The 57,671-nt window shown below is 37.6% G+C and carries 52 protein-coding genes (2 of these 52 running past the window's edge); 23 read left to right on the top strand and 29 right to left on the bottom strand.

What is annotated here, in order from left to right; all coding sequences use genetic code 11:
• From HA632_RS01470 to HA632_RS01445, 6 genes are all read left to right on the top strand, one after another.
• A protein-coding gene (locus tag HA632_RS01470) for a glutamine synthetase III (RefSeq protein ID WP_176305470.1) crosses the window boundary here: on the top strand, positions 1–1,919 show its 3' portion. The gene continues 271 nt to the left of window position 1, outside the view; 1,919 of the gene's 2,190 nt are visible here — the last part of the coding sequence; its start codon lies off the left edge, out of view; the stop codon is at positions 1,917–1,919.
• 102 nt (positions 1,920–2,021) lie between these two features.
• Complete coding sequence (locus HA632_RS01465) at positions 2,022–2,912, top strand: OmpA family protein (protein ID WP_176305469.1); 891 nt, start codon at positions 2,022–2,024, stop codon at positions 2,910–2,912.
• A 1-nt stretch (position 2,913) separates the two neighbouring features.
• The gene (locus tag HA632_RS01460) at positions 2,914–3,747 is read left to right on the top strand and encodes an OmpA family protein (protein WP_176305468.1); all 834 of its coding nucleotides are present in this window, start codon (positions 2,914–2,916) and stop codon (positions 3,745–3,747) included.
• On the top strand, positions 3,747–4,517 hold the full coding sequence (locus HA632_RS01455) for an OmpA family protein (RefSeq protein ID WP_176305467.1): 771 nt from the start codon (positions 3,747–3,749) through the stop codon (positions 4,515–4,517). The genes HA632_RS01460 and HA632_RS01455 overlap by 1 nt, the downstream gene beginning before the upstream one ends.
• 75 nt (positions 4,518–4,592) lie before the next feature.
• Entirely contained in the window at positions 4,593–5,771 is a 1,179-nt protein-coding gene (locus HA632_RS01450) for an AIR synthase related protein (RefSeq protein WP_176305466.1), read from the top strand.
• A gap of 10 nt (positions 5,772–5,781) precedes the next feature.
• On the top strand, positions 5,782–6,210 hold the full coding sequence (locus HA632_RS01445) for a hypothetical protein (RefSeq protein WP_176305465.1): 429 nt from the start codon (positions 5,782–5,784) through the stop codon (positions 6,208–6,210).
• Here the strand turns inward: HA632_RS01445 and HA632_RS01440 are convergent.
• The 8 genes from HA632_RS01440 to HA632_RS01405 all read right to left on the bottom strand — a co-directional run bounded on the left by HA632_RS01440 (position 6,207) and on the right by HA632_RS01405 (position 11,419).
• Entirely contained in the window at positions 6,207–6,482 is a 276-nt protein-coding gene (locus HA632_RS01440; RefSeq protein WP_176305464.1) for an ATP-dependent Clp protease adaptor ClpS, read from the bottom strand. The two genes, HA632_RS01445 and HA632_RS01440, sit on opposite strands and share 4 nt — an antisense overlap.
• A gap of 48 nt (positions 6,483–6,530) precedes the next feature.
• The gene (gene prmA, locus HA632_RS01435; protein WP_176305463.1) at positions 6,531–7,364 is read right to left on the bottom strand and encodes a 50S ribosomal protein L11 methyltransferase; all 834 of its coding nucleotides are present in this window, start codon (positions 7,362–7,364) and stop codon (positions 6,531–6,533) included.
• 64 nt (positions 7,365–7,428) lie between these two features.
• Positions 7,429–7,899 (bottom strand): hypothetical protein, encoded by a 471-nt coding sequence (locus HA632_RS01430; protein ID WP_176305462.1) that lies wholly within the window; start codon positions 7,897–7,899, stop codon positions 7,429–7,431.
• 148 nt (positions 7,900–8,047) lie between these two features.
• Positions 8,048–8,800: a triose-phosphate isomerase gene (gene tpiA, locus HA632_RS01425; RefSeq protein WP_176305461.1), complete on the bottom strand. Its 753-nt coding sequence runs from the start codon at positions 8,798–8,800 to the stop codon at positions 8,048–8,050.
• Entirely contained in the window at positions 8,800–9,297 is a 498-nt protein-coding gene (locus HA632_RS01420; RefSeq protein ID WP_176305460.1) for a TlpA family protein disulfide reductase, read from the bottom strand. Before HA632_RS01420 ends, tpiA begins: the two co-directional genes overlap by 1 nt.
• Before the next feature lie 78 nt (positions 9,298–9,375).
• Positions 9,376–9,684: a hypothetical protein gene (locus HA632_RS01415; RefSeq protein WP_176305459.1), complete on the bottom strand. Its 309-nt coding sequence runs from the start codon at positions 9,682–9,684 to the stop codon at positions 9,376–9,378.
• Positions 9,685–9,733: 49 nt separating this feature from the next.
• Positions 9,734–10,825: a MauE/DoxX family redox-associated membrane protein gene (locus HA632_RS01410; RefSeq protein ID WP_176305458.1), complete on the bottom strand. Its 1,092-nt coding sequence runs from the start codon at positions 10,823–10,825 to the stop codon at positions 9,734–9,736.
• Positions 10,826–10,876: 51 nt separating this feature from the next.
• Positions 10,877–11,419 (bottom strand): DUF1599 domain-containing protein, encoded by a 543-nt coding sequence (locus HA632_RS01405; RefSeq protein WP_176305457.1) that lies wholly within the window; start codon positions 11,417–11,419, stop codon positions 10,877–10,879.
• A gap of 91 nt (positions 11,420–11,510) precedes the next feature.
• Between HA632_RS01405 and folP the strand changes: the two genes are divergently transcribed.
• Together folP and HA632_RS01395 are read left to right on the top strand one after the other, a co-directional pair.
• Positions 11,511–12,341, top strand: coding sequence for a dihydropteroate synthase (folP, locus tag HA632_RS01400; RefSeq protein WP_176305456.1), 831 nt, complete (start codon positions 11,511–11,513; stop codon positions 12,339–12,341).
• Positions 12,342–12,351: 10 nt separating this feature from the next.
• Positions 12,352–12,984, top strand: a complete 633-nt coding sequence (locus HA632_RS01395; protein WP_176305455.1) for a hypothetical protein — start codon at positions 12,352–12,354, stop codon at positions 12,982–12,984.
• A gap of 33 nt (positions 12,985–13,017) precedes the next feature.
• On the opposite strand, the gene rlmH is transcribed toward HA632_RS01395, so the two are convergent.
• From rlmH to HA632_RS01365, 6 genes are all read right to left on the bottom strand, one after another.
• Positions 13,018–13,491: a 23S rRNA (pseudouridine(1915)-N(3))-methyltransferase RlmH gene (gene rlmH, locus HA632_RS01390; RefSeq protein ID WP_176305454.1), complete on the bottom strand. Its 474-nt coding sequence runs from the start codon at positions 13,489–13,491 to the stop codon at positions 13,018–13,020.
• A gap of 6 nt (positions 13,492–13,497) precedes the next feature.
• Positions 13,498–14,238, bottom strand: coding sequence for a shikimate dehydrogenase (locus HA632_RS01385; protein WP_176305453.1), 741 nt, complete (start codon positions 14,236–14,238; stop codon positions 13,498–13,500).
• Between the two features lie 3 nt (positions 14,239–14,241).
• Positions 14,242–15,639 (bottom strand): lipopolysaccharide assembly protein LapB, encoded by a 1,398-nt coding sequence (locus HA632_RS01380; protein WP_176305452.1) that lies wholly within the window; start codon positions 15,637–15,639, stop codon positions 14,242–14,244.
• 138 nt (positions 15,640–15,777) lie between these two features.
• Positions 15,778–16,971 carry an aspartate aminotransferase family protein gene (locus HA632_RS01375; protein WP_176305451.1) on the bottom strand — a complete coding sequence of 398 codons (1,194 nt, stop codon included), beginning with the start codon at positions 16,969–16,971 and terminating at the stop codon, positions 15,778–15,780.
• Between the two features lie 14 nt (positions 16,972–16,985).
• The gene (locus tag HA632_RS01370; protein WP_176305450.1) at positions 16,986–17,231 is read right to left on the bottom strand and encodes a hypothetical protein; all 246 of its coding nucleotides are present in this window, start codon (positions 17,229–17,231) and stop codon (positions 16,986–16,988) included.
• The gene (locus tag HA632_RS01365) at positions 17,231–18,940 is read right to left on the bottom strand and encodes an OstA-like protein (RefSeq protein WP_176305449.1); all 1,710 of its coding nucleotides are present in this window, start codon (positions 18,938–18,940) and stop codon (positions 17,231–17,233) included. The genes HA632_RS01370 and HA632_RS01365 overlap by 1 nt, the downstream gene beginning before the upstream one ends.
• 252 nt (positions 18,941–19,192) lie before the next feature.
• Between HA632_RS01365 and HA632_RS01360 the strand changes: the two genes are divergently transcribed.
• Positions 19,193–20,992: an alpha-amylase family protein gene (locus tag HA632_RS01360; protein ID WP_228778738.1), complete on the top strand. Its 1,800-nt coding sequence runs from the start codon at positions 19,193–19,195 to the stop codon at positions 20,990–20,992.
• Between the two features lie 69 nt (positions 20,993–21,061).
• On the opposite strand, the gene HA632_RS01355 is transcribed toward HA632_RS01360, so the two are convergent.
• The 11 genes from HA632_RS01355 to HA632_RS01305 form a co-directional block, all read right to left on the bottom strand.
• Positions 21,062–21,589 carry a hypothetical protein gene (locus HA632_RS01355; RefSeq protein ID WP_176305447.1) on the bottom strand — a complete coding sequence of 176 codons (528 nt, stop codon included), beginning with the start codon at positions 21,587–21,589 and terminating at the stop codon, positions 21,062–21,064.
• A 191-nt stretch (positions 21,590–21,780) separates the two neighbouring features.
• Positions 21,781–22,419, bottom strand: a complete 639-nt coding sequence (locus tag HA632_RS01350) for a trans-aconitate 2-methyltransferase (protein WP_176305446.1) — start codon at positions 22,417–22,419, stop codon at positions 21,781–21,783.
• A 165-nt stretch (positions 22,420–22,584) separates the two neighbouring features.
• Positions 22,585–22,989 carry a putative quinol monooxygenase gene (locus HA632_RS01345; RefSeq protein ID WP_176305445.1) on the bottom strand — a complete coding sequence of 135 codons (405 nt, stop codon included), beginning with the start codon at positions 22,987–22,989 and terminating at the stop codon, positions 22,585–22,587.
• 278 nt (positions 22,990–23,267) lie between these two features.
• Positions 23,268–23,636 carry a hypothetical protein gene (locus HA632_RS01340; protein WP_176305444.1) on the bottom strand — a complete coding sequence of 123 codons (369 nt, stop codon included), beginning with the start codon at positions 23,634–23,636 and terminating at the stop codon, positions 23,268–23,270.
• 159 nt (positions 23,637–23,795) lie between these two features.
• Positions 23,796–24,452, bottom strand: a complete 657-nt coding sequence (locus HA632_RS01335) for a hypothetical protein (RefSeq protein ID WP_176305443.1) — start codon at positions 24,450–24,452, stop codon at positions 23,796–23,798.
• 232 nt (positions 24,453–24,684) lie between these two features.
• Positions 24,685–25,956, bottom strand: a complete 1,272-nt coding sequence (locus HA632_RS01330) for an adenylosuccinate synthase (protein ID WP_176305442.1) — start codon at positions 25,954–25,956, stop codon at positions 24,685–24,687.
• Positions 25,957–25,988: 32 nt separating this feature from the next.
• The gene (locus HA632_RS01325; RefSeq protein WP_176305441.1) at positions 25,989–26,447 is read right to left on the bottom strand and encodes a Fur family transcriptional regulator; all 459 of its coding nucleotides are present in this window, start codon (positions 26,445–26,447) and stop codon (positions 25,989–25,991) included.
• Positions 26,448–26,538: 91 nt separating this feature from the next.
• Positions 26,539–28,758, bottom strand: coding sequence for a bifunctional (p)ppGpp synthetase/guanosine-3',5'-bis(diphosphate) 3'-pyrophosphohydrolase (locus HA632_RS01320; protein WP_176305440.1), 2,220 nt, complete (start codon positions 28,756–28,758; stop codon positions 26,539–26,541).
• A 102-nt stretch (positions 28,759–28,860) separates the two neighbouring features.
• Positions 28,861–30,405 (bottom strand): serine hydrolase, encoded by a 1,545-nt coding sequence (locus HA632_RS01315; RefSeq protein WP_176305439.1) that lies wholly within the window; start codon positions 30,403–30,405, stop codon positions 28,861–28,863.
• A gap of 58 nt (positions 30,406–30,463) precedes the next feature.
• On the bottom strand, positions 30,464–31,252 hold the full coding sequence (locus HA632_RS01310) for an RNA methyltransferase (protein WP_176305438.1): 789 nt from the start codon (positions 31,250–31,252) through the stop codon (positions 30,464–30,466).
• A 53-nt stretch (positions 31,253–31,305) separates the two neighbouring features.
• Positions 31,306–33,096: a gliding motility-associated C-terminal domain-containing protein gene (locus HA632_RS01305; protein ID WP_228778736.1), complete on the bottom strand. Its 1,791-nt coding sequence runs from the start codon at positions 33,094–33,096 to the stop codon at positions 31,306–31,308.
• 115 nt (positions 33,097–33,211) lie between these two features.
• On the opposite strand from HA632_RS01305, the gene HA632_RS01300 reads away from it, so the two are divergent.
• Genes HA632_RS01300 through HA632_RS01290 form a run of 3 tightly spaced genes read left to right on the top strand, consistent with a single transcriptional unit; the run spans position 33,212 to position 36,549 of the window.
• Complete coding sequence (locus HA632_RS01300; RefSeq protein ID WP_176305437.1) at positions 33,212–34,156, top strand: FemAB family protein; 945 nt, start codon at positions 33,212–33,214, stop codon at positions 34,154–34,156.
• Positions 34,153–35,277, top strand: a complete 1,125-nt coding sequence (locus tag HA632_RS01295) for a DegT/DnrJ/EryC1/StrS aminotransferase family protein (protein WP_176305436.1) — start codon at positions 34,153–34,155, stop codon at positions 35,275–35,277. The genes HA632_RS01300 and HA632_RS01295 overlap by 4 nt, the downstream gene beginning before the upstream one ends.
• Positions 35,278–36,549 carry an O-antigen translocase gene (locus HA632_RS01290; protein WP_228778735.1) on the top strand — a complete coding sequence of 424 codons (1,272 nt, stop codon included), beginning with the start codon at positions 35,278–35,280 and terminating at the stop codon, positions 36,547–36,549.
• Here the strand turns inward: HA632_RS01290 and HA632_RS01285 are convergent.
• Entirely contained in the window at positions 36,546–37,685 is a 1,140-nt protein-coding gene (locus tag HA632_RS01285; protein WP_176305435.1) for a glycosyltransferase, read from the bottom strand. The genes HA632_RS01290 and HA632_RS01285 overlap by 4 nt on opposite strands.
• Before the next feature lie 118 nt (positions 37,686–37,803).
• Between HA632_RS01285 and HA632_RS01280 the strand changes: the two genes are divergently transcribed.
• Both HA632_RS01280 and HA632_RS01275 read left to right on the top strand, forming a co-directional pair.
• On the top strand, positions 37,804–38,889 hold the full coding sequence (locus HA632_RS01280; RefSeq protein WP_176305434.1) for a glycosyltransferase: 1,086 nt from the start codon (positions 37,804–37,806) through the stop codon (positions 38,887–38,889).
• On the top strand, positions 38,862–39,290 hold the full coding sequence (locus HA632_RS01275; RefSeq protein ID WP_228778734.1) for an FdtA/QdtA family cupin domain-containing protein: 429 nt from the start codon (positions 38,862–38,864) through the stop codon (positions 39,288–39,290). The genes HA632_RS01280 and HA632_RS01275 overlap by 28 nt, the downstream gene beginning before the upstream one ends.
• Here HA632_RS01275 and HA632_RS01270 read toward each other — a convergent pair.
• Both HA632_RS01270 and HA632_RS01265 read right to left on the bottom strand, forming a co-directional pair.
• Complete coding sequence (locus HA632_RS01270) at positions 39,276–40,202, bottom strand: glycosyltransferase family A protein (protein ID WP_176305433.1); 927 nt, start codon at positions 40,200–40,202, stop codon at positions 39,276–39,278. The genes HA632_RS01275 and HA632_RS01270 overlap by 15 nt on opposite strands.
• Positions 40,202–41,098 (bottom strand): glycosyltransferase, encoded by an 897-nt coding sequence (locus tag HA632_RS01265; protein WP_176305432.1) that lies wholly within the window; start codon positions 41,096–41,098, stop codon positions 40,202–40,204. The genes HA632_RS01270 and HA632_RS01265 overlap by 1 nt, the downstream gene beginning before the upstream one ends.
• 63 nt (positions 41,099–41,161) lie before the next feature.
• Between HA632_RS01265 and HA632_RS01260 the strand changes: the two genes are divergently transcribed.
• Positions 41,162–41,980 (top strand): 2OG-Fe(II) oxygenase, encoded by an 819-nt coding sequence (locus HA632_RS01260; protein WP_176305431.1) that lies wholly within the window; start codon positions 41,162–41,164, stop codon positions 41,978–41,980.
• Complete coding sequence (locus HA632_RS01255) at positions 41,958–43,238, top strand: glycosyltransferase family 39 protein (protein ID WP_176305430.1); 1,281 nt, start codon at positions 41,958–41,960, stop codon at positions 43,236–43,238. The genes HA632_RS01260 and HA632_RS01255 overlap by 23 nt, the downstream gene beginning before the upstream one ends.
• On the opposite strand, the gene HA632_RS01250 is transcribed toward HA632_RS01255, so the two are convergent.
• Positions 43,207–43,890: a cell division ATP-binding protein FtsE gene (locus tag HA632_RS01250; RefSeq protein WP_176305429.1), complete on the bottom strand. Its 684-nt coding sequence runs from the start codon at positions 43,888–43,890 to the stop codon at positions 43,207–43,209. The genes HA632_RS01255 and HA632_RS01250 overlap by 32 nt on opposite strands.
• A gap of 256 nt (positions 43,891–44,146) precedes the next feature.
• Between HA632_RS01250 and HA632_RS01245 the strand changes: the two genes are divergently transcribed.
• The 7 genes from HA632_RS01245 to secDF all read left to right on the top strand — a co-directional run.
• On the top strand, positions 44,147–47,161 hold the full coding sequence (locus HA632_RS01245; RefSeq protein WP_176305428.1) for a tetratricopeptide repeat protein: 3,015 nt from the start codon (positions 44,147–44,149) through the stop codon (positions 47,159–47,161).
• 3 nt (positions 47,162–47,164) lie between these two features.
• Positions 47,165–48,898 (top strand): TonB-dependent receptor, encoded by a 1,734-nt coding sequence (locus tag HA632_RS01240; protein WP_176305427.1) that lies wholly within the window; start codon positions 47,165–47,167, stop codon positions 48,896–48,898.
• 81 nt (positions 48,899–48,979) lie between these two features.
• Positions 48,980–49,423: a hypothetical protein gene (locus HA632_RS01235; RefSeq protein ID WP_176305426.1), complete on the top strand. Its 444-nt coding sequence runs from the start codon at positions 48,980–48,982 to the stop codon at positions 49,421–49,423.
• A gap of 172 nt (positions 49,424–49,595) precedes the next feature.
• Positions 49,596–51,212, top strand: a complete 1,617-nt coding sequence (gene asnB / locus HA632_RS01230; RefSeq protein WP_176305425.1) for an asparagine synthase B — start codon at positions 49,596–49,598, stop codon at positions 51,210–51,212.
• Between the two features lie 188 nt (positions 51,213–51,400).
• Entirely contained in the window at positions 51,401–53,341 is a 1,941-nt protein-coding gene (gene gyrB, locus HA632_RS01225) for a DNA topoisomerase (ATP-hydrolyzing) subunit B (RefSeq protein ID WP_176305424.1), read from the top strand.
• A gap of 200 nt (positions 53,342–53,541) precedes the next feature.
• Positions 53,542–54,477 carry a malate dehydrogenase gene (gene mdh, locus HA632_RS01220; protein WP_176305423.1) on the top strand — a complete coding sequence of 312 codons (936 nt, stop codon included), beginning with the start codon at positions 53,542–53,544 and terminating at the stop codon, positions 54,475–54,477.
• A gap of 225 nt (positions 54,478–54,702) precedes the next feature.
• Positions 54,703–57,671, top strand: partial view of a protein translocase subunit SecDF gene (gene secDF, locus HA632_RS01215; protein ID WP_176305422.1) — the 5' portion only. The gene runs 4 nt beyond the window's last position; the window shows 2,969 of its 2,973 coding nt (coding positions 1–2,969); the start codon lies at positions 54,703–54,705; its stop codon lies off the right edge, out of view.

The following is a 57,671-nucleotide window of genomic DNA, read 5'->3' as shown; positions in this document are numbered from 1 at the left end:
AACCTTTAACCGGAACAACTGCTGAAAAGCACGATGCTTTCTTTGAAACGTCTTATGACGGTTCTGACCCTGTAGAAAAATTTGGTGGTGGACAATTGGTGCAACAAGAACCAGATGCGTCTTCTTTCCCGAATGGTGGTATCAGAAATACTTTCGAAGCGCGTGGTTATACCGCTTGGGATCCAACTTCTCCTGCGTTTATCTTTGGGACTACTTTATGTATTCCTACAGTATTCATTTCTTATACCGGTGAAGCTTTAGATTATAAAACACCTTTATTACGCGCTTTAAATGCTGTGGATGAAGCGGCGACTGAAGTATGTAAATATTTCGATAAAAATGTAAAAAAAGTAACAGCCACTTTAGGCTGGGAACAAGAATATTTCTTGGTTGACAGTTCATTAGCCAATTCACGTCCCGATTTAGTAATGACCGGGAGAACTTTATTAGGCCATACTTCTGCTAAAGGACAACAATTAGACGATCATTATTTCGGTTCAATTCCTTCTCGTGCTTTAAATTACATGAGAGAATTAGAAGAAGAATGTATGTTGTTAGGAATTCCGGTTAAAACACGTCACAATGAAGTAGCGCCAAACCAATTTGAGTTGGCTCCGATTTTTGAAGAAACAAACTTAGCTGTTGACCATAATTCCTTATTAATGGACGTTATGTCAAAAGTAGGCGAACGTCATGATTTTAAAGTGCTGTTCCATGAAAAACCATTCAAAGGCGTAAACGGTTCAGGAAAACACAATAACTGGTCGTTAGCTACAGATACGGGTGTAAACTTATTGTCTCCGAGCAAAACGCCAATGAGTAATTTACAGTTCTTGTCTTTCTTTATCAATACTATCAAAGCGGTGAATGAGTATGAAGAATTACTTCGCGCTGCTATTGCTACAGCCAGTAATGACCACAGATTGGGAGCCAATGAAGCGCCACCGGCTATTATTTCGGTGTTCATCGGAGAACAGTTGACCAAAGTTTTAGCTGAATTAGAAGGTGTTTCTAAAGGAAAATTATCTCCGGAAGAAAAAACCGATTTAAAATTAAACGTTGTAGGTAAAATTCCGGACGTAATGTTGGACAATACCGACAGAAACAGAACATCTCCGTTTGCCTTTACCGGAAATAAATTTGAATTCCGTGCCGTTGGTTCTTCTGCCAACTGTGCTAATGCGATGACCACTTTGAATTCTATTGTGGCCAAACAATTGAAAGAGTTCAAAAAAGAAGTTGATACTTTAATCGAGAAAAAAGATTTAAAGAAAGACGAAGCTATTTTCAACGTGTTAAGAGAATACATCAAACAAACCAAAAACATCCTTTTTGAAGGTGACGGTTACAGCGATGCTTGGGAAAAAGAAGCCAAGAAACGAGGCTTAAGCAATCACAAAACGACGCCTGCAGCTCTAAAAGCTAAAGTGTCTAAAAAAGCATTGGAATTGTTCGAAGAGTTACATGTAATGAATCATGTAGAGGTAGAAGCTCGTTACGAAATAGAGTTGGAAGAATACACTAAGAAAATCCAAATCGAAGGTAGAGTTTTAGGAGATATAGCCCGTAATCACGTGATTCCAACAGCCATTCGTTACCAAAATACTTTAATCGAAAACGTACGTGGATTAAAAGAAATTTTTGGTAAAGACTTTGAAAAAATTGCCAAAGAACAAATCTCTCTAATCAAAGAAATTTCAGCGCATATTGAAGGCATTAATTCAAATGTGGAAGCCATGACCGAAGCCCGTAAAAAAGCCAACGCTCTTACCGACGCTCAAAAAATGGCGGAATCTTATTGTGATAAAGTAAAACCATACTTTGAAATAATCAGAGAGCATTGCGATAAATTAGAGTTATTGGTAGATGATGAAATCTGGACATTAACCAAATACAGAGAGTTATTATTTACAAGATAATCTTTATCATTAGTTAACATAACACCCGACAGTTTTAAAATTGTCGGGTGTTTTTATATTAAAAATGCCGTAACTTCGTTATACTATAATAAAACCCAAACCATGTTGCGCAAAATAACCACTGTATTTTTTCTGTTCATCACTGCCAACCTGTTAGCACAAGAGCAAATGTCTGTCTTTTTTGAGAGCAACAAATTTCAATTGACTAAAAAAGAGCAAAACAAACTCAACCAATGGATTTTGGCCAACAATAATAATAAGATTGTAGCCATTCACGGGTTTACTGATGAAGACGGAACTTCAGGTTTCAATGATACTTTGGCCCAAAAAAGAGTTGATTTTATCTTTCAAATAGTCAAAGACCAAATCAAAATCAGAGCCGATTTTAAAACATTGAGTTTTGGTGAAAAGTTCAATCAATCTGCAATTAAAGCCGAAAACAGAAAGGTTACCATTTATTACATTCTTGAAAAAGACCTTCCGCGCGAAAATGAAATTCTCGGCATCAAACCCGCAGCAGCAGTCGAAGAATTGCCCAAACCCGAAATAGAATATCCTGAAAAATTAGTCTTTGAAAACCCAAACGGAACCAAATCTGAATTCAAACTCGACAGGGTTTTTATGAATAGAGTCAATAGCGCTAAAGTTGGGGAGAAATTGAAAATAGAAAACCTTAATTTTATCATCAACACTTTTGCTGTGGTCAATGAATCCAGAGGAAAAATGTATGAGCTCCTATTGGTTTTGCAAAATAATCCTCAATTGAAAATAGAAATTCAAGGCCATTTGTGTTGTATGCCTAATGACCGATTGGATTTATCAACTCAAAGAGCCAAAGCGATTTATAATTTTTTAGTTTCCAATCAAATTTATCCTGCAAGATTATCCTATAAAGGTTTCGGAAGTACACAGCCCATTTACCCGTTACCCGAAAAAAATGAAAGCGAAAGAGCCGCCAATAGGCGTGTAGAAATTTTAATTGTAGCGAATTAAGATGAAAGTATTCCAATTTGGATTATTGCTATTATGTTCATTCTTAGGTTTTTCTCAAAATAAGATTGAAGTGTTTTTTGATTTTAATAAAGACATGCCCAATCCAATTTCTATGGTGAAATTGAACCAATGGATTGCAGCACATAAGTCGGTTGAAATCACCGAAATATTAGGGTATTGTGACAGCGTTGACGATAGCCGATACAACAAAGATTTGGCCATGAGAAGGATAAATTCTGTTTTGAAAATAGTAAAAAGAGACAGTGTTAAAGTCAGTGATAAATTGGTGTTGAAACCTTTTGGCAAAGATTTTCAATATTCAAAAATTCAGGAAGAGAATAGGAAAGTAACCATTTATTATCACCAAATAAAGGAGGAGAAAACAATTGAGGTCAATAAAGAAAAAGAGGATAAAGTTGAGCGAGCCTCCGATTTAGTTGCTAAAGAAAAATCAGAATTGGCCCAGAAGTTTAAAAAAGCTAAAAAAGGAGACTTGATCCGAATCAACAATATCAATTTTCAGTTCAATTCGGAGAGAATGATGGCCGAATCTGAGCCACTCTTGCTGGAGTTGTTACAGATTTTATATGATAATCCAAAGTTGAAAATCGCCATACACGGCCACATTTGCTGTAATCCTAATGGAATGGATACCAAGTTGTCTTATCGAAGAGCATTGGTTATTTTTAAGTATTTGACTAAATTTGATATTGAGATGAACCGCTTGTCTTATAAGGGTTTTGGTAGTAACGACCCAATTTATAAGTTGCCCGAACGCAATGAAGCTGAGCGGAAAGCCAATCGTAGGGTTGAAATTTTAATTGTCGACAAGTAATGAAGTTCAAAATCGCTATATTGTTTTTTTGGTTTTCCCTGAATTGTTGGGGACAAAAACAATTTGAAGTATTTTTCGATTTCAATAAAGACTTTCCGAATCAAAGTTCGATACTGTCGCTCAATGAATGGATTGCCAATAACAAAGCCATTGAAATCACCAGATTGTTAGGCTTTTGCGACAGCATTGACACCAAAGATTACAACAAAAATTTGGCCTTAAGACGCATAGAAAGTGTGCGGGAATTATTGGATAAAAGTGGTTTGAAATTCAATAAAAACCTCGACAAAATAGCTTACGGGAAAGAGTTTAAACAATCTAAAATTCAGGCAGAGAACAGAAGAGTAACCATATTTTATACTGAAATTGTAAAAGAACCCATTGAAAGTGCTTTCTCTAAACAAATCAGAAACTCCAAAGTAGGAGAAACCATTAAGTTACCCAATATTTATTTCTTCAATAATTCGGCCCGGATTGTGCCCAAATCGGAATCCAGTTTATATGATTTGCTTTGCGCTATGCAGGAAAATCCAAAATTAAAAATTGAAATTCAGGGTCATATCTGTTGCCAAATGGTGAATGATTTTAATAATATTTCCACAGCTCGAGCCCGCGCCATTTACAATTATTTGTTGCGAAATAAAATCGACAGGAAAAGAATGAGTTTTAAGGGATATGGAGTTTTAAAGCCAATTCATAAAATTCCGGAGCAAAACCAAACCGAAGAAGATGAAAACCGAAGAGTCGAGATTTTGATTTTAGAGAATTGATAAAAAATCCCAAATCCCAAATCCCAAATCCCAAATCTTAATCCTATCTTTGCAGCACACAACTAACAATACAATATGAGCTCTGATAACAGTCAACGCTACAATCTACGGGGAGTTTCGGCTTCCAAAGAAGATGTGCACAACGCCATCAAAAATATCGACAAAGGATTATTCCCAAAAGCTTTTTGCAAAATCGTTCCCGATTACCTGACTAATGACGACAATTATTGTCTGATTATGCATGCGGATGGTGCCGGAACCAAATCGTCTTTGGCCTATTTGTATTGGAAAGAAACCGGAGATATTTCGGTGTGGAAAGGTATTGCGCAAGATGCATTGATTATGAATATCGATGATTTATTGTGCGTTGGCGCTACCGATAATATTTTGTTGTCGTCTACGATCGGAAGAAATAAAAACCTGATTCCGGCCGAAGTGATTTCTGCCATTATTAACGGAACCGAAGAATTAATTGCCGAGTTGAAATCCTTTGGTGTAACGATTCATTCTACCGGAGGCGAAACCGCTGATGTGGGTGATTTGGTGCGAACAATCATCGTAGATTCAACCGTTACGGCTCGAATGAAACGAAGCGATGTGGTTGATAATGCCAATATTCAAGCCGGCGATGTGATTGTTGGTTTGGCTTCTTTTGGTCAGGCCAAATATGAAAAAAGTTACAACGGCGGTATGGGAAGTAATGGGCTAACTTCTGCACGACATGATGTTTTTGCCAAATATTTGGCCGAAAAATACCCGGAAAGTTTTGATGCAGCGGTTCCGAATGAATTAATTTATTCCGGCCAAACTAAATTGACCGATGCGGTAGAAGATTCTCCAATCGATGCCGGAAAATTGGTCTTATCACCAACCCGAACTTATGCGCCGATTATCAAATCGATTTTAGATAAATATACTCCAAATGAAATCCACGGAATGGTTCATTGTTCCGGTGGTGCACAAACCAAAGTATTGCATTTTGTGGATAATGTTCATGTCATCAAGGATAACTTATTTCCGGTGCCGCCTTTATTCAAACTTATTCAAGAAAACTCCAAAACCGATTGGAAAGAAATGTACCAAGTGTTCAACTGCGGTCATCGAATGGAATTATATGTACCGCGAGCCATTGCTCAAGATATTATCACCATTTCTGAATCTTTTGGTGTAGCTGCTAAAATTGTGGGTAGAGTAGAAGCTTCAGAAAATAAAAAGCTTACTATCGAAAGTGAGTTTGGTAAGTTTGAATATTAAAACTATGCCAATGATTATCAATCCTAAAAACGGAGTCGATCAATTGCTCTTCGGCATGAAACAAAATCATGTGGAAGCCATATATGGTAAGCCTTCCAAGCAATTCAAAGACGAAGACGGTAATGTAATTTATCATTACAATGCACAAAAAATAAGCGTAACTTTTTATGAAGATGAAAATTATCGTTTAGGCTATATTGCTTGTTCAAATCCTGAAGCAACTATTTTAGGAAATAACGTTATTGGTAAAAATGTCGAATCAATCAAGGCTGATTTGCCTTTTAAATCATGGTCTGTAGAAGATTTTGATTCTTTTGAAAATCACTTTAACGAAAGCAATTGGTTGATTCTTCAAACCGAATATGATATTGTTATTCGCGTGGAAATTGGCGCTATCATTAAAGACAGCGACGAGTTTGACTGGAAGTTTAAAGGTTAAATAATCTCGGCACTCAAACCGGCTTCCAATAATTGAGTACATTGGGGTTTTAGTTCGTCAAAGTGTCCCGTTTTTACGGTACATTTTCCTTTGTAATGTACTAAAATGGCACATTGTTCGGCTTGTTCAGCGGTGTGTTGACAAACGCGAATTAAAGTGTCAATCACGTGGTCAAAAGTGTTGACATCATCATTATACAAAACTATTTCATTGTTGGTTCCAACCAACTCTTCGACTAAAACGTCTTCTTGTACTTTTTCTATAGTGCTCATTTGTTTCTTTTCGAGTTTAAGGTTTTATTTTTACCTCGGAATACATCATTAATAACTGTATTTTAATGAAACCCAATTGTTTCTCTCAAATTTTTTCACATAGGTTAGCCCTTTCGCTGTGCATGAAGCATCAATAAACGGAATGTCTTCGGTGTAGAATCCGCTTAACAAAAGAATACCACCTTTGTTCAAACAATCTACATATTGCTGCATATCGTTTAATAAAATGTTGCGGTTAATGTTGGCAATGAGTAAGTCGTATTTTTTTCCTTTCAACAATTCAGCATCGCCTTCATAAACAGTGATTTCATGACAATTATTGCGTTCGGCATTTTCAATAGAGTTCAAATAGCACCAGTTATCGATATCAATAGCATCAATTGGTTTAGCGCCTTTCATTTCAGCCAAAATGGCTAAAATTGCTGTGCCGCAACCCATGTCTAAGGTTTTCATACCTGTAACATCGGTTTCCAATAGATGTTGAATCATCATGTGTGTGGTTTCGTGATGTCCGGTTCCGAAACTCATTTTGGGTTCGATAACAATATCAAACTGTGCTTCGGTTTTTGGGTGGAATGGTGCGCGAACATGGCATTTCCCATCTACATCTATGGGTTCGAAATTCTTTTCCCATTCCTCATTCCAGTTGACTTGATCAATTTCTTCAACAGTATAGGAAATAGTAAATTCCGGCGAGGTTAACAGATAAATATCTTCTAAGATATCTTCGGTCCAAAGGTCTTTTTGGATGTAAGCACTAAAACCGTTGTCGGTTTCTATAAAACTTTCAAATGGTTTTTCTCCCAATTCGGCAATTAAGATTTCTGAACCTAAGTCTTTGGGCTCAACCGAAAAATGATACCCTAAATAGCTGTTTGACATGGATTATTTTTTTGCAAAGGTAACAATCGAAAGAGTTACTGTAAAGCGTTTTGCAAAAAGAAATTTAATCTAATTTGACCATAGCGGCTTTTAAACTCGCATTTGGAATTTCATCCGGTGCCACAGTAAAGATCATGATGCGTTTATAGCGTTTGCTGTCGCCGTCATACAAATAAGTCATGGTATTGTCTTTCGGATTGTAGGTGAGTTTGGCTCTCATAAATTTAGATTGTATCATCCATGAACCCTCATTGTCATCTTCTTTGGTGAAATTATAGATTGAACCGTGATGCAATCGGGTTTGTCCGTTGTCAATCATACTGATAACAACATAGCCATTGGTTTTGGAGCCAATTTCACGGATGTCGATTACCGAATGTTCGTATTCGGTTTCTACCAATTCATACTTTTCAAAATCAACATTCCATACATAATACTTTCTCGAATCAGATTGAAAACGTTTTTGGGTATCAATTTGGGCTTGTAGGTTTGTTAAAGAGACAAAAAGGAAAAGTAAAATTAATTTAGCTTTCATAAACTTATTTGATTTTAGACAGGGTAAAGCAAAGAAAAATATCGTTTAAATGCAAATAAAATCGATTAAAAGCATATTTTTATTTATTTAGATAAAAAAAACCTTTCAAATTAATGAAAGGCTTTTAGAATAAAATATTTAATTAAAATTAAATTGCACTTGCGATCGCAGCAAAATCTGTTGCTTTTAAGGCTGCACCGCCTATCAACCCGCCATCAACATCAGGCTTTGAAAAAATTTCTTTGGCATTGTCAGGTTTTACGCTTCCTCCATATAAAATGGAAACATCTTCGGCAACATCGCTTCCAAATCTTTTTCGAATGGTTTCTCTGATGAACTCGTGCATTTCCTGCGCTTGTTCAGGTGAAGCGGTTTCTCCCGTACCAATGGCCCAAACGGGTTCATAAGCTAAAATGATTTGTTCCCAATCTTTATTTTCTAAGTGAAACAAACCATCTCGCAATTGATTTTCCACCACATTGAAATGTTGGTTATTTTGTCTGTCTTTTAATTCTTCCCCAAAGCAAAAAATAACAGTCATATCGTGTTTTAATGCGGTAGTCACTTTTTGTGCCAAAAGGGTATCGGTTTCATGAAAATAGGCACGACGCTCTGAGTGTCCTAAAATCACAATATTTACACCTATACTTTTTAACATATCGGCTGAAATTTCACCGGTATAGGCACCGCTTTCATTTTGATGCATATTTTGTGCGGCCACACCGATATTCGTAAATTCTAAATGGTCAACGGCAGAAGCCAGATTTACAAATGTAGGGGCGACGATAATTTGTGCCTCAAGATCGTTGGGCAATTTGTCAATCAATTCGTTTAATAAATCTTCAGTTTCTTCGGCATTTTTATGCATTTTCCAATTACCGGCAACAATCTTTTGTCTCATTATAATATTTTTTTTATGGTGGCGCTCATTTCTTCAAAGTCGGTTTCTACAGCTCTGTAAGTGGCAATTTTACCGTCTTTGTCAATAATAATATATCTTGGAATCCAATCCAAATCAATGGATTTTCCGAATTCTCCTTTCATTCCGTCGGTGACCCAATAGTGGTCGCCTTTTAATTCGTGTTTGTCAATTCCGGCCAACCATTTGTCATAGGATTTGTCCATAGAGATAAACACATAACTGGCATCGGTATATTTGGCTTGTAGCTCTTTAAATTTGGGCATAGCCTTAACACAATCACTGCACCAAGAAGCCCAAATTTCCATTACGACAACTTTTCCTTTGTGGTTTTTAATGATTTCTTTAAAAGTGGTTTGTGTACTGTCTTGAGCAATTAATTTTTTTTCAAAAGTTGTTTTGCTGAATTCTGTTTTTTGGGCATTTGAGCATGCTAAACAACTGATAATAAACACGATACTTAAAAGGACTTTTTTCATTTCAATTTTTTTATAAAGATAAAATATGACTTACTTTCAAAGTCATAAAATTTTGCTAATTCTCTTCGGTTTGGTGAATCATTTTTTGTTTTTGTTCTCCGGATTGTCTTTCAGGTAAAAGAGTTTGTGCTTTTTCCTTTTGCGCTCTCTTCGCTCTTTTTTCTTTTTATTGTCATACATATATTTTAGGATTAAAATAACCCCTAAAATAGAAAGAAAGGTCAAAGTACTGCCTATCAGAATATAAATTGTATTGCCCAATGGTGGGTCTTCCATCGTTGAGATGTGATTGAGAACAAAGTAACCCAAGGAAAAAACAATGACACATAAGACAATACCTATCAGTCCTCTTTCGTTTACTCTTTTAGACATTATATACTTAATCATAAAATCTTTTTTAGTCTTTAAAAATAAGAAAAAGAAACATAAGTTGGATTTATTTTTTTAACTCTGAATATGGCTTATTGATTAAGCTTTCAAAATCTGAGAGGACAAATTTATTGTCGGTTATACCCCAATAGTATTTGTATTCATTTCCGTTCCACAAATATTTGATGCCGGGTGTGTCTTTGCCCGAACCCAGTACTTTCCAGAATGGAATAACCTCAATGATTTTATAGGGATATTCGGCTCCGGCATATTTGAAAAACGCCGGAATCAAGTCGGCTTCCTCATTCATGAAAATAATCGAAATCTCTGGGAAATTTTTGGTGGTTTTTCTCAATTCTGTCAACTCTTTAGCCGCATCGCGACAATGATCACAACCCGGAACAAAGAAACAAAGTGTTTTTCGTCCTTTATCAATGTTAGGAAAATATTGGGCGTAACCCGATTTGTGTCTGGCGGGCTCTGTGGGTTCCGTTTTGACTACTTCTTTAAGTGTTTCGTCTACTTTTTTAACGGTGTCTTTTGTAACCACGGTTTTTAAGGTGTCAACTTTGGTTTCAGGAATGGTATCATTTGTGGTTTCTTCCGGAGTAGTAACGCTGAAGCTACTTTCTATAGGCTGGATAGGAGCCAACATGAATAAGGCCAAAATAGAAGCCAAAGTAACCGTTGTCAATAACCAAAAATTGTCTTTCTTTTCGTTTGATTTTGGCATGATAAACAGTAACCAAATCAATAATGCCATAGCAGCTACGTTTTTGAGAATCGCTTCGATAGGCGTCATGGGCAACAAACTTCCAAAACAGCCGCAGTTTCCTGAATTCCCTCCATTTTGTATCGTTTCGATGGTCAAATGTGAAGTGAAAACAAATAACAATAAAATCGTAGCCGGTATGATAATGCTTCGCAAAAAGTGCTTTTGCAATATCAAAAAGCCTAAGGCCAATTCAATTCCGATTAAAACTCTCGAAAAATAGGGTGCAAAACTTTCCGAAAATCCCATCGGATACAATTGTTTTACTTCAAAGGTTGAAATGGCGAAGTAAGGCGACGGATATAATTTGGCGACAGCCGAAAGTAAAAACAGGAATGAAATTACGATTCGAATTCCCCAAGCGATATTATTTTTAGAGATTGCCATAATTGTTGTAATATAGATTTTGGAATTTATTTAAATTTAAGCGCTTATAAATTATTGTCCGAATTTCATCAGAATTAAAGCAAAAACCGAATAATTAATCATGTCCTGATAATTGGCGTCAATGCCTTCTGAAACGATTGTTTTGCCTTGATTGTCTTCAATTTGCTTTACACGAAGTAGCTTTTGTAAAATCAAATCAGTTAGTGAACTCACCCGCATGTCTCGCCAAGCTTCGCTGTAATCGTGGTTTTTGGCTTCCATCAAGGATTTGGTTATAGCTACTTTTTCATCATACAGTTGGGTCGCCTTAGCCACATCCAAATCGGGTTGTTCTACTACGCCCAAATCCAATTGGATTAAAGCCATAATCGAATAGTTAATAATCCCGATAAATTCTCCGGTTTCGTCTTCGTCCACTTTGCGAACATCGTTTTGTTGCAAACTGCGGATGCGTTGGGCTTTGATGAATATTTGATCGGTCAAGGAAGGCAGTCTCAAGATTCTCCAAGCACTTCCGTAGTCTTTCATTTTGTTGATATACAGTTGTCGGCAAATGGCGATAACCTTGTCATATTCTTGAGAAGTTTTACTCATTTCAGTGTATCTTTGTGTCAAATTTTCCCAAAAGTAAAGAATAAAGATTGAAGTACAAAGGACTAAATCTTATAACTAACTTAAAATGCAAATGACCATTAACTGCCTCGGAACGCTTGTCGATTTATCTTCTCCCAAAGTCATGGGAATCTTAAATGTTACGCCCAATTCTTTTTACGACGGCGGAAAATTTAACGATGAAAAAAGGCTGCTTTTGCAAGTAGAAAAAATGCTTACCGAAGGTGCAACCTTTATCGATATCGGAGCTTATTCCAGCAAGCCAAATGCTGAGTTCGTTTCAGAGGAAGAGGAAATCGATCGCTTAATTCCTATTGTAAAATCGGTGCTGAAACATTTTCCCCAAACCTTAATTTCAATTGATACTTTTCGGGCTAATGTGGCTAAAGTCGGAATTGAAAACGGCGCTTGCATCATTAACGACATTGCCGCCGGGAGTTTAGACGAAAACATGATGAAAACCGTGTCCGAACTGCAAGTGCCTTATATCATGATGCACATGAAAGGCAATCCGCAAACCATGCAAAGTTTGGCCCAATATGACAATATCACCAAAGAAATGTTGTTCTATTTCTCAGAAAAAGTAGCACAAGCAAGAAATTTGGGTATCAACGATTTAATTATTGATCCCGGATTTGGCTTTGCCAAAACCTTAGAACAAAACTTTGAAGTCATGAATAATTTGGAGCTGTTTCAGATGATGGAATTGCCTATTTTGGTCGGAATTTCTAGAAAATCAATGATTTATAAAACACTGGATACTTCGGCTGAGTTTGCGCTGAACGGTACAACCGTTTTGAATACAATTGCTTTACAAAAAGGTAGTAATATTTTAAGAGTTCATGATGTGAAAGAAGCAATAGAATGCGTAAAATTGCACCGTAGTTTGAATTTCAAAAAGTAAATCCCAAATAATGAAAAAGACAGCCTTATTGATATTTTCAATTTTAATGATTTCCTGCGGAGAGGATAAAGAAGTTTTATTGCCCGTGGCCAAGGAAACGATAGTGGCGGAGGTCAAAGACCATTCACCGATTTATTTCTTTTTTAAATTGGAAGAAAAAGATACAATTGTCGATGTCAATCGGAACAATTCTATCAGCTCAACCAATTGGTTGTTCAATATTGACAAGCGTTTGCCGCTGCGTAAAGTGATTTTGGAAATCAAAAAACTACAAATTAAAAAAGACAAAAGTGCCCACAAAAGCGCTACTTCGGAAAACTATTTTACTTACACCGATACGGTGAAGAAGAACCTGGCTTTTATGCCGTTTACCAAAATTCGCTACAAATTAGAGAAACCCGATTTTAATGTTAAGTATTTTCACTTAGACCGCAATGATTTGGTGCATTACAACGAATTGGTTTTTTCCAAAAACCAGCTACAAGAGTTTATCAATAAGTTACCCAATCCTTCCAGAATATATTTCTCTTTCGATAAAGGCATGTCTTTCGGAAAATATATTGAATACAAACTCTTTATCAAAAATCTGGAAATTACACAGCTTGGTGTTTCTGTAAATTCAAATAAAGAATATATTTACTAAACTGGTTACTGCCAACAGATCGCTGAAGGCTAATTACTGATGGTGATAAGGTTCGTTACGCAAAATTGTAAAGCCTCTATACAATTGCTCGATAAAGAACAATCTAACCATTTGATGCGAAAAAGTCATCTCGGAAAGCGAAACTTTTCCTTGGGCTTTTTTGTAGACTTCAGTACTGAAACCATAAGGTCCGCCAATCACAAAAACCAAAGTTTTTACTCCGGAATTCATTTTCTTTTGTAAATAATCGGAGAAGCCAACGCTTGAGAAAGTAGAACCATTTTCGTCTAATAAAATCAATTGGTCGGTCGGTGTGAGTTTGGCCAAAATCAATTCGCCTTCTTTCTCTTTTTGTTGCGCTTCTGAAAGGTTTTTGACATTTTTGATATCGGGAATAATCTCCAAATCAAATTTGATGTAAAATGACAAACGCTTGGTGTAATCGTCAATCAACGTTTGCAAGGCTTTGTTGTCGGTTTTGCCAATGGTGATTAGTTTGATGTTCATGGCTGTTTATTTATTCCAAATTTTCCAAGCTTTCTCGGCTTGCAAAACTAACATTTCGTAACCGTTTTTGGTAATCGCTCCTTTCTTTTTCGCCTTTTTTAAAAACTGTGTTTCCTCCGGATTGTAAATCAGGTCGAAAGCAATGTGTTTTTCGGTAAAAAAGTTATACGGAATAGGGGGAAAGGCTTTGGTATCAGGGCTTGTGCCCAATGGTGTGCAATTGATAATGATATGGTAATTGTCAAAAGTCGTTGCGTTGATTCGGTCATAGTCTATCATGCCTTCCTTTTCTTCTCGAGAAACATAAGTGTATAGAATTCCGAGTTGGTCTAAAGCAAAAGCAACCGCTTTAGCTGCGCCACCGGTTCCGAGAATCAAGGCTTTTTGATGATGTGGTTGGAGTAGTGGTTGCAAAGATTTCATAAAACCGTAGTAATCTGAGTTGTAGCCTTTAAGCTTGCCTTTTTTAGTAAAGCGAATGACATTGACTGCGCCAATTTGGGCTGCATTTTTAGACAGTTTGTTCAAATAAGGAATGACAGATTCTTTGTAGGGAATGGTAACGTTTACCCCTTTTAAATCGGGATTGTTGGCAAGGAGTGTCGGGAATTCCTCGATAGATTGCAAGTCGAAATTCTCATAAGAACAATCCACAAGATTACCCAAAGCAAACTTTTCGGTAAAGTACTTTTTAGAAAATGAATAGGAAATATTTTTCCCGATAAGACCATATTGTCTTTTCGACATGGATTACGGTTTTTTGTATTTCGCCATATATTCCTGTACCGATGGTCTTTCCCAAACCATTGGAAACAATTCTTCTAAAATGGTATTGTGTTTGGCGTTCAGACGCAAGCCATTACTCAAGTGAAAGTTTCCTTTTTCCTCTTCGTTTAAAGACAAATGCAAACCGGCCAAACGGTATTCGATTTCGCATTCTTCCGGAAAATATTCAGCCGCTTGGATTAAAGTCAAAATCGCGTTGTTGATTTCTCCCATGTTTTGCATCATATCCACCCAAAATAACCAAGTATCTAATTGATAATCACCGTGTTCAACTGCTTTTCTGTATCCGAATTCAGCTTCCTCAAACATACTCATCGCTTTGTTGATGGTCGCATAACGCTTCCAATACAAACGATTTTGGTCATCGATGGCCAACGCTTTGTTTACGTAGAATAAGGCTTTTTGGAAGTTTTTTTGGCGTACATAAAAATCGGTAATCGCAATCCAACCTTTGTCTAAAAGCGGATCTTCGTGTACGGTTTTATTAAAGTACTTTAAAGCTTCTACTTTGTTGCCTAATTTTTCATAACATTTTCCTATACGCAGCAAGGCATAAGAGGTTGGGTCGTCTAATTCGATGGTACGATTGTAGCTTTCGATAGCGTCTTCATATCTTTTTAAACGTTCCAATGATTTTCCTTTTTCCAAATAAGCGCCAAGGAATTCATCATCTATATAAGTAGCAAATTCGAAAGAACGAACCGCATTTTCATAATCTTTTATGCCGTAATACAAACGACCTGATTGGTGCCAAGCAATTTCGCTGTATGGGTTTCTGTCGATGTAAGTTTTAAGGTATTCTATGGCCTCTAAGTTTTGGTCCAAAAACTCAAAGCAATACACCACATTATAAAGTGCTGATTGGTCTTCAAAGTCTTCTTCTAAACATTTGATAAAGCTTTCTTTCGCCAATTCTAAGTTATCCATAAAAAGGTATTCCATCCCAATTAAGTTGTAAACATCGGCGTAATCTTCTGTGTAAAGAAGTGCGGTTTGTAGGAACTCAACGGCTTGTTCGTGGTTGTCTCTTTTAGAATAGATATTGGCTTTTTGGATAAAAATTTCTTCGTTAGTGGGTTCAATGGCGTACAATTCGTTTAATAATTTTTCTGCCAAATCCAATTTATCGTCGTACACCAACATTTCTACCTGAACCAATTTTAATCCGGTAGATTTTGGATGTTGTTCCAGTCCTAATTTTAAAGCTTTCTTGGCTAAAGTAGCTTTACCCATGTCGAGATAATGCAGTATAATTTCCTCGAACTCCTCTGAATCGAAAAACAAGACTTTGTTGGTTTTCAACATCGACTCAAATTTCGCTAGGGATAAGTTGTAATCTTCTTCGTCGTGGTCTAGGTGCATACTAGTAGGTTTTAAAATTATCCTTAATAAAATTAGGGAAACGCTGTTCTTTTTTTAGTGAAATCAATTTATTGTTGTAAACAATTTAATTAACAATTTATTCACTTGAAATTTCTTATCAAACTGAAAATGAAATCTTTAGTTTTTCATTTCTGCGGCCACTTCATTCATCGCTTCGATGATGATGGCGCAACCTTCTCTGATTTCGGCCTCAGAGATAGTGAGCGGAGGAGTAATTCGGATGGCGCAACCTTCAAATAAGAGCCAGAATAAAATCAGCCCTTTATCTTGACATTTGAAAATTACTTTATTGGTGATTTCCGGGTCTTTGGTCATCGCCGCCAGCATTAAGCCTCGGCCTCGAATTTCTTCTATCAAAGGATGTACCAAAAGTTCCCTGAAAAGTTTTTCTTTCACTAATGACTGTACAGCGTAATCTTTTTCCAATACTTCTTCCAAAGTCGCCAAACAGGCTGCCGCTATGACAGGGTGTCCGCCAAAAGTGGTAATATGTCCCAATTTCGGATCGTGACTCAACAAATCCATGTGTTTTTCATTGGCAATAAATCCACCTACAGGCATACCGCCGGCCATTCCTTTACCTATAATAACTACGTCGGGAACAACATTATAGTTTTCGAATCCGAACAATTTTCCGGTTCTTCCAAAACCCGGTTGGATTTCGTCGACTATCATTAGCGCACCAACTTCCTCGCAACGTTTTTTAACTTTTGCCAAAAAATCATTCTTTGGCTCGATAAAACCAGCGCCTCCTTGAATGCTTTCGAGAATGATTCCGGCTGTTTTGGTGGTGATTTTTGCTAAATCGGCTTCGTTATTAAAGGTGATGAAATCTACATCGGGGATTAAAGGTCGGAAGATTTGTTTTCGTTCCTCGAATCCCATAACACTCATCGAACCCAAGGTATTGCCGTGATAGGCATTGTGACAAGAAATCAATTGGCTTCTGCCGGTAACTCTTCGAACGAGTTTTAATGCGCCTTCACAAGCTTCTGTTCCGGAATTGACTAAATAGACTTTATTAAGACTTGGCGGTAAATTTTCGACCAATAATTTGCAATAAGCTACTGCCGGATGTTGGGCATACTCACCATAAACCATCACGTGTGAATACTTGTTCAATTGGTCAATAATCGCTTGGTTTACGCGAGGATGTTGGTGGCCTAAACTACAGGCCGAAACGCCGGCGACAAAGTCGAGGTATTTTTTATTATTGGTATCGTATATGTAAGAACCAACCGCATGCGAGACTTCCATACCCAAAGGATATGGTGAAGTTTGCGCTTGGTATTTTAGAAAATCTTCTTTCAATCGAGTTGATTCGGTTATTCGTTAATTTGGTAATTTGTTACGGTGTTGCAATGGGAACACCAATTGAATTGTTCTTCTTGGCTTCTCAATAAGGTTTTCGTTTTTTCATTACAGTTCTCGCAAATTTCTTCGTCATGGTCTTCCTCAAATATTTGCAAAGGACAATTGTTGCAACTCCAAACCGTGATGTTGGGTAGTACTTCGCTGACGTACCAAGTGAAAGCATCTTGTTGGCATTTGGGACAAATCTGCGTTATCATTATTTCACAATAGGTTTTTGTTTGGCAGATGGCTTTACCAATTCTAATTCACTCTGTTCAGCTTTGGGCTTTGGCTTCGGATTGTTCTTGTCATATTCTAAAGTTTCTTTGCTTGGTTCCAAAGGTTTGTCTTCTTTGGCTTTTTCAACTTTGGTTTCTGCTTGAATCTTGGCATCCAATTCGTTTTCTTCCGGTGGGAAGATATCGTCTTTAGATTTTATTCGTTCGTCGCCACGCCAAATGAATCCCCGCAGTTTCCGCGCATTTTCGGGCAGTTCCGCTTCAGGATAAATATCGCCGTCAACTTGGTTAAAATTGGTTATCGTTTCAATCGTATTTTTATCCAAAATCATATTGATTTTACTGCTCACGCTTTTGTTGATGCCTATCAATTCCTGCTGGTCATTGCGCATGTAGTAAATGACTTCAGTATTTTTGATGATGTCAACTTCCCGAAGTTTGTTGTCAACAAATTTTCCGTAAAGGTTTTGACCCTTGACCTGATTGTAACCTGTACTGAGTGTGTCTTTCGAAATGATGAAGGCATTGTTGAGCACTTTGAGCGAGTCGAGTTTTTCGGTTTGGTTGTTGCCAATAAGATGCATGATATCGCCGGTCATTTGGTTTTCATAGTTCCAAAGAATCGGGTTTTTAATCAATTTGGTCAAACCTGTTTTTTGGTCGGAATGGATGGAATCACATTTACCACTCATATCGGTTTTGTAGAAACGCACATTGTTAAAAGCCCTAACAATTCTTTCTCCCGGTTTTCCGGTGATGATCATTTTTTTGCCGTGCACATACATCGAATCGTTTTCGACCAAAGTAATGGCGACCGCTCTTTTGGTAATCATCATCGAATCTTTCTGGGTTTTTAAATCGCGATAGATTTCGGCATAATGGCCTTTGATTAAACCTTTATTAATAGAATCGGTGATTTTCACATTGTTTGTAGCCGAAGCATATTCTCTATTTCGATCATAATACAAACTGTCGCCTTCGATGCGTCGGTCTTTGTATTTTATGTAGGACTTTCGTTTGAAATAGGCCAAATTCTTTTTGGTATCATAAAATCCTTTTTCGGTATAAATGTAATTCTCCTTACTGGTAATGGTTGACGGACCAAATAAATAGGAGTGACCCGAATTGGTATAATAGTCCAAATGATTCGACTTGATGGTGTATTTCGGATTGGTAATGGTAACCGCGGTTAAGAATTTAAACTTCTTTTCATTGGCGTAATAACGACCCGATTTGCTTTTTAGGGTGTTTTCACGGTTGGTTATCTTGCCGTAAGAATTGTAAAAGGCTTCTTGGGTATTTCGGTCAAAGTTGATAGTATCTGTAACCAAAGTCGATTCGGGCGAACGCATCACTACATTGCCCGTAGCGTAAGCTTGCTTGATTTCGCCATTGTATTCGGCGTATTTACTGTTGAGGAAAAGCGTGTCACCTTGTACCATTTGTACATCGCCAAAAGCCTTGAGGTAGTTTTCTTTTTGGAAGAAATAAGCTTTATTACAAGTAAAAATAACGCCGTCGTGGCTGACTCTTACATTTCCCCTAAGCAAAGCCGCATCCGGAATCTCAGTTTGATTGATGTCAAAATGATCGGCATGCTCGATATTTATTGGCGTTGTTTTTTTTTGTGCTATGGCAACATTGACAACACTAAGCAGTAAACCGATAAAAAAAAGTACCTTTTTCAATGATTGAATTTTTATTGCATACAGTTTGGCCTTATGACCTCGAGTGGGCAAATTTATGAAATTAGACACAATGAAAATGTTTATTAAGAATAATTTATGGTGCCAATATTTCAATCATTTCTTTATATTTGTCACTACGACTTGTGGTCTTAAAAAACAAGTAAAAAAGATATGAAAAGAACACTATTGATAGTACTGGCTTTAAGTTGTACCGGAAGTATAACTTTTGCTCAAAAAACCCCGAATATCACTATGAATAAAAATGCTGAGGTTGCTGGCCAACCCAAAAAGGCTGTTGTTTATCAGGTTTTTACCCGATTGTTTGGCAATAAAAATACAACCAATAAACCTTGGGGAACTATCGAGGAAAACGGCGTTGGGAAGTTCAATGATTTTACCGATAAAGCATTACAGGAAATCAAAAAGTTGGGTGTTACCCACATTTGGTATACCGGAGTGCCGCACCACGATGTGATTAGAGATTACACTAAATATGGTATTTCCAACGATGACCCCGATGTAGTAAAAGGTCGGGCCGGTTCACCCTATGCTGTGAAAGATTATTACAATGTGAATCCTGATTTAGCCGTTGACCCGGCCAAGCGTTTGCAGGAATTTGAAGCTTTGATTAAGCGCTCTCATGCCAATGGTTTGAAGGTTATTATTGATATCGTTCCCAATCATATTGCCCGCAATTATAAAGGATTAACCAATCCGAAAGGGGTTAGAGACTTTGGTGCCGATGATAATACTTCGGTGGAATATGCCCGTGAGAACAACTTTTATTACATACCGGGAAAAGCTTTTGAAGTGCCCACTTCACCCGATTATAAGCCTTTGAACGGCGAACCCAATCCTTTAAATGACGGCAAGTTTGTCGAGTTTCCGGCCAAATGGACCGGTAATGGTTCCCGCGAAGCCAAGCCTGATATCAATGATTGGTACGAAACCATTAAAGTAAATTATGGGGTTAAACCCGATGGTTCCAAAGATTTTCCGGAGTTGCCATCCGGGTATGAAAACAAAGGTTACCAAGACCATTTTGTGTATTGGAAAGACAAAGATGTACCAAGTTCCTGGAGAAAATTCCGTGACATTGCTTTGTATTGGATCAACAAAGGCGTTGACGGTTTTAGATATGATATGGCCGAAATGGTGCCGGTTGAATTTTGGAGCTATATGAATTCAAGCATCAAGATGAAAAACCCTAATGCCTTTTTGATGGCCGAAGTTTACAATCCGAAGGAATACCGCAATTATATCAAATTGGGCAAAATGGATTATTTGTATGACAAAGTAGAAACTTATGACCATTTGAAAGCCGTGATTCAAGGCAATGCGATGCCCGATCCTTTATCGGAAATTCAGGAAGGAATGGCCGATATTGAGCACCACATGTTGCATTTCTTAGACAATCACGATGAGCAGCGTTTAGCCAGTCCGGAGTTTGCCGGTACACCTGAAAAAGGAAAACCGCTGATGGTGGTTTCGGCTACGATTAGCTCCTCGCCGACGATGGTGTACTTTGGTCAGGAAGTAGGTGAGCCGGGTAATGAAGATGCCGGTTTTGGGAAACGTTCTCGTACCAGTATTTTTGATTATGTTGGCGTACCCCATCACCAGCGTTGGATGAACGGCGGTTTGTTTGATGGTGGCCAATTAACCCCAAAAGAAAAAGAACTCCGCGATTTTTACAGTCGTTTGCTAAACTTTACCTTGCGCAGCGATGCCATGACCGGAAAGTTTCAAGAGATACAAGCGGTCAACCGAAACGAAACAGCCAATTACGACCCGGGTTTGTATTCGTATGTGCGTTATACTGATACCGAAAAGCTGATCATAGTGGCTAATTTTTCATGGGTAACTTCAAGTACCATATTACTAAAAGTCCCGGCAGATATTATCACTAAATGGCAATTAAAAGGTGGTGAATACCAACTAAAAGACCAATTGTATGGTAAAATAGTAACTATGCGAATTGAGAATGGAGTAGGTTTGATAAAGATGACCGTAAAACCAAGTGAGTCATTTATTTTTAAGTTAGAATACTAAAAACAAAACCCCTTTCATTGAAAGGGGTTTTTTGTTGTTGTTCGGAAATTCAGAACCGATATTATAAGGTTAATTCCAATAATTAAATAGGATATCAAATTGGTCTTCGTTGGTCTCGCCATCTTCATATTTGTATAAATTATCCCAATATATCTGCCCGCCAATCTTAACAAACACCTTATAGTAACCTTTTTCAAGAGCGCTAATATTCAAACTGATAACGTTTGAGGATTGTCCGTTGAGCGCAAAATCAGAATTAGTGACAATGGATGCTTCAGGATACAAATTGTTGTTTAGTATGCTGCTGAAGTTTACACTTTGGTATATTTTTTTCGGAGTTCCGCGCACCAGCCAAACATCTGTTATATTTTCTTGGGCGGCAATGTTGACTACTTCGTTTACTGGATTAGGATACGTTACAAACTTGTTGTTGACTAAAATATTCGGATTGCCAAATTCTAACGGAATGTCTTCCGCGGTTTGCCTTAGGTTGATGCCGGTTACCAAGTTCATGTCGGTATTTCCGGGATTACTGTTGTCATCGCTGCTACAGCTTAACGACAAAACGGATATTAGGATTAAGAGGCTTTTTTTCATTTCAATTTTGAATTTAAAGCAGTTTTAATAAGGATGGGTTTGCTGATGTTACTATTGTTTCACGTCAGCGAATATACAAAAAGGGATTACAAATAATGTGAAAGAAAAAATCTCTCATCAGTGAAAGGGTTTGTAAGAGGAGGCAACCGTATTATTTTCGGAGAACGATAAGCCATTTTGACAAACCAATGTTATAGGGTTCTTATCTTCTTTGCGGTCAAGATTGTATGGATGTCAAATGCTGTTTCAGAAATTTTATATTTTACTTTAAATGTTTTTATCTCCCCAAATTTAAAACTATCCAATTGTGATTGAATGTCCTCTAATCTATGGTAATAAAAATAAACTCGGCCACCATTTCCCACTTTAAATTCGGATTTCTCCGGGTCGCCTTCTACAAAACTTAAATATATCAAGCCATTATCGTTTAATAAATCGTAAGAGGCCGCAATGAGTTCGCTACCTTCAGTCTGTGACAAATACGGCAAATAAAACCCGCCAATAATTCCATCATATTTTTCCTCAAGGGTTTTAATTTGGCGGCAGTCCATAACAGCAAAATGGGCTGTCGGATTATTCAACTTTGCCAGTTCAATCATATTTGGGGCATTATCAATTCCGAATATGTCAAAGTCGGGTCTTTTTGATAACAGATAATTTGTGATGTTTCCGGGTCCGCAACCAATTTCTAAGAGTTTTGCTTTGGGTTTGTCAATAGCAGCACAAATGTAGTCGTAGGTCTCATTATACAAGTCCATTTTCATGAACTTGTCTTGGTATAGCGAAGCGATGTTGTTCCAAGTGTTAAATGTCTCTTTGTATTTGTCCATGGTATTGTTGTCTTAAAATGTCCGGTAACTGTTGAGGCTTGACGTGCGTTACAACTCATTTAGCCAAAAGTTTCTGAGTAGGAGCGAAAGTCGCTTTTTCCTTGAGTTTGTGAATACTAACCTAAACCCGTAATTGCACCAAACCGCTGTTGGCGGCTGGCAAATTTATTTAAATTCTTTTTCAACTTTCCAAAAGGATATTTCCGGTGGTCCTGTCAGGAAGTTTCTTGAATCGCCAATAAATTTTTGCAGATGGCTTGTCTGCATGTGTTTTGAATTATAATACAACTCGTCATCCCATTCTTCGTAAAGTAGAATATTAGTACTGTCTTTTGGATCAACGTGAAGCTTAATATTTACGAAGTGAGGTTCTTTCTTTACATTTTCTATTAGGTTCGTTAAAGCCAAAACTGTTTCATCCGCTTTTGAAGGTTGTGTTTTGTATTTGACCAACACAACTATGTTTTTCGAATGATCGATTTCCGGTTTACTTTTTAAACCCCAGCTTACAAAAAAGAAAGCGGTAAGAATAACGATTGATTTTACGAATAATCTTTTTTTAGTTTTCATATCTTAACATATTGAAGTTAATAATCAAATTTACGCACTTTTTTTAGTTGCTCGCGGAAACGTACTGAGGACGGCTAAAGCTTTGACAATATTCCAGAGGTAAAATTCCTTTTGGTATTTTCAGTCAAAACTCGGAAAGAACCCAAGCCCGGCAATTGTCACATAACGTGCCGCAGTTTGTAACAGTTACGACGATTTATTACGGATGATTCCAAAGTTAAAATTCCTTTTTTGAATTTTCGAAGAAAATTCGCTGGGATACACAAACTAAACAGTTATTACAAACTATTATTAGCGGTAGTTTTCCTAACTCGAACAAGTTTAAAATCCCATTGAAATTTTTTATTTTTTCCTTTTCCTACTATAGTATCTTTTCCTGAGAATCTGAATTTATACGTAGAGTATTTATTATTAAAGGAAAATCGTATTGTTTTACCTTTCTGTTTCCAAAAATCGTTGTCTAATGTATTATCGTTAGGATGTGTTGATTCAAGTTTACCGCTAGGCTTAAAAAATAAGTTATAACTGATTTCGAAATCGCTATATATCCATTCTGAATTTTCGATATTATAGGTTTCACCATTCTTATTTGATGAACAGCTGAAAAAAAATAGGCAAAGCAAAATGAGATAGTTTGTAGTTTTCATAAAACCTATTTTAATTACGGCTAACGTGCCGCAGATTGTGATAGTTACGACGATTTATTACTGATGATTACAAATATAAAACTCCTTTTTGAGTTTTCGGAGAAAACTCGGGATAATCCCAAGCTACGCAATTATCACAAACTGCTGTTATGTAATGTTTTATATTTCTGCTATGACTCTTAAAATTATATAAAATGTTAGAAGAATCAACCCAATATAAAATATATTTTTTCCATGAACTCTGTCTTTCTCGTTATACGAATATACTTTTTGTCCGTTTGGTAAGGATTTCTTAGAAGTCCATAATGAATAACCAATAAATATTCCCAAAAGACCTCCAAGTATTGCAAAAATATATCCGGCTATAATCCAAGGCTTTTGATTCTCTTCAGGTTTTGCTAATGATTCTAATCGTTGCCTTTTCAGAGCTTTGAGCAAATCTGCGTCAATCGATTTTCCTCTTTGTATTAATATTTTTTGAGCCAACTTATGGTCTAACTCATTCCATTCATCTGCTTTTAGAAGGATTTCATATAATTCGTCGTCTGTAAAATCAAATAAATAATGATTGCTATCAACTAGGTCAATTAAATTTTCGGCATTTTTGTCAAGTATTTTTTCTGCTTTTTCAAAATCTGATAATTGAATTTTTATTTCAAATTGATTTTGTAGAGTACTTCCAGAAAATGAAGAATCCACGGGAGCGATATTGTCTACTATCTGCGATACAATATTATTTTCGTTTAGCAAACTTTCTAATTCTTTTGCTTGCTCTATTGTTGGATATTTTCTGAATACAGAATAAGTTTCTTTCATGCAAGGTTTTTAAAATGTTACATAACGTTCAGATAGTTATGACTATAAATCTATCCTGATGCTAATATACAAAAAACACTACAAAAAGAAAAACCCTCTCTCCCGAGGCTTCGGGACTGAAAGGGTTTCTAAATTAGCATTGTCATTTTGAACGCAGTGAAAAATCACATAACACCAAGTTAATGAGATTTCTCTCCCGAAGTGTCGGGATCGAAATGACAAAGAGAAGGTTTTATCTCGTAATCGTCTGTTTTCTATCCGGTCCAACCGAAACAATCTTGATGGGTACTTCGACTTCTTTTTCAATGAATTCGATGTATTCTTTGAGTTCTTTTGGTAAAGCCTCGTAAGTCGTCATGCCCGTTAAATCGGCTTGCCAACCTTTGAATTCGGTGTAAATCGGCGTTACGTTTTCTTCTTCGATGTTGTAAGGCAAATGGTGAATCACTTCTCCTTTGTAGTTGTAAGCCGTAGCCACTTTCAAAGTGTCAAAGCCCGAAAGCACATCGCCTTTCATCATCATCAATTGGGTGACACCGTTGATTTGGATGGCATATTTTAAGGCTACTAAATCCAACCAACCGCAACGTCTTTTTCTTCCGGTTACGGAGCCGAATTCGTTTCCTACTTTTGCCATTACATCACCATCTTCACCAAAATCCTCTGTAGGGAATGGTCCCGAACCTACACGAGTCGTGTAAGCTTTGAAAATTCCGTAAACTTCTTTGATTTTGTTAGGGGCAATACCTAAACCGGTACAAGCACCGGCAGCGGTAGTATTAGAAGAAGTGACAAAAGGATACGTTCCGAAATCAACATCGAGTAACGAACCTTGTGCGCCTTCACAAAGAATAGATTTTCCGGCTTTTTGGGCTTGTGCCAAATATTCTTCGCTGTCGATGAAGTTTAGTTTTTGTAAATCTTCAATGGCTTCAAAGAATTCTTTTTCCAACTCAGGCAAATTGTACTGAATGGCTACGTCGTAAAACGCAATCATAGCTTCGTGCTTGTCTGCTAAAGCACGGTATCTTTCTTTGAAATCTGCCAATTCGATATCGCCAACACGTAAGCCGTTACGACCGGTTTTGTCCATATACGTTGGGCCAATTCCTTTTAATGTCGACCCGATTTTCGCTTTGCCTTTAGCGGCTTCAGAAGCGGCATCGAGCAAACGGTGTGTCGGTAAGATTAAATGCGCTTTGCGCGAAATGATGAGTTTTGATTTTAAGTCGAGGTTGAATTTCGCCAAGCCATCAATTTCACTTTTAAAAACTACCGGGTCGATCACGACACCGTTTCCGATGATATTGATGTTGTTGCTGTGAAAAATTCCGGAGGGAATGGTTCTTAAAACGTGCTTGATGCCGTCAAATTCTAAGGTGTGTCCGGCGTTGGGTCCGCCTTGAAATCTTGCGATGATGTCATATTTTGAAGTAAGAACGTCAACTATTTTTCCTTTCCCTTCGTCTCCCCATTGTAATCCGAGTAGTAAATCTACGGTCATTGTGTGTTGTTTATATTGTGTTGTTGTTTATGTTAGCTGTTAGCTTTTTTATTGGCATAGAAATACAACGAATGGTTGTGGATTTCAATTCCGAATATGTCTTCGATGGTTTGTTTGATGGTTTGTATTCTCGGGTCGCAAAACTCAATCACTTCACCGGTATCGGTCATGATGATGTGATCGTGTTGTTTGTCGAAATACGACTTTTCATAGTGCGCTTGGTTTTGCCCGAATTGGTGCTTGCGTACCAAACCGCAATCCAACAAAAGTTCAATGGTATTGTATAAAGTCGCACGCGACACACGATAGTTTTTGTTTTTCATTTTGATGTACAAATTCTCGATATCAAAATGTTCCTCACTATCGTAAATCTCCTGAAGAATAGCGTAACGCTCAGGGGTTTTGCGGTGTCCTTTGTTCTCCAAATAAGCCGTAAATACATTTTTTACGACCTCTTGATTTTTAATGTTATCGGATGCAATTAGTGTCATGGGACAAAGGTAATTTTTTTGTTTAAGGATTCAAAGTATCTGAGTTGCAAAGTTTCAAAGTAGCAGTGTTTCAATGATTCGTAATTACTAACTAATTAGTGTATACTCGCGTCACTTTATCTACTCCGTCAATCTTCTTGATATTGTCGATAAGTTTTTTCAAGATATTATTGTTCTGCACAATTACCGAAACCTGTCCGTTAAAAATACCGGCTTCGCCGCTAAGGGAAATGCTTTGGATGTTTACGTGCATGTTGTTGGAAATGACTTTGGTCAATTCGTTGGTCAAGCCCAAACTGTCCATACCCGTAATTTTCAAAGTGGCTTTGAATTCCTGTTGCGAAGAGTCAATCCATTTGGCTTGCATGATGCGGTAGGCATAATTGGATTGCAAAGTAATGGCATTCGGACAATCTTTTTTGTGCACTTTGATGCCTTCGTTAATGGTGATAAAACCAAATACTTCATCGCCCGGAATGGGGTTACAGCAGGAAGACAATTTGTAATCCAGTTTGTCTTGTTCGGTACCAAACACCAGCATGTCAAAGTTCTTGCTCAACTCTTGCTTGTTGATATCTTCGGGCATCGAACTTGGTGAACGTTTCATTTTGCTCTTGAAGAAATTCATCAAGGTGTTGCTTTTTTGCGCCGCAAAATCTTTCAGTTGTTGGTTTTCAATGGAACCGATTCCTACGCGGTAAAACAAGTCCAAACTGGTTTTGAGTTTGAAGAAATTTACCAATTCATTAACTACCGTTTCACTCAAAGTAATTTTTAAATGTTTCATTTTTCGGGTCAATAATTCTCGACCGTCTTCGGCAATTTTCTTAGTATTTTCGTTGAGTACGTTCCTGATTTTATTTTTGGCTCTAGAAGTCGTTACATAATCCAACCAGTTGATGGTTGGTTTTTGATGGACAGAGGTAATGACTTCAATTTGGTCACCGCTTTTGAGTTCGTGATTCAGCGGCACCAATTTCCCGTTCACACGCGTTCCACGGGTTTTGATTCCGATTTCGGAGTGAATGCTAAAGGCGAAGTCGAGCGAAGTGGCACCTTTGGGTAACGATTTGATTTCTCCTTTGGGCGTAAAGACGAAGATTTCTTTGGCATACAAATTCATTTTGAAATCTTCCACAAAGTCCACTGCATTGGTTTCCGAACTTTCTAATGCTTCTTTCAAAAGATTGAGCCAAGTGTCGAGACCGCTTTCTTCGGTGGCGCCTTGTTTGTATTTGTAATGCGCTGCGTATCCTTTTTCGGCAATTTCATCCATGCGTTCGCTACGCACCTGAATTTCTACCCAACGGCCTTTGGGCCCCATAACGGTAATGTGCAAGGCTTCATAACCGGTGGATTTGGGTGACGAAATCCAATCGCGCAGACGACTCGGACTCGGGCGGTAATGATCGGTTACGATGGAATATATTTTCCAGGCGAGGAATTTCTCGTCGTGTAAGTTGGATTTGTAGATAATTCGGAGGGCAAATTTGTCATACACTTCATCAAAAGTGACGTTTTGCGCGGCCATTTTACGGCGTATGGAGTAAATGGATTTCGGTCGGCCCTTCATGGTATATTCCACACCTTCTTCGTCTAATGATTTCTTTAAAACATCGGAAATGGTGGCAATGTACTCGTCCTGTTCTTCTTTGGTTTCTTTGATTTTGCTGACGATATCCGCGTAAACATCCGGTTCGGTATATTTTAAGCCTAAATCTTCCAACTTGGTTTTGATGTTGTACAATCCCAATCGATGAGCGAGTGGTGCATAAATGTACAAAGTTTCGGAAGCGATTTTCACCTGTTTGTAGTCAGGCATCGAATCCATGGTTTGCATGTTGTGCAAACGGTCGGCAATCTTGATTAAAATTACCCGAACATCATCATTCAAGGTCAACAGCATTTTGCGGAAGTTTTCCGCCTGCATAGAGATGTTCATGTCTTTTTTGACTTGGGAAATCTTGGTCAGGCCTTCCACCAAATGCGCAATCTTGGGATTGAACATTTTTTCAATTTGTTCCAAAGTGACATCGGTATCTTCAACTACATCGTGCATTAAAGCGGCCGCAATACTCGTGGCACCCAATCCAATTTCGGAAGCCACAATTTTGGCCACGCCTATTGGATGGAAAATATAAGCTTCACCTGATTTTCGGCGTTGGTCTTTGTGGGCATCAACTGCCACATCAAAGGCTTTGCGAATCAATTTTTTATCTGAATCAGTAAGCGTTTGGTAACTTATGCGAAGTAATTCTTTGTATTCTCGGGCAATAGCTTTTTTTTCTTCTTCTAAATCAATTTCAATCATAGCATTTTCATTCAATTCCTAAAAATAAGCATTATTGGTTTAAATTCCAATAATAAAATTCCAAATTAATTTGTTTTAAGAATTCACGTTTACAATTGATAATTATTTCACTCTGTTAAAATCCAAATCATGGAAGTCATAGCTGAAATCGGTCATCGGAGAAATGGCATCCATCTTAAAGTGATTGGCGTTACCGTTGGTGTCGAGGTCGAAGAAAATATGTGAATCGGCATTGAAACTTCGGACATTCCATTTCACTACAAAATTTTGGTCTTTATAAAATAAAATTTCACCAATTAATCTTTTGGAACGGGCAGAGGCAAAGTACAACTTGCCTTTCTTTTCATAAATAGTCACTTCGCCAAACCATTTGTCGTTATAGGTTCCGATGTATTTTTTGAAGTCGATTTTAATTTTTTGTTTTAAATTTTGGTCAACGACCTTCCAAACTTCTTCTGTGATTTTATCCGCATTGTCTTCTTTTGCCCTTCTTTCCTCACCAAAATAGGCCAAGTGATCAAATTTTGGCAAGCCCAAATAACTGTCCTTAATGGTATTGGAAATCACTGTAAAAGCTGCGCCGTTTTGTTGGTTAGTGAGCACGATAATGCCCAATTTAACATCGGGAATCATAATGGTTTGGGTAACAATGCCGTCCAATCCGCCGGTATGCGATACTTGTAAATGGCCGTTGATGTCTTCCAATCGCCAGCCTAAGCCATAGTTTCTGAAGTTGGAACTATAGGGATAAGGATTGGGTAAAGGCAAAATAGTTTGCGGTGTCCACATTTCTTTCCATTGCTTTTCGCTGAAAAGTTGTTGGTTTTCACCATATTTTCCTTTGTTCATTTGTACAATCAACCAATTGCTTAAGTCATTCACGGAAGCATACAATCCGGCAGCGGCGTCAAAAATAGGATTGGTGTATCGGGGTACAATTTCCAGTTTTCCGTTGGTTGGCACATGAGGAACGATTACATTGGTCGTGTCTTTTAATCTGTACCAAGAAGCCGCACTTTTGTTCATTCCGATAGGTTTCATTAAACGTTCTTCGACAAAATCACACCAAGTTTCGCCCGAAACTTTCTCGATTACTTCACCGGCAATTACGTAGAGCAAATTATCGTAATCATACTTCGTTCTGAAACCGGAAACGGGTTTTAAATATTGGATATTTTTGACAATATCTTTGGGCGTAAAATCATGACCATCGGGCCAAATCATTAAATCACCGGCGCCTAATCCGAGTCCGCTTTTGTGGGTCAATAAGTCGCGAATCGTGAATTCATTGGTCACATAGTCATCGTACATTTTAAACTCCGGCAAGTATTTTTTCACCTTGTCATCCCATTTAATTTTCCCTTCATCTACCAAAATGGCCAAAGCCGATGCGGTAAACGCTTTACTGTTTGATGCGATACCAAATAAAGTATTCTCGTCTACTTTTTGTTGGGTTTTGATGTTGGCCACACCATAACCTTTGGCAAAAACCAATTTTCCATCTTTGACAATTCCCACGGCAATTCCCGGGACGTTAAAGGTTTTTAAAGTGTTTTCAACTAAAACATCTACTTCTTTTTCTGTGATTTGGGCGGAAATCGTTCCAAAAGTTAAAATGGAAACAATAATAAATACTACTTTTTTCATGGTCAAAATTTTTACCAGACTGTCATGAAATTGACAATCTGCAATCAGCGTTCATAAATCAAAATCCTCTTTGGCGTTTGGCTTCAAAAATCAATATCGCAGCGGCTACCGAAACGTTCATGCTATCGATTTCCCCTTGCATGGGAATAATGATGTTTTGAGTGGCTTTTTCTCGCCAAAGTTGGGACAGTCCGGTGGCTTCTGTGCCAACGACCAAAGCAGTAGGTAAGGTATAGTCTTGGGTATGGTATGGGGTTGAATTTTGTAACGTCGCACTGTAAAAATGAATATGGTTTTTTACTAAATACGCAATTGCGTCTTCAGTGGATGCGGTGGCTATTTGATTGGTAAACAAACAGCCTACACTGGAGCGAACAATATTGGGGTTGTACAAATCGGTTTTGGGATTGGCAATAATGACGGCATCAACTTTGGCTGCATCGCAAGTGCGCAACATAGCGCCGATATTGCCCGGTTTTTCTATAGCTTCCATCACTACAATCAATGGATTTTCGGGAAGTTTTAAATCGGAAAGGGCTAAGGTTTTGACTTTGGCTACCGCTAAAACACCTTCGGTTGTATCGCGATAGGCTAATTTTTGATAGACTTCTTTGGAGATTTCAATCAGCGGAATTGCCTCATGAGTCATTTTTTTTATTTGACTTTCAGACACTAATTCCGGGAGAAAAAGGATGGTTTCCAATTCGTAATTGCCTTTAAGAGCCAATTCGATTTCGCGTTGTCCTTCAATCAAAAAAGTGCCCGATTGTTTTCTGGCTTTGGCCTTTTCCTGTAGCAAAACCAAAGATTTGATAAAAGGGTTTTGTGCGCTGGTAATTTGTTTCATTATAGAGTTGTAATCCCGAAGTTTCGGAACAAAATTAAAAAAGTTTTTCCGTTTTAATGAACCAAATACAAATATCCACTCATAGGCTCCGGATAATCGGGGTCATTTAAGTAGAGTACATAGAAGTAAGTACCGTCAGGAGCATTTTTAGTGCCTAATCCTTCTTTGATATAGCCGTCCCAATTGGCAGTGTTTTGGTTACCGGTCCAAACTAATTTTCCCCAGCGATTGTAAATTTCCACTTTATAGTCTAAGAAAACATTTTGCAATCCGGCAATGATAAAAGTGTCATTTCGAGTGTCGTTATTGGCCGAAACATAGTTGTGAATTGTCGGTGGACAATTTCTGGAAGTCAGTAAAAAAGAAGTCGTAGCATAGCAATTTTCGTTGTCTATTCTAACAAAAATTTCTTTAGGGGTTACACTTGCAGTATAATTATGAGTGTTGAAAATAGGATTGCTGCCATTCATCGCATCTTCTAAACTTTCATAAAAACCCACACTATTTTCAGGGTCAGTTTTTACCGAAGTTTCATAAGAGGAAAAATCAAATGTGGCTTGGGTAAATCCTTCATTGCAAGAAACCAAGTTCGCTAACGGATTAAAAGTAGGCGAAGTACCAAGGCTTTCACTAACGGAAAAGGTATTGTTGGTTTCCGTCATTTCATACACTATTCCGGTACCGTCACCTTTATCGTCTACAACAAAGAGTATTTCAAAAGTATCCGGAACCGAATCGGGTAAAACTAAAGTGACTTGACCGGTAGCATACCCATCCACCGGAATTGCGGCTGTAGTTTCAGTGATTTCAATGAGCTGGCCGTTAATATAAATAGAAATCGGAGTTTCCGACGGAAGTGGTCCGGTACAATTCAGGTTGGCAACCGTATAATTCACCACGATGGTTCTCGAATCACAAGCTTTGTTAACAGCATCAATTGTGACTGTTGCGTCAGGTAATTGACTGTTGAGCTTGGTTACTACTGTGTTAATCATCACAAAATCCTGAAAGGAAGTCAGTGATATTTTTGCGCTGGTGTCACCAATAGCAATATAATCCTGTATGTCATAAACGTCCAAGTCCATATTGTATAAAGTAGTATTGCCGGTAAACGAATTGGTGCCGTTAAATACATTACTCGACGGGTTCAAGGCATTACTCAACAAATCGCCGTTGATTCGGAACTCTTCGGTAGCCAACAAAGTATCGCCTTCCCAAGCCAAAAAACCAACTTTAGAATTGAGATTGTCAATTACATTCAAATTGTCGAGTGTGATGGCCAATTCATCAGGAACGCCTTCCAAGCCATCATAAACATTGATTTGATTTTGCGGCAAATTGTCATTTTTGTAAATAATAATGATAGCCCAGCCGGCGAAATTGGTTCTCCTTTGCAGGTGTAATTCTTCAAAAGCAGAAATATCTAAATCGGATAGGGTATAAGTGCCGTTACCGGTACTTTGCACCAAAGTAGTAATGTCTTTAAAAGCACTGAAATAAGTGAACTCAACCGTGTCAAAAAAGCGGCTGTAAGCAAAAGTTCTATCCGGTGTAATGGTGGTTGAATTGAGTGTTACACTAAAATCGCCATCACCACTTCCGGCCCAATATAAATAGGCTTTTTCAATCACATCAGTTGGACTTAAATTCATCGTTGCCGAAGAAGAAGTAACGGTTACCGGACTGAAAATAGAGTTGTTCTCCTGTGTATTTAAAGTGTTACCAAAAAAAGTAAAATCGTACTTCCCGTTGAATTGCTCGTATAAGGTAATGTCTTGTCCGCTCACACAGTAAATGTTGAGAAACAAGGCAATAAAGTATAGCAATTGTCTTTTTAAATTCAAGGCAAAATTCGATTTAGTAGGTTAAAAATAAGTAAATAATTCGAATTTCTTATTTTTTGTATGTGAATGCTATTAAAAAATAAATGTTTAATTTTCCAAAGTCTAAACCCAACCTGTGAAAAACTATACTGTAAGACGCTATCATTCGGATGATGTTGCCCTTTGGAATGCTTTTGTCAGCAGTGCCCAAAACGCGACTTTTTTGTTTCATCGGGATTTTATGGAATACCATGCCGATAGGTTTCAGGATTACTCTTTATTGGTTTTTGAGGAGGAGAAATTGGTTTCAATAATTCCGGCTAACACTACAGAAGATAAGGTTTATTCTCACAACGGATTGACCTATGGCGGTTTTGTTTTAAATCAAACGGTTGCGGAAAATGATTTTGAAAAAATTTATGCAGCGGTGGTTGATTTTTTAAAGAAAGCAGATAAAAAGCAACTCGTAATCAAAGAAATGCTCCCGTTTTATTCTCAAAACAATACCATTGATTTCAGAGATTTTTTTAATAAAAACCGAGTAAAAATTACCGATAGAAAAATGAATCTCGCCATCAATTTCAAATCCGATTATACCATTTCCAAAAGCAAAAAAAAGCATTACCGAAGACTACAGTCTGCAGGTTTAGTTGTGAAAAAAGAAGCGTGTTTTGAGGTTTTTTGGACCAAAGTATTGACGCCTTTGTTGGCTGAAAAATACCATACCAAACCCTTGCATTCGTTGTCGGAAATAACATTTTTACAGCATAAATTTCCTCATAACATTGAGCAATACAATTTGTATCAAGGCGAAGAAATTTTGGCCGGAATCACCATCTTTAAAACCCAAAAAGCAGTCAAATCCCAATATGGTGCGACTACCGAAAACGGAAAGAAACACCGAGCACTCGATTATCTTTTTATACATTTGATTGAAAAGTTTAGCAACACATTTGATTATTTCGACATGGGAACCGTAGACGACGACAGTGATTTGGGTTACAATGAAGGCCTTTTGAATCAAAAAAAAGAGTTGGGTTGTACACTTTATTCCCAAAACACCTATCAAATAGCGCTATGATAAAATTCCTCGACTTACATAAAATCAATTTACCTTATCAAGCTGCATTTCACGAAAAAATGCAACAGGTTTTGGATAAAGGTTGGTTTATTTTAGGCGATGAAGTCAAAACTTTTGAACGTGATTTTGCCCACTATTGCGGTACTAAATATTGCATTGGTGTTGGTAACGGATTAGACGCCATGGTCTTGATTTTCAAAGCTTATATTGAATTGGGAAAATTACAAAAAGGGGATGAAGTTATCGTTCCGGCCAATACTTACATTGCGAGTATTTTAGCCGTTCTGCAAGCCGATTTGGTGCCGGTTTTGGTGGAACCCAAATTGGAAACCTACAACCTCAATCCGGATTTGATTGCTGAAAAAATAACCTCCAAAACCAAAGCCATTTTAGCCGTTCATCTCTACGGTCAATTAGCCGAAATGGATAAAATAAACGCCATTGCCAAGCAACATAATTTGTTGGTAATTGAAGATTCGGCACAAGCTCATGGCGCAACAATGAATTGCGAATTGCAAATTACGAATTACGAATTGCGAAAAGCAGGTAATCTTTCCAATGCCTCAGCCTTTAGTTTTTATCCCGGGAAAAACCTCGGTTCGTTGGGCGATGCCGGTGCGATTACAACCAATGATGATGCTTTAGCCAAAGTGCTTTTCGCTTTGCGGAATTATGGTTCGGAACAAAAATATTACAACGAATTTATCGGAGTGAACTCGCGTTTAGACGAACTCCAAGCCGCTTTTTTGACTGTCAAATTGCCTCATTTGGATAAAGAAAACGAAGCGCGAAAAAGCATTGTTAAACGGTATTTGACTGAAATCAAAAACGACAAAATCACTTTGCCTTATTGGGACGGAAGTAATAATCATGTTTTTCATTTGTTTGTAATTCGCACGGAAAACCGACAAGCACTACAGGATTATTTGAAGCAAAATAATATTGAAACCTTGATTCATTATCCGGTTCCGCCGCACAAGCAAAAGGCTTTGTCGCAATGGAATTCGTCCTCGTTTCCGATCACTGAAAAAATACATCAGGAAGTTTTAAGTTTGCCTTTGAGTCCGGTAATGACAGTAGAAGAGGTTGGTTATGTGATTCAAATTTTAAACCAATATTAATTGAAATTCGTTACTGAAATAAGGCAAAAAGAACTGTTTAAAGTGACTTCTTTAAACAGTATAAGCGTATTGATAAAAATATTAGTTGGTTTTGTGAGTTCCAAAGTCATAGCCATTTTTGTCGGTCCATCTGGAATGGCTTTGGTTGGTAATTTAAGGAACTTTGTAACTTCTCTCGAAAGTGTTGCTACTTTGGGTTTTCAGAATGGCATCATCAAGTATGTTGCCGAATATGAGAAGGAACCGCAAAAAATAAAGGCTTTTTTATCTACAGTTGTGATTTCGATTTTTGGGATTACACTATTGCTCTCAGGCTGTCTTTTTTGGGCTTCCGATTATTTGAATGACAAAATCTTCGGAGTTAATTTTAGGTATCAATCTGTTTTCAGAGCTTTGGCTTTATGCTTACCATGGTATATTGCTTCACTATTTTTGGTCACGGTTTTAAACGGTTTTGGAGAATTCAAGAAAGTAATTAAAATCAATATTTACGGGAATATTGTGGGCTTGATTTTGTCGGTTGCTTTAATCTGTTATTGGCAGGAGTTTGGGGCATTATTGTCAGTTATTATCGCGCCTGCGGTTTTGTTTTTTGTTACCTTGTTTTTTGTCAATTCTAAAATTGCTTTTTTTAAAGTTTCTCTAAAACAGTTTGATTTCGGCATCATTAAAAATTTAGCAGAATACTCATTGATGACCTTGGTGGCTGCAGTTTTAGGGCCAATGGTTTACCTTTTAATCAGAAACAACATCATACATGATTTAGGTTATGAAGATGCCGGATATTGGGAAGCCATGTCGAGAATATCGTCGTATTATTTGCTTTTTCTATCCACGATTCTTACGGTTTATTTTTTACCGAAATTGGCTAAATCAGCCGATAACCAGGAAACCAAAAAAGTAATTTGGAGTTACTTTAATGGCATATTTCCTGTTTTTTTATTGGGATTGTTAGTCTTGTATTTTCTCAAAGACTGGTTAATCCCGATTATACTCACTAAGTCATTCCTGCCGGTTTCGGGACTGTTTTTTGGGCAACTTCTCGGGGATGTTTTCAAAGCGTTGTCGTTGATTCTCGGCTATCAGTTTTTTGCCAAAAAAATGACTAAAGCATTCCTAATAACCGAGCTTTTTTCTTTGACGGTGCTTTGGGTTTCCAGTACTTATTTTATTTCAGTTTATGGTGTTGAAGGTGCAGTTATCGCACATGCGGTAACTTATTTTGTTTACTTTCTGACCTTATTGGTCTATTTTAGAAAGATTGTTTTTTAGTTTGTTGAATGCCAAACTTCCAAATACTTTTCAGCAATTTTCAAATAATCATGTTCAGCTTCTATAAAATTTCGGGCTCTTTTTCCGATGGCTTTTATTTCACTCGGATTTTCAATCAAAAAGGAGAGTTGTTCGACTAAATAATCCACATCCGGTTTGGCGTTGACAGCCACTTTTTCTTTCAAGTTGTAATGTTTTTCAAAAGAGGCTTCGGCATTGGTAAAAACCACTTTGCCTTTGGCCATGGCTTCCAAAGCGTTATAACCTTGGTCGTGTCCGTAAAGTTGGTCTAAAATAATATGCGCTTTGTCATAACTGTTGATGTACGCTTTGTAGGGTACATTTTCGCTAACCAAAACCGTTACATTTTCGGGATATTTTTGTTGGATAATTTCAAGTGCTTTTTCAAAAAAATCATTGCCTTTTTTAAAATAACTTTCCCGATTAATCCCATGAAAAATGACTACTCGGTCTGCAATTTCAGGTAGGTTTTCAGGAAGTTTGTTCAGGTTTATCGGATTTGGAATCAGTCCTAAATACTTCGAATGGTTTTGCCACGGAATGTGATAATCCAAATCGGAAGCAATTACACCGGCTATGTTTTGATAAAGGTAATGATGCAGTTTTTCAAAAGGTTTGGTTCTGAATTTTAGAACATTGGAAAAATGATTATCAGCAATCTTTCCGGCCAAATAAGGTTGCACCACCGATGAATTTTCGGGATGGCTGAAGTTGTAATTCACATGTACATAATCATCACCACATGACAATAAGAACACTTTTTTATTGTGTTGGAAAAGAAATTTTAAAATCTTTTTCTCGTGTTTATAATCACAAAAAAAACTGTTTTCATTAATGAGTTGAACCACATCAAACCCTTGAAAATGCTGCTGGTTTTTCTGGAATTGTTTGTAGGTCAGATATGAAGAAATATCAAAACCGGTCAGTTTTAAGATCACCAATTTTACTTTTTTCAAAAATCCATTATCCCATTTTTTAACCAAAGGAAAATCGACCGGAAAATCCTTGAAACCATCTTTAAAACCTAAGAGAGTCACGTCATTTCCCAGTTCAAGCAAACCTTCTTTTAAAGAATTGTGCAGCCGACTGTATTCTCCAATGAGTAAAATCTTCATTTTTTCTGCTTTCGTCAGTTCGAGTATCCCGATTTTAATCGGGATGTATCGAGAACCTTTAATGATTAAACTAATATATTTCTATATTTGACAAATATCTCCGCAATATAAGTAAGAAATGAAAAACAACCATAAAATCGCAATAGTTTCCGCTTCTCTTGGTGTGGGCGGTGCTGAGCGTTTTGCCGGTTTGTTGAGCATGATGTTGCAGGATATAGGTTATGAAGTACACCACATTATCATTTTAGATAAGGTAGATTTTGATTATAAAGGTAAATTGGTCAATTTAGGAAAGTTGTTTGCCCAAGAAAGAAGCATTTTTAGAGCGGTTAAAAAAGGAAAATACATCGCAAAGTATTTGGCAGAAAATGAGATTGATACCGTCATCGACAATCGTTCCCGACCGATGTTATTGCGCGAAATTTTTACCAAATGGGTTTACGGCGACCGAAAAACCTATTTCATAATTCACAGCGCTCATTTGGAAATGTACTTGCCAAAGTCACGATTTTGGGCCAATTATTTGTACCAAAAAGCCACCAAACTGATTTGTGTTTCCAAAGGCATTGAGCAAATGGTTAAGGAAAAATACGGTTTCAGCCATACAAAAACTATTTACAATCCGGTTGTTGTAACGGAATCTGTTATGGAAAAACCAAAGCATTTACCCGAAAAATACTTGCTGTTTTTTGGCAGATTGGAAGAAAACATTAAAAACTTCACCTTACTTTTGAAAGCTTTTTCAAAATCAAAAGTCTATGAAAATGGCGTAAAGCTTTTAATTATTGGCGATGGTGCCGACCAAGATTTTATTTTGGCCAAGATCAACAAACTCAAGTTAAGCGACAATGTCGAAGTTTTACCGTTTCAAAAAAATATTACGCCATTCATTCAGCACGCACATTGTACTATTTTGACCAGTTATTTCGAAGGTTTTCCCATGAGTATGGTTGAGTCGTTAGCGATCGGAACACCGGTGATTTCGGTCGATTGCGAAACCGGTCCAAGCGAGATTATTCAAAATGATTTTAACGGGTTATTGGTTGAAAATCACAATGAAGAAGCTTTGGCGGAAGCCATCAAAAAACTCTTTGAAGACAATAATTTGTACCAAAACTGTAAAAATAATGCCCAAAAAAGTGTAGAACATTTATCTTTGACAACCGTTGCTAAACAATGGCAGGAATTATTAAACACAAAATGACCAATATAACCGACATCCAAATTCTTAATATTCCCAAAATCCACGATACGCGCGGCAATCTTTCGGTGATTGAAGGTAACGTGATTCCGTTTGCCATGAAGCGTGTTTATTATTTGTACGATGTGCCCAGTGGTGCAGAGCGCGGTGGTCATTCTCACAAACTACAACAGGAATTCTTGGTGGCTTTGAGCGGGAGTTTTGACGTGGTTTTGACCGATGGTCAGACTAAAAGAACGGTTACTTTAAACAAACCCAACGAAGGTTTACTGATTCCCAATGGTATTTGGCGTGAGTTGGAGAATTTTTCCTCAGGTTCGGTCTGTTTGGTAATTGCTTCGGATGTTTTTGAAGAAGCGGATTATATCCGAGATTACCAGTCGTTTTTGTCATCTAAAAATTGATTTTCCCAAACCATTGTTCGTCAAGAATTTTTTAAAATTCATTAATCCTCTTTGTACTATTGGCGGAAGTTCTAATATGATTCTTTTTTTCCAACTTAAGTTTACTAAATCAATTTCTTTGTAAATTTCGATGGCAGTTTTCCAATCATTATTAAGATTGCATTTGATCACAGCCGAAAATCGATTCAAATCTAAATATTGCTTCAGTTTTGGGTTTTTCTTCTCTTCGGAAGCGTATTTTTCAAAAGTATAAGGTTCGAAATAGTAATTCAAATTACGGGAAACACTACTTTGGTCATAAACATAGCGCGCCAAAATTCTCCAAATAAACACAATCGGATATTGCAAACCTATACGAATCCACAACTCGGTATCTTCTCCTTTTTTGATTTTGGTATCAAAATTTCCAACCACTTCGAAAACGCTTTTGTGAATCACGACACTTGAAGTCCATAACACACATTCTTTCTGACTAGCGTCAAAGAAATCAACGATTTCAAAATCTCCTTTTTTAGCAATAGAATAATTTGCCGGAAAGGTTTTGTTTTGAGTTTCAATTTCAATCGCGCAAGCAAAAACTTTCTGCTCGGGAAATTTTTGAATGTAGCCATGCATGGTTTTCAAAAAATCGGGATGCCAAAAATCATCAGCGTCTAAGAAGCAAACAAACGCGCCGTTGGCTTTGTCAATTCCGAAGTTTCTAGCAACCGCTACGCCTTCATTTTCTTTCAAAAAATACCGAATTCTATCGTCTGAAAATGAATTAATGATGGCTTCGCTATTGTCTGTTGAACCGTCATTAACGATAATGATTTCATAGTCGGTCAAGGTTTGGCTCAACACACTTTTCAAGGTGTTGGCCACAAATTTTTCTTTGTTAAAAACCGGTATGACTATTGAAAAATAGGGCATTAGCGATGGTTTAGTTGGCAAAAATACCCCAATCGATAAAGGTCAAATAAGAATATCGAAGGGTTTTTGGAAAGCAAATTCTTGGTAAACGTTTTTTTGAAAATTTTAAAAAGGAAAGTCGCAAAACCAACCAATTTCAATTGTTCTATCTTGACATAGGTTTTTGTCAATGTAGTATCCTCAGGGTGAATAATTTTTTTGTCGATAATCTGTTTTAAATTTTGGAGTGAATAGTGGAACTTTTCTAAAAAAACGGCTGATTTTTCCAAGTTTAGGTGAAAAGCCGGATTTTCAATATGGGTAATCGGAATGTGGTGTTTTTTTAAGTCTAAAATCAAAACAATATCTTCATAACCGTAATGGTATATTTCGCTGTCAAAAGGATGAGCCAATAAGATTTCTCTTTGAATCAAAATATTCGAAATCAATGTGTAGTGGTAAGGGTTTGACAATCTTTTTTTCAAGGGAATTTCTTCTCTGTTTTTGCCAAAAATCCACCTCAAAACTTCATCATCTTTTGGTTTTTCATCAAAATAAATCAAACCGCCGAAGATTGCTTTTTTATCTTTTTTCAATAAACTTTTTAAATAGATTTTGATAAAGTTTTTACTTTTGGGATACATGTCGCAATCCATCAATAAAACCCATTCATATTGCGCTTTAGAAACCAAAAGATTCCTGTTTTGTCCTCGGCCTAAATTGGTTTCATTGCGTTCAAAACGACAATTTGAAAGTTGGTTAATTTTGGAATTAACAGCGGTAATTTCGTTAATAGGAGATGCATCGTCGCAGACAATGATTTCAAAATCAATATTTTCCAAAACCACTTGCTTGTGTAATTCTTCAACCAGTGGCAGCGTATTGAAATTGTATGTTGGAATAAGAATTGAAATCATTTAGAAAAACAGAATTAAATAATACCTTTACAAAGAAATATATTTTTTGGCAATATTAACACGATGAACCGAATTGATTTAGCAAATCTTATTTTTGAAAAGCTTAGCCTTGAGAAAGAAAGGCTTAAACTTCAATTTGAGCATTCCGATTCCAATATTGGTTATTTGTTTGTAGATGATTTGTTGCCCGAAGCGATTGCCCTAAAGATTGCCCAAGTTTTTCCCGAACCCGGTCAGATGGTTTTGAAAAAAAGTTTGCGCGAGAATAAGTTTGTTGCCGCCCAAATGAATTTGTATGATTCTTTATTAGAAGAGATTATTTATGCCTTTCAAGATCAAAGAATAGTAGACCTTATCGGTGAAATCTGCGATATCAAAAATCCAATTCCCGATGAAAATTTGTATGCCGGTGGCATTTCGATGATGGGGAAGAAGCAGTTTCTCAATCCGCATTTAGACAATTCACATGACAAAGACCGCAATTTGTGGCGCGTGCTGAATTTGCTTTACTATGTTACACCCGATTGGCAAGAAGAATATGGTGGCAATCTCGAACTTTGGCCCAATGGCTTAGAACAAAAACAAATCACCATTCACAGTAAATTCAACCGCTTGGTCATCATGGAAACCCATAATAGTTCCTTGCATTCGGTTTCTCCGATAGTGTTTGAAGGATATCGGCGTTGTGTTTCTAATTATTATTTTGCCAATGCACCTTTGTTGGCTTCCGATAGATTTCACGTGACTTCCTTTCGTGGCCGTCCCGAAAATAAAATGGCCGACTTGGTTTTAAGAACCGATACTTTTCTAAGAATGTGTATTCGCAAAGTGTTTAAAAAAGGCATTAAGGAAAATCCGCATGTATACAAAAAAGACCAATAATTTGACTTTACTCAAAAAATACCGCTATCATTTGCTCCTGATTATGGTGGGTTTTTGTTGGTTGGCCATGCTGAATTTTATTTTGCAATTAGACCAACAAACGTTGATTTATCCTGATTGTGACAATTATTTGGAATCGGCCCAAAAAATGTATCTCAAGTTTACCGGACATTATTACCGACCGATGGTGATGGCATTTATTACCGGAATTCCGTACTTGTTTGGCAGTTCCGATGCCGGAATATTTCAATGGAGTTTGTGGGTAAATATTTTTTGTTGGCTAGGAACTTCAATATTGTTGTTTGAAATCATCAAAGGATTTGCCAAAGAGAAAGTGGCTTTTGGCTTTGCTGTTTTGCCCTATTTTATTTTAGGGAATGTGGTTTTAAGCTTTCATTTGCTGACCGAAAATATTTTTGTTTTCTTCATTATGTTGGCCTTTTATTTACTGTCTCAATATTATAAAACCGGAAAGTTTTGGTATTTGTCCCTATCCTTGTCCTTGCTGTTGGCGAGTATGTTGGTCAAGCCCGGAGCCAAGTTTTTAGCCATCATCGTAACGTTGTTTTTTATCAAAGAATTTTTCCGAAATTACAAGTCGAAAAGCATGATTTTTATTTACGGAAGTTTGCTGATGATAGCCATTCAAGTGGTAGGGATGAAAGCCCAATATGGCGATTTTACTATAAGCTATATAGACGGCGTGACGTATCACAATTATCTTTTCAGCAAAGCGGAATGTTTAAAAAACGATAAAGAATACCATCAAATCAACAATCCGAGAGCGGAATATTTATTTAGTCTGGACTTCACCGACCAAAAGAAAGTGGCTTTGGAAGATGCTAAAGAGCAAGTACAAAACAATTTTCCTAATGTTGTCAAGGCTTATTTTGACAATCTTCTGGAAAATTTCAAATCGGGGAATGCCAGTGTCTATGATATAGTAAATCACAAGCAGACAAGCTATTTTTCGTTTTGGAAGTCGGTGGTTTTTGATGTCACCAAGTGGCAAAACAGATTGTTTACCATGTTAGGCGTTTTGTTGGCGTTTTATTTTATTTTGAAATTTTACAAAAAAGACAAATTTTACTTTTTCGTAGCCTTTTTTATCGGGTACATTATCTTATTGTCCGGGATATCCAGCGGTCAAGGTGATCGCTTTCACTTGGTAACTTTCCCTTTTGCGATTTTACTTTTGGCTAAATTTTTAAGCGATACAAATTGGTTTAAACTGTCTTCTGAACCACTTCAAAAATAGTATTGTCTTCGCACTTCAAGGTTTTCGAAGGGAATTTCATCAACAAAGCATAATCATGAGTAGCCATGATGACCGTTTTGCCGTTTTCATTGATTTTTTTCAAAACACTCAATACTTCCGCACTGGTTTGCGGATCAAGATTTCCGGTTGGTTCATCGGCCAAAATCAATTCAGGATCATTCAAAAGCGCTCTGGCTATGGCAACTCTTTGTTGTTCTCCGCCCGAAAGTTGGTGCGGCATTTTGTTGGCAATACCTTTTAAACCCACGCGCTCCAAAACATCGTCAATTTTGTTTTGCATGGCTTGCTTGTCGGTCCAACCCGTGGCTTTTAAAACAAATAGCATGTTTTGATTGACACTTCGGTCCAGCAACAATTGGAAATCCTGAAAAACAATCCCGATTTTTCTTCTCAGAAACGGAATATCGTCTTCTTTTAAATTCACCAAATTGTAACCTACGATGTTTCCGGTTCCTTCTGTCAAAGGTAAATCACCGTATAAAGTTTTCATAAAACTACTCTTACCTGTACCGGTTTTACCAATGATATAAAGGAATTCACCTTCTTTCACTTCCAAGTTGATTTGGGATAAAATCACTTTGTTTTCCTGATAAATCGTAACGTTTTTTAGGGATAAAACTGTTTCTGACATGAGTAATTGGGTTTATTGGGTAAAAGTAATAAAGATAAAGCTTGATTTCAAAATATATTTTTTCTAATTCAGATAATAGATGATAGACGGATCAATAATAGACTCATTTCAAATAGAATGTCAAAAATCTCTTCGTCTATTATCTCTTCTCTTTTCTTAAAAACAAATTGTTTAAAACAATGTTTATAATAAATGGTATAGTTTTTACGTTATAATGTATAGAGTAATATTTTTGGATAAGTAAAAAAAAAAAACCATGCGAAGCGTTTTAATGTTATGTTTTCTACTGACTGTTGGAGGATTTTCAACAGTTTCAGCCCAACAATCTGCTATTTACACCCATCAGTTATCCGATTTTGACAAAGCGATTGCGTTGTACAAAGACAAGCAGTACCAATCGGCCCAAATTCTTTTTGAAAGGGTGAAACAAGATGGTAAAACAGTAGATGTTCAAGCCGATTGTGCTTACTACATCGCCAATTGTGCGATTCATTTGAATCAAAATAACGCCGACGAGTTGATGGAAAAATTCGTGGCCGATTATCCGACAAGTTCCAAAACCAACCAAGCCTACATTGAAGTAGCGCAGTATTATTTTGAACAAGGCAAATTTCCACAAGCGTTGCAATATTTCGACAAAGTAGACGAAAGTGCTCTGACTTATGAGCAAACGGAGAAATTCACCTTCCAAAAAGGGTATGCGTATTTTACGGCAGGCAATAAAAAAGAAGCTGCTGCTTACTTCAACAAAGTGGTTAATTCTAAAGAGTATGGTTCGCAAGCCAAATATTACTTAGGATTTATGGCTTATGAGGGCGACAATTACAAAGAAGCCAATAAATATTTCGAACAGGTTTCTGATGAAGAAAAGTACAAGGAAAAATTGTCTTATTTCAAAGCGGATATGCATTTCAAATCGGGTGAGTTTCAAAAGGCTATTGACGCCGGTTTGGTAGCGATGCCGAATTCTAATGCTTCAGAGAAATCAGAATTGAATAAAATCATTGGTGAAAGTTATTTCAATTTGAAGCAATACGACAAAGCGTTGCCGTATCTAAAAGAATACCGCGGCAAAAAAGGCAAGTGGAACAACACCGATTTTTACCAATTGGGTTACACTTATTATATGCAAAAAGACTATGAAAATGCCATTTTGCAATTCAATAAAATCATTGACGGAAAAGATTTTGTAGCCCAAAACGGTTACTATCACTTAGGAGAATGTTATTTCAAAACCGATAAAAAACAACAAGCGCTAAACGCTTTCAAAAGCGCTTCTGAAATGGATTTTGACAAGGCTATTCAGGAAGATGCTCATTTGAATTATGCCAAGTTGAGCTACGAAATCGGAAACTCTTACCAATCGGTTCCCGATGTATTGTCTGCTTTTTTGGCAAAATACCCAAATTCGCCTAGCAAAACCGAAATCGAGACGTTGTTAATCAATTCCTATATCACTTCTAAAAATTACAAAGACGCCTTGACGTTATTGGAAAAAAACAATACGGAAACCAACAAAGCGGCTTACCAAAAAGTAACGTTCTACCGCGGTATCGAATTGTATACCGATGGCAATTACAAAGAAGCTTTGGGCATGTTTAAAAAGTCAATCGCCACACCAAGAAACGAAAAGTTTACCGCCAGAGCAACTTTCTGGAAAGGCGAAACCGAATATGTATTGGATAATTTCAACGAAGCATTGTTGAGTTTCAAACAGTTTACCGGTTACGCTGAAGCGAAAAATACACCGGAAAATAAAAACATCAATTACAATATTGCCTATGCTTATTTTAAGCAAAAAGAATACGAACAAGCCGGTAACTATTTCCAAAGTTTTATTGATGCCAACAAGGATGACCGAGTGCGTTTGAATGATGCGTATTTGCGTTTGGGTGATTCGCGTTTTGTGACTTCAAAATATTGGCCTGCCATGGATGCTTACAACAAAGCGATTGAAATGAAAGGCATTGATGCCGATTATGCCGCGTTCCAAAAAGCCTTGAGTTATGGTTTTGTTTCCCGAAATGACAAAAAGATTGAAGACTTCAATAAGTTTCTGCAAAATTTCAAAACGTCAAAATATAGAGATGACGCTTTGTTTGAATTAGGAAATACTTATGTAGCCGAAAACAAAACCGACTTGGCCGTAAAAACCTATGACCAACTGTTGAGCGAATTCAAAAACGGTTCGTTTGCTTCAAAAGCGGTTTTGCGTCAGGGATTGGTGTATTACAACGCCCAAAAAGACGAACAAGCAATTGCCAAATTCAAGAAAGTAGCCGCTGATTATCCAAGAACTCCCGAAGCTTTAGAAGCCGTTTCTACCGCGCGTTTGATTTATATGGATAACGGAAAAGTGGATGAATATGCCTCATGGGTAAGAACGTTGGATTTCGTGGAGGTTTCGGATGCCGAATTAGACAACGATACGTATGAAGCTGCTGAAAAACAATATTTGCAAAACAATACCAAACAAGCCATTTCTAGTTTGAGCGGTTATGTTTCTAAATTTCCTAACGGAATTCATGCTTTGAAAGCCAATTTCTATTTGGCTCAATCCTATTATGCTGATGGTTTGGAAAGCAGCTCGGTTGCGGGTTACGAATATGTAATCAGCAAATCAAGAAATGAGTTTACAGAGCAATCGTTAGCGCGTTTGGCCGAAATCCATTTAAAGAAAAACGATTACACCAAAGCCGCTCCAATCTTGAAACGCTTAGAAACCGAAGCTGATTTTCCACAAAACGTGACTTTTGCGCAAGCCAATTTGATGCGTGCTTATTACGAGCAAAAAGATTACACCAATGCCGTGGTTTACGCCGATAAAGTATTGGCGAATCCAAAAACCGATAACAAAGTAAAAAGTGATGCGCAGATTATCGTGGCGCGCTCCGCCATTCAAGTGAATGATGAGGTGAAAGCGCGTTCGGCTTACGCCAAATTGTTGACGATTGCCAAAGGAGAATTAGCAGCCGAAGCTTTGTATTATGACGCTTATTTCAAAAACAAAGACGGTAAATATGAAGAGTCAAACAAAACGGTTCAAAAATTAGCCAAAGACTATTCGGGCTATAAGTATTTTGGTGCCAAAGGGTTGATTGTAATGGCCAAAAACTATTACCAAATGAAAGACAATTTCAGCGCCACTTCAATCTTAGACAGCGTAATTAAAAACTTCGCGTCTTATGAAGATGTAGTAGCCGAAGCCCAAACCGAATTAGATTTTATCAAAGGCGAAGCCGCCAAAACGAATTCATCAATTGAGAAATAAAATATGAAAAAGACATTTCAATATACCATTGCAGCAGTTTTAGTTTTGACCGGTTTTCAACAAACCTTGGCTCAAAAGAAAGACGACAACATAGGAACCGAAGTGGTAAACGTGGTGAAACCTTATACACCAACCATTTCAGATGCTTTTAAAGTCAAAGAAACCCCGACATTAGATGACGAGGAAACTCAGAAAAAAGAAAATATCAAGTACAATATCTTTTCTTTCCCTGTAGCGTCTACTTTTGCGCCTTCTAAAGGAAAAGCAGCCAATGTAGACAAATCACCTGAAGAGAAAATTTTTAGTAATTATTTGACTTTAGCCGCCGGAAATTACGGTACAGCCAATGTCGAATTATTCGTGACCGAAAATGTAAGCAATACCGATTATTTCGGTGGAATGTTGCGCCACAGTTCGTCTCAAGGCGGCATTAAAGACGTTGTTTTAGATGATAAGTTTATGAACACAGCTTTAGATTTAACATATGGCAGCCGAACCAAAACCATGAATTGGAATGCCGATTTGGGCTATAAAAATCAAATTTATAATTGGTATGGTTTCTATCCGGGAACATTAACGGATGCCACCATTGAAACCATTGATGAGCAACAAACCTACCACACTTTATATGTAGGCGGGAGATTGGGATTGAGTAGTGTTTTAAAAGAAAGCTCAATTAAATTCAGTCGTTTTTGGGATGCTTTCGGTTCGGCAGAAAATCGCTTTGTAGCCAAGCCATCCTTAGAATTTGATATTGTAGAACAAAAAATCAAAGCCGATTTTATCTTGGATTATATCAGCGGTTCTTTTGAAAATGATATTAACGGCAATGCCGGTTATAAATATGGTTTTGCCAACGTTGGTTTCCAACCCAGTATCAGAATCCAAAAAGACGATTTAACGGTCAATGCCGGAGTAGGGTTCTTTTACAGTTCTGCCCAAGAACAAGGTGAAAGCAAGTTCTTTATTTATCCGCAAATTACCGGTTCGTATAAAGTTGTGGGAGATTTAATGATTTTTTACGCCGGTGTTGAAGGTGGTTTGAAACAAAACTCTTATCACGATTTTGTGCAGGAGAATTTCTTTGTATCACCAACCTTAATCGTAGCGCCAACAGATCAAAAGTATGATGTATTTGCCGGTTTGAAAGGTAAACTGGCCAATAGTGTAAGCTACAACATTCGCGGCTCTTATACGAACGAAGACAACAGAGCTCTTTTTAAAAGCAACGGTTATGAAGAGCTCATTGGTACCGAAGGCTATCAATATGGTAACTCTTTTAACGTGGTTTATGATCAATTAAAAACAATAAGTTTCTTTGGGGAATTGAAAGCTGATTTCACTAAGAATGTGACTTTTGGGATTAACGGAACTTTCAGCAGCTACTCAACTGATGTTGAAAGCGAAGCTTGGAATTTACCCAGTTTAAAAGTGAGTACCAATTTAGATGTAAATATTACCCAAAAATGGTTTGCCGGGATGAGTTTGTTTTTTGTAGGTGAAAGAAAAGATTTTGCTCATTTTGCCTTCTTGTCTCTGCCTTCTGTTGATGATGAAATAGTAACCTTAGATAGTTATTTTGATTTGAATGCGCATGTGGGTTACAAACACTCAGAGCGATTGACTTTTTTCTTAAAAGGAAACAACTTGGCCAACCAAGATTACCAACGCTGGTTAAACTATCCGGTGCAAGGATTGCAAGTGCTTGGTGGTGCGAGTTATAAATTCGATTTCTAAAAAGAGCCTAAGTTGCTGAGTGGCTAAGTTACGAAGAAATTAACTAAGCCACTCAGCGACTCAGTTACTCAGCCACTCAAAATGAAACAACAAGTTCTTCAATACTACAAACAGTTAGTCCAAGACCGTATAGATGTGTTCCAAGACATGATTTCGGGTTTGACGATTGATGCCCAAAATGATGCCAAAGGTTCGGCCGGTGATAAACACGAAACGGCATTGTCGATGATGCATTTGGAACAAGAGAAACTCAATCACAAACTCAAAGAAATCCTTGAACAAAAAGCAATTCTCGATAAAATAGATGGTTCAGTAACGCATCAAAAAGTAGCTTTGGGAAGTTTGGTTCAAGCCAATGGGATGTTGTTATTCATTAGTGCGGCTTTGCCTAAAATCACCCTTGATGGTAAAACGGTTTTTGCCCTTTCTCCGCAATCACCTCTAGGCAGTAAGCTAATGGGTAACGATACCGGGTTTGAATTCGACATGAACGGAAAACCTTATCGGATTGAGAACGTTAATTAACGATTTCTAACTTCCATTCCTTATTTGACAATCTTTCCCTTTCATAAATGTCTTTTATTTGTTTATTTGGTTATAAATTATAGTCAATAATTGATTTTTGGTTTCTGTATCGAAATGAATATAGCATTTTTGCTTTATCAAAATAACTGATACGAATTAAAAGAATACGATTATGTGTGGAATATTAGCCATTATTGGAAAAGGAAAAGACGAGCAATTGGTGAAACAACTTTCAAAAAGAATGTCACACCGCGGACCGGATGAAAGCGATATTCATGTTACGGAGAACGGTCATATATTAAGTCATGAACGTTTGTCTATTATCGACCTGCATTCAGGAAGACAGCCTATTCAAGGTTGTGCAACCGCTTGGATGGTTCACAATGGCGAAATCTACAACCACCAAGAGTTAAGAGATACCATTTTAAAAGACCACACGTTTCGTTCTAAATCGGATTCAGAAGTGATTGTGCATTTGTATGAGAAGTTTGGGTATGATTTTGTACATTTATTAGATGGCGATTTTGCTTTCGTGGTAATCGATGGCGATGATTATATTGCCGGTCGTGATCCGCTGGGAGTAAAGCCTTTATATTATGGTATGGATGAAAGAGGCAGAATGTATTTTGCTTCCGAAATGAAACCGATTGCCGACCAATGTAAAACGTTTTCTACCTTTCCTCCGGGACATTATTACACCGCAGAAACCGGTTTTGTGAAATATTACACTCCCGAATACGAAGATTATACTGCTTGTGATGCCGAGGTTGATTATGCAGCTTTGAGAGAAGCCTTAACCGAAGCTACTCGCAAGAGACTAATGAGTGATGTGCCGATTGGCGTATTGCTTTCAGGAGGATTAGATTCTTCCTTGACCTCTTCAATTGCTGCGCGTTTGTTAAAAGACAAAGGAAAAGAGTTACACTCATTTTCTATAGGTTTAGACGCGGAAGCGCCGGATGCCAAAGCTGCAAGAAAAGTAGCGGAATTTTTAGGGACTAAACACCATGAAATCCACTTTACTATCGAGCAGGGAATTGCCATTTTGGATAAATTGATTTGGCATCTGGAAACCTATGATGTAACGTCTGTTAGAGCTAGCACGCCAATGTACTTCTTGTCAAAAGCTATTACTGATATGGGTATCAAAGTGGTGTTGTCGGGCGAAGGTGCTGATGAGGTTTTTGGAGGATATTTGTACTTCAGAAATGCGCCAAGCACCGAAGATTTTACCAAAGAAACCATCGAAAGAGTGCAAAAGTTGTTTACGGCCGATTTATTGCGTGCCGACAAATCAACGATGGCGCATGGATTAGAAGCACGGGTGCCGTTTTTAGACAAAGCTTTCTTAGATGTTGCCATGAAAATCAAAGGCGAAGAAAAACAGCCTAAAACCTACGACGGTAAAGAAAAATACATTTTGAGAAAAGCCTTCGATACGCCTGAACAACCCTATCTTCCTAGTGAAGTATTGTGGCGTCAAAAAGAGCAATTCTCCGATGGTGTTGGCTACAACTGGATCGACACTTTAATTGACTATTGTGCATCACAGGTGACCGATGAACAAATGGAGCAAGCTCCAACGCTTTTCCCCTACAATACACCGGCAACGAAAGAAGCCTATTTTTACAGAACTATTTTCCATAAATACTATCCACAGGTCAGTGCGGCACAAACTGTGCGCAAATGGATACCAAAATGGCAAGAAAATCAGGATCCAAGCGGGCGAGCCAACTCGGCTCACGTCCAAGCAGATGTTGAAATAGCAAAACCAAGCGTTAGCGTTTGAGTTTAGATTGAAGTTTAGTTTGTTTGTTAAAGAACGTCCGTCATTTTTGACGGGCGTTTTTTTTGTTGAAATCCTATTGAAAATGTTAATAACTTCACCCTTTTAAACCCTTTTTTGAATAGGAAATCCTATGCGTTTTTATATATTTGCGTGTTAGACAAAAATTACATTTTTTACGATAAAATTATATGAGCGACGAGATTAAAAAGAACAATTATTCAGCTGATAGTATTCAGGCGTTAGAAGGAATGGAGCACGTAAGAATGCGTCCTTCCATGTACATTGGAGATACCGGAGTCAGAGGTTTGCATCACTTGGTTTACGAAGTCGTAGACAACTCGATTGATGAGGCTTTAGCTGGACATTGTGATACCATCAGTGTAATAATTAATGAAGACAATTCGGTTACCGTAGAAGACAACGGTCGTGGTATTCCGGTTGATATGCACAAAAAAGAAGGCGTATCGGCATTGGAGGTTGTAATGACCAAAATCGGAGCCGGAGGTAAATTTGATAAAGATTCCTATAAAGTTTCAGGAGGTTTGCACGGAGTAGGAGTTTCGTGTGTAAATGCGCTTTCAGACCATTTGCGCGCTACTGTTTTTCGTGATGGCAAAATATATGAACAAGAGTACGAAAGAGGGAAATCAATGTACCCTGTTAAGCAAATTGGTGAGACTACTAAAAGAGGTACAACGGTTACTTTCAAACCGGACGCTACCATTTTTACCCAAACTTTAGAATATTCGTATGATACTTTGGCCGGACGTATGCGTGAGTTATCGTTCTTGAACAAAGGCATTACCATTACGCTTACCGACAGAAGACATACCAAAGAGAATGGCGAATTCGAAGGTGAAGTTTTCCATTCCAAAGAAGGATTGAAGGAGTTTGTTAAGTTCTTAGATGGCAACCGTATTCCAATCATCAGTCATGTAATCAGCATGGAGCATGAAAAAGGAGAAATTCCGGTAGAGGTTGCTTTGATTTACAATGAAAGTTATGCAGAGAATATTTTCTCTTACGTAAATAACATCAACACTCACGAAGGAGGAACGCATTTACAAGGTTTCCGTATGGGATTGACCCGTACGTTGAAAAAGTATGCTGACGCTTCCGGTTTGTTAGAGAAATTAAAATTCGAAATTTCCGGTGATGATTTCCGTGAAGGATTGACTGCGATTATCTCAGTAAAAGTTCAGGAGCCTCAGTTCGAAGGGCAAACCAAAACCAAGTTGGGTAACCGAGAAGTAGTTTCTCCGGTTTCACAAGCCGTAGCGGAAATGTTAGAGAACTATTTGGAGGAAAATCCGAATGATGCCAAAATCATTGTTCAGAAAGTTATCTTGGCAGCACAGGCCAGACATGCGGCAAAAAAAGCACGCGAAATGGTACAACGCAAAACCGTTTTAGGCGGTGGTGGTTTGCCCGGAAAATTATCGGATTGTTCAGAACAAGATCCGGCAAAATGTGAGGTTTACCTAGTCGAGGGAGATTCGGCAGGTGGAACGGCCAAACAAGGTCGTGATCGTAACTTCCAAGCGATTTTACCTTTGCGTGGTAAGATTTTGAACGTGGAAAAAGCCATGCACCACAAAGTATTTGAAAACGAAGAGATTCGAAATATATTCACGGCACTTGGCGTGACTATTGGAACCGAAGAAGATTCTAAAGCGCTCAACTTAGAGAAATTGCGTTACCACAAAGTAATTATCATGTGTGATGCCGACGTCGATGGTAGTCACATTTCTACTTTGATTTTGACTTTCTTCTTCCGTTTTATGAAAGAATTGATTGAAGGCGGGCACGTATATATTGCTGCACCACCTTTGTATTTGGTGAAAAAAGGAAACAAAAAGGAATATGCTTGGAACGATGACCAACGTGATTTGGCCAACGAAAGAATGGGCGGAAGTGCCGCTATCCAACGTTATAAAGGTTTGGGAGAAATGAACGCTGAACAGTTGTGGGAAACGACCATGGATCCGAGTTACAGAACGTTGCGTCAAGTTACTATTGATAGTTTGGCTGAAGCCGATAGAGTGTTCTCAATGCTGATGGGTGACGAAGTACCGCCACGTAGAGAGTTTATTGAGAAAAATGCGGTGTATGCCAATATCGACGCGTAACTAGCCCCGACTTGCCTGCCGGCAGGCAGGTTGCAGTGGAAATCCTTTTTGTTTTGTCACCCTGAGCGCAGTCGAAGGGCTTTTTACAAAACAAAAAGATTGTAACGGAAAGCGGGATTAGCTTCAAAAAAAAAAACAAACAACACCCGAGGCGTAGCCGAACTGAATTGGAGCGCAGCGGAAATTAAATTAATATACAAATGAAAGTTACGATTGTAGGAGCAGGAAACGTTGGGGCAACATGTGCCGATGCTATTGCTTACAGAAGAATTGCCAGCGAAATTGTGTTGGTGGATATTAGAGAAGGATTTGCAGAAGGAAAAGCATTAGACATTATGCAAACCCAAACCACTTTAGGGTTCAATACCAAAGTGGTTGGAAGTACCAATGATTATGCTAAAACGGCCGGAAGTGATGTGGTAGTAATTACCTCAGGAATTCCGAGAAAACCGGGTATGACTCGTGAAGAGTTAATCGGAATTAATGCGGGGATTGTGAAATCTGTGGCGGAGAATTTATTGCAAAATTCACCCAATGCGATTTTTGTGATAGTGTCAAATCCGATGGATACCATGACTTACTTGACTTATAAATCTTTAGGTTTGCCCAAAAACAGAATCATCGGTATGGGCGGAACTCTAGACAGCTCGCGTTTCAAAACGTATTTGTCTTTGGCGCTTGACAAACCGGCGAATGATATTCAAGGAATGGTAATCGGTGGTCATGGTGATACCACTATGATTCCGTTGACCAGATTGGCTTCTTATAACGGTGTGCCGGTTTCTCAGTTTTTATCTGAAGAAGCTTTAGCAAAAGTGTCGGCAGATACTATGGTTGGTGGCGCTACTTTAACCGCTTTATTGGGAACTTCGGCTTGGTATGCTCCGGGAGCTTCAGTAGCTTATTTGGTGGATGCCATTTTGAATGACCAACACAAAATGATTCCGTGTTCGGTTTATTTGGAAGGTGAATACGGGCAAAGCGATATTTGTATCGGTGTGCCTTGTATCATTGGTAAAAACGGAGTTGAAAAAATCGTTGACATCAACTTAAACGACGCTGAAAAAGCTTTATTTGCTAAGAGTGCCGATGCGGTTCGCAACATGAATAATGACTTAAAATCTCATTTAGCATAATATATTAAGGTAACTTAAAAAAGAGGCTGCAAACTTTGCAGTCTTTTTTTTGATATTAATCATGAAAATATTGGTTAATCTTATCTATAATTATATATTTGCACGTTTCATAAAAAAGGGAAATATTGGAAATTCAATACTTTAACGTATAATGTTTTGAATTTCAATAGTTTTTGCTTTAAATGAAGTAACTATTAACACAGAATTAATTAATTTTTAGTAATAATGCAGAATAAAGGACTAGTTAAATTTTTCGCAATTCTATTTGCATTGGTAAGTATCTACCAACTTTCGTTCACTTTTGTGGCCAATAAAGTAAAAAGCGATGCCAAAACTTTTGCAGGAGGAAATCCTGAGAAAGAAATCAAATATCTTGACTCAATAGGAAAGGAAAAAGTTTTTCTTGATTTTTTCACATACAATGATGTGAAAGACAAACAGATTAACAAAGGTCTTGACCTTGAAGGAGGAATTAACGTAATTCTTCAAATTTCGGTTAAGGATGTTTTGGTTCAATTATCAAACAATTCAAAAAATCCTGCTTTCAACAAAGCGTTGGAAGAAGCAAAGAGAAATCAAAGAGGAAACCAATCTTACTTGGATGCTTTCTTTGAAGCATTTGATGCTAATAAAGGAACAACAAAACTAGCCTCTCCGGATATTTTTGCCAATAGAAATTTTGACGACAGTGAGTTGAACTTTAATTCTACTGATGCTGAAGTGCAAAAAGTATTGAGAAGAAAAGTAGACGAGTCTGTAGAATCAGCATTTGGGGTATTAAGAAGCCGTATCGACAAATTCGGGGTAACCCAACCTAACATTGCTAAGTTAGGTCAAACCGGTAGAATCTTAATCGAATTACCTGGAGCGAAAGACGTTGACCGTATCAAAAAATTAGTATCAAGCAAAGCAGAATTAGAGTTCTGGGAAACTTACAAGGCGGAAGAATTAGGCGGATTTTTACAACAAGCCAACGAAGCTTTAAAAGCAACAGTTAAAGTTGACGAGAAAGTTGAAGCAGCTAAACCTGCAGATTCATTAAGCAAGTTGTTGACAGATAAAGACAAAGATTCTACTGCGACTAAAAAAGGAAACAATCCTTTAGTAGACAAGTTTGTTTCATTGGGCGGTGGTCCAATCTTAGCGATAGTTTCTACTAAAGATACTGCTGCAGTTAGCGGCTATTTGAAAAAACAAGAAATCCGTGCTTTGTTGCCGGGTGACAAGCGTTTCGCCAAATTCGTTTGGGGTAAACCGGTTGTAAGTGTTGATGAAAAAACCAAAAAAGAATCAACTACGGTTGAATTGTATGCCTTAAAAGGAAATAAAGATGATATTGCTCCTCTTGGAGGTGGTGTAATTGTAGATGCAAGAGATACTTTTGACCAAATGGGGAAACCTGCTGTTTCAATGCAAATGAATGGTGCAGGAGCGAATGTTTGGGAAAAATTGACCAACAATGCTTACACACAAAAAAGTTATATCGCTATCGCTTTAGATAATGTAGTTTATTCTGCGCCGGGAGTTACTTCTGGACCAATTGCCGGTGGAAGATCTGAAATCACAGGAAGTTTTGACGTAGCGGAAACCAAAGATTTAGCCAACGTATTAAGAGCAGGTAAATTACCGGCTACAGCAGAAATCATCCAATCAGAAATCGTTGGTCCATCATTAGGACAAAAAGCGATTGATGCCGGTACTACTTCTTCTATTGTAGGTTTCTTATTGGTGTGTTTATGGATGGTATTCTACTACGGAAGAGCCGGTTGGTATGCCAACGTAGCTTTGTTAGTCAACTTATTATTCTTATTCGGAATCTTAGCCAGTTTAGGAGCGGTATTAACCTTACCTGGTATTGCCGGTATCGTGTTAACTTTAGGAACGGCGGTAGATGCGAACATCATTATCTATGAAAGAGCTAAAGAAGAATTGCGAGAAGGTAAAACCCTTGGAGATGCGGTAAAATCATCTTACGGGTGGAAAGGAGCTATGCGTTCGATTATTGATGCCAACGTTACTCACGTATTAACCGGAGCTATTTTGTTCATCTTTGGTACAGGACCAATTCAAGGTTTTGCTACTACTTTGTTAATCGGTATTTTCACTTCATTATTTACTTCAATTTTTATTGCCAGAATCTTTATCGATAGAGATATTGCTAAAAACAGAAGCTTAACCTTTACTACGCCATTAACCAAAAACTGGTTCACCGGATTCCATTTTGACTTTATCGGTATTAGAAAGATATCTTATATCTTCTCTTCTTTAGTAGTAGTAGTAAGCTGTGTGTCTTTCTACTTTAACGGTCTTGACGAAGGTGTTGATTTTGTCGGAGGAAGAACATTCCAAGTGAAGTTTGAAAAACCGGTAGAGCCTACCCAAGTTTCAGAAGAATTATCAAGTGCTTTTGGTGTAGCTGTGGAAGCTAAAGTTTTTGGTGATGAAGACCAATTAAAAGTGACAACTAAATACAAAATCAAAGAAGACGGTGTAGAAGTTGACAAAGAGGTAAACGAAAAATTATACAACACCTTAAAGAAATACTACAAAGACGGATTTACTTATGAGAATTTCATCAATACTTATGATGGAAAGCAGGTTGGAGTGTTACAAGCTTCAAAAGTAGGAGCAGCGATTTCTGCCGATATTAAAACCAACTCTTTCTGGGCCGTTATCGGAGCCATGTTGGTGGTTGGATTGTACTTAGTAATTTCATTCCGTAAATGGCAATATTCATTGGGTGCTATTGCGGCAGTATTCCACGACGTTATCTTTGTATTGGGATTGTATTCTTTATTATACAAATACATGCCTTTCCACATGGAAATGGACCAGCACTTTATTGCAGCGATTTTAACCGTTATCGGTTACTCTATGAATGATACTGTAATTGTATTTGACAGGGTAAGAGAGTTCTTAGCCGGAAATGTTAAAGGAACATTCAAAGATGTTGTAAACGCTTCAATTAATACTACGTTATCAAGAACCATCAATACATCATTAACGATGATTTTAGTATTGTTAATCATGTTCATTTTTGGTGGAGAATCTATCAGAGGATTTATCTTTGCTATGTTGGTGGGAATCTTTGTCGGGACTTACTCTTCTCTATTCATTGCAACTCCGGTTGTATATGATACGATGAGCAAGAAAGAAGTTGAAGAAATTGAAAGCCGTCACACCGGAAATCAAGC

Source organism: Flavobacterium sp. J49, from assembly GCF_011742145.1.
GTDB lineage: Bacteria > Bacteroidota > Bacteroidia > Flavobacteriales > Flavobacteriaceae > Flavobacterium.
Note: the sequence above shows the minus strand (reverse complement) of the source record. Positions and strands in the feature narration are given on the sequence as shown.

Bases quoted from the DNA above. Each gene is read 5' to 3' on its own strand.
- HA632_RS01465 (WP_176305469.1), top strand. From the start codon at position 2,022: ATGTTGCGCAAAATAACCACTGTATTTTTTCTGTTCATCACTGCCAAC.
- HA632_RS01460 (WP_176305468.1), top strand. From the start codon at position 2,914: ATGAAAGTATTCCAATTTGGATTATTGCTATTATGTTCATTCTTAGGT.
- HA632_RS01455 (WP_176305467.1), top strand. From the start codon at position 3,747: ATGAAGTTCAAAATCGCTATATTGTTTTTTTGGTTTTCCCTGAATTGT.
- HA632_RS01450 (WP_176305466.1), top strand. From the start codon at position 4,593: ATGAGCTCTGATAACAGTCAACGCTACAATCTACGGGGAGTTTCGGCT.
- HA632_RS01445 (WP_176305465.1), top strand. From the start codon at position 5,782: ATGATTATCAATCCTAAAAACGGAGTCGATCAATTGCTCTTCGGCATG.
- HA632_RS01440 (WP_176305464.1), bottom strand. From the start codon at position 6,482: ATGAGCACTATAGAAAAAGTACAAGAAGACGTTTTAGTCGAAGAGTTG.
- prmA (WP_176305463.1), bottom strand. From the start codon at position 7,364: ATGTCAAACAGCTATTTAGGGTATCATTTTTCGGTTGAGCCCAAAGAC.
- HA632_RS01430 (WP_176305462.1), bottom strand. From the start codon at position 7,899: ATGAAAGCTAAATTAATTTTACTTTTCCTTTTTGTCTCTTTAACAAAC.
- tpiA (WP_176305461.1), bottom strand. From the start codon at position 8,800: ATGAGACAAAAGATTGTTGCCGGTAATTGGAAAATGCATAAAAATGCC.
- HA632_RS01420 (WP_176305460.1), bottom strand. From the start codon at position 9,297: ATGAAAAAAGTCCTTTTAAGTATCGTGTTTATTATCAGTTGTTTAGCA.
- HA632_RS01415 (WP_176305459.1), bottom strand. From the start codon at position 9,684: ATGATTAAGTATATAATGTCTAAAAGAGTAAACGAAAGAGGACTGATA.
- HA632_RS01410 (WP_176305458.1), bottom strand. From the start codon at position 10,825: ATGGCAATCTCTAAAAATAATATCGCTTGGGGAATTCGAATCGTAATT.
- HA632_RS01405 (WP_176305457.1), bottom strand. From the start codon at position 11,419: ATGAGTAAAACTTCTCAAGAATATGACAAGGTTATCGCCATTTGCCGA.
- folP (WP_176305456.1), top strand. From the start codon at position 11,511: ATGACCATTAACTGCCTCGGAACGCTTGTCGATTTATCTTCTCCCAAA.
- HA632_RS01395 (WP_176305455.1), top strand. From the start codon at position 12,352: ATGAAAAAGACAGCCTTATTGATATTTTCAATTTTAATGATTTCCTGC.
- rlmH (WP_176305454.1), bottom strand. From the start codon at position 13,491: ATGAACATCAAACTAATCACCATTGGCAAAACCGACAACAAAGCCTTG.
- HA632_RS01385 (WP_176305453.1), bottom strand. From the start codon at position 14,238: ATGTCGAAAAGACAATATGGTCTTATCGGGAAAAATATTTCCTATTCA.
- HA632_RS01380 (WP_176305452.1), bottom strand. From the start codon at position 15,639: ATGCACCTAGACCACGACGAAGAAGATTACAACTTATCCCTAGCGAAA.
- HA632_RS01370 (WP_176305450.1), bottom strand. From the start codon at position 17,231: ATGATAACGCAGATTTGTCCCAAATGCCAACAAGATGCTTTCACTTGG.
- HA632_RS01360 (WP_228778738.1), top strand. From the start codon at position 19,193: ATGAATAAAAATGCTGAGGTTGCTGGCCAACCCAAAAAGGCTGTTGTT.
- HA632_RS01355 (WP_176305447.1), bottom strand. From the start codon at position 21,589: ATGAAAAAAAGCCTCTTAATCCTAATATCCGTTTTGTCGTTAAGCTGT.
- HA632_RS01350 (WP_176305446.1), bottom strand. From the start codon at position 22,419: ATGGACAAATACAAAGAGACATTTAACACTTGGAACAACATCGCTTCG.
- HA632_RS01345 (WP_176305445.1), bottom strand. From the start codon at position 22,989: ATGAAAACTAAAAAAAGATTATTCGTAAAATCAATCGTTATTCTTACC.
- HA632_RS01340 (WP_176305444.1), bottom strand. From the start codon at position 23,636: ATGAAAACTACAAACTATCTCATTTTGCTTTGCCTATTTTTTTTCAGC.
- HA632_RS01335 (WP_176305443.1), bottom strand. From the start codon at position 24,452: ATGAAAGAAACTTATTCTGTATTCAGAAAATATCCAACAATAGAGCAA.
- HA632_RS01330 (WP_176305442.1), bottom strand. From the start codon at position 25,956: ATGACCGTAGATTTACTACTCGGATTACAATGGGGAGACGAAGGGAAA.
- HA632_RS01325 (WP_176305441.1), bottom strand. From the start codon at position 26,447: ATGACACTAATTGCATCCGATAACATTAAAAATCAAGAGGTCGTAAAA.
- HA632_RS01320 (WP_176305440.1), bottom strand. From the start codon at position 28,758: ATGATTGAAATTGATTTAGAAGAAGAAAAAAAAGCTATTGCCCGAGAA.
- HA632_RS01315 (WP_176305439.1), bottom strand. From the start codon at position 30,405: ATGAAAAAAGTAGTATTTATTATTGTTTCCATTTTAACTTTTGGAACG.
- HA632_RS01310 (WP_176305438.1), bottom strand. From the start codon at position 31,252: ATGAAACAAATTACCAGCGCACAAAACCCTTTTATCAAATCTTTGGTT.
- HA632_RS01295 (WP_176305436.1), top strand. From the start codon at position 34,153: ATGATAAAATTCCTCGACTTACATAAAATCAATTTACCTTATCAAGCT.
- HA632_RS01285 (WP_176305435.1), bottom strand. From the start codon at position 37,685: ATGAAGATTTTACTCATTGGAGAATACAGTCGGCTGCACAATTCTTTA.
- HA632_RS01280 (WP_176305434.1), top strand. From the start codon at position 37,804: ATGAAAAACAACCATAAAATCGCAATAGTTTCCGCTTCTCTTGGTGTG.
- HA632_RS01275 (WP_228778734.1), top strand. From the start codon at position 38,862: ATGGCAGGAATTATTAAACACAAAATGACCAATATAACCGACATCCAA.
- HA632_RS01270 (WP_176305433.1), bottom strand. From the start codon at position 40,202: ATGCCCTATTTTTCAATAGTCATACCGGTTTTTAACAAAGAAAAATTT.
- HA632_RS01265 (WP_176305432.1), bottom strand. From the start codon at position 41,098: ATGATTTCAATTCTTATTCCAACATACAATTTCAATACGCTGCCACTG.
- HA632_RS01260 (WP_176305431.1), top strand. From the start codon at position 41,162: ATGAACCGAATTGATTTAGCAAATCTTATTTTTGAAAAGCTTAGCCTT.
- HA632_RS01255 (WP_176305430.1), top strand. From the start codon at position 41,958: ATGTATACAAAAAAGACCAATAATTTGACTTTACTCAAAAAATACCGC.
- HA632_RS01250 (WP_176305429.1), bottom strand. From the start codon at position 43,890: ATGTCAGAAACAGTTTTATCCCTAAAAAACGTTACGATTTATCAGGAA.
- HA632_RS01245 (WP_176305428.1), top strand. From the start codon at position 44,147: ATGCGAAGCGTTTTAATGTTATGTTTTCTACTGACTGTTGGAGGATTT.
- HA632_RS01240 (WP_176305427.1), top strand. From the start codon at position 47,165: ATGAAAAAGACATTTCAATATACCATTGCAGCAGTTTTAGTTTTGACC.
- HA632_RS01235 (WP_176305426.1), top strand. From the start codon at position 48,980: ATGAAACAACAAGTTCTTCAATACTACAAACAGTTAGTCCAAGACCGT.
- asnB (WP_176305425.1), top strand. From the start codon at position 49,596: ATGTGTGGAATATTAGCCATTATTGGAAAAGGAAAAGACGAGCAATTG.
- gyrB (WP_176305424.1), top strand. From the start codon at position 51,401: ATGAGCGACGAGATTAAAAAGAACAATTATTCAGCTGATAGTATTCAG.
- mdh (WP_176305423.1), top strand. From the start codon at position 53,542: ATGAAAGTTACGATTGTAGGAGCAGGAAACGTTGGGGCAACATGTGCC.